The following is a 56,059-nucleotide window of genomic DNA, read 5'->3' as shown; positions in this document are numbered from 1 at the left end:
AGCATGCGATCCGCTTCGTCCAGTACCAGCACCTCGATGTCGTGGCTCTCGAACTCCTCTTTCTCGATGTACTCGAGCAGGCGGCCCGGGGTGGCGACCACGATGTCGGTGGTTTTGGTCAGGGCAGGCAGCTGCTCTTCATGGCTGACGCCGCCGATGATGGTCTCGATGCTGAGGTTGGTGTGGGCCGCCAGCGCCTTGGCGTGGGCAGTGACCTGCAGCGCCAGCTCGCGGGTTGGGGTCAGGATCAGCATGCGGCAGGGGCCCGGCTTGCGGCGCGGGAAATCCAGCAGGTGCTGAAGCGCCGGCAGCAGGAAAGAGGCGGTCTTGCCGGTACCGGTCGGAGCGGATGCCAGAATATCGCGGCCGTCCAGGGCTGGCTCCAGTACCATCTGCTGGATGGTAGTGGGGCGGGTGAATCCCATCTCGGCCAAAGCCCGGTTGAGGGCAGGGTGCAGGTCGAAATCATCAAAGGACTGGCTCATGGCAATACTCGGTCATTAAGGAAACGGCAGATTATAGGCGATTATCTCGTCGGCTCCTATGGCGAGTGTGGCTTAGTCGCTATAATCGCCAACCATTTTTTCAGATGACGGGGGCCAGATGGGGCGTAGTCGCGGTTTTACCTTCAAACAGTTCCATATCAATCACGATCGCTGCGCCATGAAGGTGGGCACCGACGGCATCCTGCTCGGTGCCTGGGCCCCGGTCGAACAGGCGCGCCGGGTGCTCGATATCGGCACCGGCAGCGGCCTGATCGCCCTGATGCTGGCCCAGCGCAGCAGATCTGACTGCCGTCTTGATGCGGTCGAACTGGATATTAATGCGGCCAGTCAGGCGCGGGAGAATGCGGCTGCTTCTCCCTGGGCCGATCGGGTGACCGTCATAGAGAGTGCCATTCAGGATTATCAGGCCGTCCCTTATGATCTTGTCGTCTCCAACCCGCCCTATTTCGTGGCAGGCCAGTCATTTAGCGATCCGGCGCGGGCGTTGGCCCGCCATACCGGTGCCCTCGACAGCCCCGCATTACTGGCGGCCTGCAATCGTTTGCTGAGCCCGAACGGGCAGGTGGCGCTGGTGCTGCCGACGGCGATGGCCGATGAAATTTTATGCATTTCGGCGAATTATGATCTGCATGGCATTTGTTATACAGCTGTTATAACCAGAGAGGGTAAAGAGGCAAATCGTGTTTTATTGCTACTTGGCAGAGGATTAAACAGGTGTGAGAGGGGTGAAATTGTGATCCATTCTGCTGATGGGGCCTATTCCGACAGATATATCCAACTGACCAACCCCTTCTATTTGAAGATGTAAATTTCGTCTTGAACTATTTTTTCACGCCATTATGCTGGTTCCAGATCGAGCGCCCGCTCCAGACCAGCTAAAACCACTGGTTGCGATGAAAAAACATGCGGGGCTCTTTTTTTATACCCCCTGAACACACCCGGTCAGCGACCGATAAAAACTATAACAAGCAATAATTTACAAGACAGACGAGGTTGAACTTGACGAAATCACTCACATTGTCCGATGTACTCGGATTAGGGTTTATGACCTTCGCCTTCTATCTGGGCGCCGGTAACATCATTTTCCCGCCGTTGGCCGGTTACATGGCTGGTGAGCACCTCTCCCTGGCGATGCTTGGCTTCCTGGTCACTGCCGTGGGCCTGCCTCTGGTGACCATTCTGGCCGTGGCGAAAGCCGGTAACGGCTGGGCTGGCATGACCAAACTGCTGCCTGCCGGTGTCGCGACTGCGCTGGCCGTTGCCATCTACATCATCATCGGCCCGGCCTTTGCCGCGCCCCGTACCGGTCTGGTTGCCTACGAGATGGGCCTCAAGCCGTTCATCGGTGATATGGGGCAAGCGGGTCTGGCGGCCTATACCGTGATCTTCTTTGGTGTGGCCATTCTGGTCTCCATGAACCAGGGCAAGCTGATGGACGCCATCGGCAAATACCTGACTCCGGTACTGATGCTGCTGCTGCTGACTCTGGCTATCGGGGTATTCGTAGCACCGCAAGGCTCCATGCCTGATGCGTCCGGTGACTATCAGAACAGCCCCTTCGTCAAAGGGATCCTGGAAGGCTACAACACCATGGACACCCTGGCGTCCCTGATGTTTGGCGCTCTGATCGTCGATCTGCTGCGCCAGAAAGGCATCAACGATTACAAGAGCCAGTTCAAGTATCTGGCCATTGCCGGCCTCATCTCTGCCGTTGGTCTGAGCGTGGTGTACGTCTCCCTGTTCCAGCTGGGTAACACTGCAGCCGGTGTGGCGACCGATGTCAGCAATGGTGGCGCCATCGTCAACGCCTACGTACTGAGTCTGTTTGGTCAGCCGGGTCAGTTCATTCTGGCGGCCATCATCACTCTGGCTTGCTTTACCACTGCCGTGGGCCTGATCTCTGCCTGCTCTGATTTCTTCCACAATCTGACCGGCATGGCTTACAAGAAGCTGGTGGTGTTGCTGGGCGTTATCTGTGCCGTGGTGGCCAATGTGGGCCTGAGCCAGTTGATCAGCCTCTCCATTCCGGTGCTGGTTGCCATCTATCCGGTTGCCGTGGCGCTGGTACTGGTCACCTTCCTGAAGGGTTACTTCGGCCGTCCCCGTCTGGTGTTCCGTGGCGTGTTGATGGTTGCCTTCCTGTTCGGTTGCCTGGATGGTCTGGGTGCTGCCGGTATGAAGATGGATGCGTTTGCCTTCCTGCCGCTGTTCGACAAGGGCCTCGCCTGGCTGATGCCAACCCTGCTGGCCTGCGTAGTTGGCGTGATGGTGCGTCCGACCGAGATGGCTGCCGAAGCGGCCTGATCACACCCGATGTGATATTGCCAAGAGCCTGCCCCGTGCAGGCTCTTTTGTTTTCTGTGAGCCTCGCTTTGCTGCCGTAATTGTAACCGTATGAAGATAGCACCTGAGCAGCCGTATCTTGCCGCTATAACCCGTTCCCCTCTTCTTGCCTCCCATACGCCACGTGTGACACCTGTTTATGGAGCGCCGAGTTGTTCGGCGATTAATTCCACAGCAGTAAATTGTTTCAAGATATTAATTGGTGATTGAGATCGAACTCCTCTTCTTTATGCTAAAGGTGGTGCGCCTCATCCGGTCCGCGGGCCGTGTGGGGGCGAGAGGTATTGTTACCGGTTATCTGCCAGGCAGTGGGTGCAATCAATAACAAGCTGATAAGGCAGATGAGGTTGAGTTTGACGAAATCATTGAAGTTGTCCGACGTATTCGGATTGGGGTTTATGACGTTTGCCTTCTATCTGGGGGCTGGCAATATCATTTTTCCGCCGCTGGCCGGTTTTATGGCTGGTGAGCATCTGCTGGCCGCCATGTGCGGCTTTTTGCTGACGGCGGTGGGCTTGCCGCTGATCACCCTGATTGCGGTGGCCAAGGGGAGTTCGGGAGGCGGCGCGAGTGGCTGGACCGGAATGACCCGCTATCTGCCCGCCGGGGCGGCGACGGCGCTGGCCATCGCCATCTATATCATCATGGGGCCAGCCTTTGCCATTCCCCGCACCGGTCTGGTCGCCTACGAGATGGGGCTAAAGCCCTGGCTTGGCGATGCCGGTCATGCGGGACTGCTGATCTACACCCTGAGTTTCTTTGCGCTGGTGATCCTGGTGGCGCTCGATCGGGGCAAGCTGCTCGATGCGGTCGGCAAGTATCTGACCCCAGCCCTGATGGCGATGCTGCTTATTCTGGCGGTCGGGGTCTTTATGATGCCGCAGGGCACCATGCCTGATGCCTGCGGTGAGTACATAGATGCAGCCCTGACCAAAGGAATGCTGGAAGGGTACAACACCATGGATACCCTGGCCTCCCTGATGTTTGGTGCCCTGATCATCGGGTTGTTGCGCCAGAAGGGGATCGAGGATTATCGCAGCCAGTTCAAATATCTGACCATTGCAGGCTTGATCTCGGCGGTCGGGTTGTCGGCGGTGTATGTCTCGCTCTTTCAGCTGGGCAACAGCGCCGGTGGGGTGGCAAGCGATATCAGTAATGGCGGCGCCATCGTCAATGCCTACGTCCTGAGTCTGTTTGGCCAACCGGGTCAGTTTATTCTGGCTGCCATCATCACCCTGGCCTGTTTTACCAGCGCAGTTGGCCTGCTCTGTGCCGGTGCCGACTACTTCCATGGCCTGACTGGTTGGGCCTATCGCAACTGGGTGATCCTACTGGGGGCGCTCTGTGCAGTGGTGGCCAATGTGGGGTTGAGCGAATTGATCGGCCTCTCCATCCCGGTGCTGGTAGCCATCTATCCGGTGGCCATCGCGCTGGTGCTGGTGACCTTCCTCAAGGGATGGTTTACCCAGCCACGGCTGGTGTTTCGCGGTGTGCTGACGGTCGCTTTTCTGTTTGGTTGTCTCGATGGGCTGGGGGCTGCCGGGATGGCGATGGACGGCTTTGCCTTCCTGCCGCTGTTCGACAAGGGGCTTGCCTGGCTGCTGCCGACTCTGCTGGCCTGCATCGTCGGCATCCTGGGGCGACCAAGCGGGAAGTTGGCGGCCGAAGCGGCTTGATTCAGAAACAACGAGATAGCAAAGAGGCCAGCAACTGCTGGCCTCTTCTGTTTCTGCCGGATCCGTTACCGGATCAGATTTGCGGGCCTGACGGCTTGGGTTTGCCCTCCAGACCATACCAGTGGGTTTCTACCCGTCCGGCATGCCACTCGAAGGTGCCCCAAGGCTGCTTGGCTTCCCAGCGCGGGAAGTTGATGAGCACCCGGTTATCTTCGTACTTGTAGAGGGAGGTGCTGATCTGAATGTCCGACAGGATCAACAGCAGTGCCCAGCAGATGAAAATCCATTTCAATGCTTTCCACATAGGGTTACTCGAAGCAAATTTCGATAGTGGCGCGACCGAAATCCGATTCGAACGGCATCATGATCTTGGTGCCATCGGCACGGTGGGTAATGGTGTGGTTGGGGCCGGAGACGATGATGGGGGTCGCCATGTCAAACTCGTAGCCCTTCTCGCCCAGCATCCGCTTTGCACCGCCGGTCACCATGTTGGTGATTTCACCGACCATGTCGGTCACCTCTTCGTTGATGGAGGCGGGAGCTTCCCCCAGCATGCGGCGCATGATCTCCAGTGCCAGCCCCTTCTCGAAGCTGATGGAGAGGGAGCCACGGGTCTGCGGGCCGACCATGCCGATCAGGCCGGAGACGTCGCCGCGCGCCAGCTCATCCATCTTGCGTTTCGGTTTGCCCGGTTTGAGTTCCAGCTGTGCCATGGTCGAGAGCACATTGAGCAGGGATAGCAGGAACGGATTTACAAAATCAGCCTTCATGATGACTTCCTACAGTGGGCGTACAACGGGCACATTGGCCATGTGCCTCTATCGTCTTATTGGTAATAGTAAAACCATGCAAGTGGGCCTGCTCGGAAAACGCGCTATCGATCGCCGTATCGTGAAGCTCGACCACATCCCCGCACTCGTCGCAGATCAACAACTGCATCGGGTGAGCGTGATCGAAGTGGCAGCAGAAGATAAACGCGTTGAGAGATTCCACCTTGTGAGCAAAGCCCTGTTCGAGCAAAAAATCGAGTGCCCGATAGACGGTTGGCGGCTTGGCATTGGCTTCGGTTTGTTGCAACTGGGCCAACAAATCATAGGCGCTGATGGCGTTGCCGTGTGCCGCCAGCAGGCGAAATACCTGACGTCGGGTCGGGGTGAAACGGATCCCTCGCTGTATACAGAGTCGCTCGGCTCGTTGTAAAAGTTGGTCTTGATTCATGATCGCGCAGATACCCTTTCTATTAGCCGGATACTATCACAGGGCCTCGCATGGCGCGGCGACAAAATTCATTTTCTGGGGCTGCTTCACGTTGTGATAAAATCCGCCCCTTTCTTTAGCCAACCCGGATGATTTTTATGCAGGCGCAGCGTTTTTCCATCGCCCCCATGCTGGACTGGACCGATCGGCATTGCCGTTATTTTCATCGACTGATGAGCCGCCAGACCTTGCTCTATACCGAAATGGTGACCACCGGCGCCATCATCCACGGCAAGGGTGATTATCTGGGTTACAGCGAGCAGGAGCACCCCATCTCCCTGCAGCTGGGTGGCAGCAATCCGGCCGATCTGGCGCGCTGTGCCAAGCTGGCCGAGGAGCGTGGCTATGACGAGGTGAACATCAACGTCGGTTGCCCCTCCGATCGGGTGCAGAACGGCCGTTTTGGTGCCTGCCTGATGGGTGAACCGGCGCTGGTGGCAGACTGCGTCAAGGCGATGCGCGATGTGGTCGATATTCCGGTGACGGTGAAGACCCGTATCGGTATCGACGATCAGGACTCTTACGAGTTTTTGCAGGCCTTTATCGAACAGGTGCGCGATGCCGGTTGCGACACCTTTATCGTCCATGCCCGCAAGGCGTGGCTGAGTGGCTTGAGCCCCAAGGAGAACCGCGAGATCCCGCCGCTCGATTATCCCCGCGTCTATCGGGTCAAGCAGGATTACCCGGAGCTGACTATCGCCCTCAACGGCGGCGTCACCTCCATGGAGCAGACCCTTGAGCACCTGCAACACGTCGATGGCGTCATGATGGGGCGCGAAGCCTATCAGAACCCCTACATTCTGGCGCAGGTGGACAATCTGGTGTTTGGTCAGAACAACGCTGTGCCGAGCCGCCACGAGGTGGTGCGGATGATGCTGCCCTATATCGAGCAGGAGCTGGCCAAGGGCAACTACCTCTCCCACATGACCCGCCACATGCTGGGGTTGTTCCAGAATATGCAGGGGGCCCGCGCCTGGCGTCGTCACCTGAGCGAGAACGCCTGCAAACCGGGAGCGGATATTCAGGTGGTGCTGGATGCCATGGCCAAGGTGCCGGAGTTTGCCGCCAGCGAGCAGGGCGAATAACTCTCCTGTCAGGCAAAGCGAAAAAAGCGCGTCAGTTGACGCGCTTTTTTGATCGCTGTCGCTTCAATATCTGAACTGGTTGATCAGCCGCGAGAGATCCTGCAGCCGCTCTACCAGCAGGGTGATGCCATCTAGCGCCTGCCTGCTGTTGTCGGCGGTGTGGCTGGCCAGCTGGTGGATCTGGTGCACCCCTTCATCGAGCGTCGCCGTGACGTCGGCCTGCTGACTCACCGCCTGGGCGATCTCGTCGCTGGTGCGGGTTACCTGCCCCAGCATCTGGTTGATCTGGGTGAGCACGTCGGCGGTGGTGCCCGCGTGCTGCTGGCAGCGCACCGAGGTCTGCGCCCCTTGCGTCATCCCGTCCGACAGCTGTCGTGTAGTCTGTTGCAGCGCCTGGATCATCTCGTGGATCTCGCTGGTCGAGGCTCGGGTCTTCTGGGCCAGCGCCCTCACTTCATCCGCCACCACGGCAAAGCCGCGCCCCTGTTCGCCCGCCCGGGCGGCCTCGATGGCCGCATTGAGTGCGAGCAGGTTGGTCTGGTCGGCGATTTGACGGATCACCTCCAGGATACCGCTGATCTTCTGGCTGTCGCTGGTGAGCTGGGCCAGCACGGCGTGGTTGGCATCCAGCTCCTGATGGAGTTGGTTGACGGCAGAACGGGTGGTCGCCAATGCTTGCAGCCCCTCGTCGGAAACCTGCTGTACCTCTATAACCAGATTGCTCGCCTCATGGGCACTGTGGGCCACATCCCGAATGGAGTGGCTCAACTCGGTGATGGCGGTCGCCAGCTGCTCGCTGTGGGCGCGCTGCTGCTGCAGATGAGTATCAATGGTCTGGATATTGCCCCGGTCATCTTCGGCTGCCTGCAGGATCTGCTGGTTGGTGTCGGCGCTGCGCCCGACCACGGCCTTGAGCTCGGCCTGCTTCATCCGCAGGGCCAGTTCGACGGCCGCCAGAGTGTCGCGCCGTCGGGTGTAGAGCACCTGACAGAGGCGGGTTCCCTTGTCTTGATCGGCAAGGGTGAGCAGATGAGCCAGCCGTTGCTGCAGTCGCCAGCCGTGGATTGCCTGTGCCAACAGCAACAGAGCGGTGGGCAGCAGCCATAACAGGTTGCCGGTGGCAAAGGTAGCAAGGGTAGTGAGCAAGGCAGAAACGGAGAGCCAGAGGGTCAGCTGACCCGGTTCAATGTGAAACCGGCTCAGCCAGGGAAGCGCCTTGCCGCTGCGCAGCAGGCGATAGAGTTGCTCGGCCCATGCCACATCGCTGGCGGCGGGTTTGGTGCGCACCGACTGGAACTCGACGATCTCCTTCTGCGCGTTGAGGATCGGGGTGACGTAAGCGTTTACCCAATAGAACTGACCGCTTTTGGCGCGGTTCTTGACCAGTCCCATCCAGCTTTTGCCCTGCCGCAGCCGCTGCCACATGTCGGCGAAGGCCACCTTGGGCATGTCGGGGTGTCGCACCAGATTGTGGGGTACCCCTTCCATTTCGGCTGCACCATACCCGGCCACATCACAGAAGTGCTGGTTGGCATAGGTAATATGACTGGCGGGATCCGTGGTCGAGATGAGTGCGATGTTGTCGGGGAAGTGTATCTCCCCCTCCTGATGGAGTTTGGTCATGTGTCGTTCCTGAAAAAGCCAAATAACTGATAACTATGTTTTTTATTGTCGTTCTCAGTTAATCATTCTAAGGCTCTTCAGTGCCCCGAACTTGGCTTGGGTCAATTAATCAACACAATGAATTGATGAAGTAAGGGTCAGCTGGCCGGTGTGAAATCGTGGACTTCGCCGCTTCTCGGTTTAAAGCGCGGATCGCTATCTTTGTAGCTGCGCACCAGCTCCATTGTCTTGCAAAAGCTGGTCTGCTTATCGTACTCCTGACGAGCCAACTCGATGGCCCGTTCGGCCCGGCGCCGCTCCATCTTGTCAGACTTGCGATCGCTGAACTGTTGCTGCTGGTGCAGCATCCAGCCGACAAACTCTTGCTGGCATTGGGATTCGCTGTTGGCCTGTGCAGGCAGGGTCCACAACAACGAGAGCAGTATCAAATAACGCATGTCTGACTGGGCATTGAAGATTAATTGAACAGAAGGGGCGGCATTTTAGGCTGGAAATCGTGGTGTGAACAGTATCAATAGCGAGGCCCAGCGGGGCCTCGCATCGTTGTGGCCGGTCTCAGTGTTTGACGAGGTAGAGTTGGCGGCTGTAGGCCACATCTTCCGGGTTGTTGATGGGGTAGCCCTTGAGCCATGGCTTGATGAGGCGGGCATTGGTGTACTGGTAGATGGGGGCGATGGGGGCCTGATCCAGCAGGAGCGCCTCCGCCTCGCCAAACAGCTTGCTGCGGCTGGCGGCATCCTGAGTGCTGGCCGCCTCTGCCAGCAGCTGGTCATAACGGGCATTGGCAAAGCCAGCCATATTGCCGCTGTGACGAGAGCCCCACAGGCCAAGGAACGCTGAAGGGTCGTTGTAATCGGCGACCCAGGAGGAGCGGATCACCTCGAACTGACCGCTCTGGCGGCTGTCGAGATAGGTTTTCCACTCCTGATTGGTCAGCTCGACCTCGGCGCCCAGCTTCTGCTTCCACATGCTGGCAATCGCCAGTGCCATCTTCTTGTGAATTTCCGCGGTGTTGTAGAGCAGGGTCAGCTTGAGCGGCTTGTCCGGGCCGTAACCAGCCTCCTTGAGCAGGGCCTTGGCCTTGCTGTCCAGCGCTGGCTGGCTGCTGGTGGAGAGCAGGTTGGCGGCCGGGGTAAAGCTGGCGGTCACATCCGGAGTGAAGTGATAAGCCGGTTTCTCGCCGGTGCCGAGCACCTTGTCGGCGATCAGGGCGCGGTCAATGGTGTAGGAGAGTGCCTTGCGCACCCGCACATCGTTCAGTGGTGCCTGACGGGTATTGAATGCGTAGTAGTAGGTACCGAGCTGATCCGGGGTATAGACCTCATTCGGGATCTGCTGCTTCAGCTTGTCGTACTGCTCCTTGGGGAAGGATTCGGTGATGTGCAGATCGCCCGCCAGATAGCGGTTGGTCGCCGCGCTCTCCTGATTGATCGGCATGAAGATCACCTTGGTCAATACGGTATGGGCCCGATCCCAGTAATAAGGGTTGGGGGTCAGCTCCAGCTTCTCGTTGACCACCCGATGGTTCAGCACAAAGGCACCGTTGCCCACCAGTTTACCGGGCTGAGTCCACTGGTTGCCGTACTGCTCGATGCTGGCCTGATGGAGCGGCGACAGGCTGGGGTGGCTCAGCAGGTTCAGGAAGTAGGGCACCGGCTGGGAGAGGGTCACCTGCAGGGTGTGATCATCGAGGGCCTTGACCCCCAGCTCGCTGGCAGGCAATTTGCCAGCGACTATTTCGTCCACCTTGTCGAAACGGGCCAGCTGGGCGAACCAGGCGAAGGTGGCCGCCTCTTTCGGGTCGACCAGCTTGCGCCAGCCGTAGACGAAGTCACCGGCCTTGACCGGATCGCCGTTGGACCAGCGCGCATCCGGGCGCAGATGGAAGGTAAAGAACTGGTTGCCCTTGTTCTCCCAGCTGGCCGCCACCCCGGCAACCGGTTTGCCATCCGGCCCCTGGGTCAGCAGTCCCTCGAACAGGTCCCGCAGTACCTGCAACTCCGGCAGGCCGACCAGCTTGAGCGGGCTCAGGCTCGCAGGTTCATCCTTGAGGTGGCGAACGACAATCTGCTCGGCGGCGAGTTGTGTTCCGGCGGGAATATCGGCAGCCTGGACAGCAGCACAGCCCAGCAGGGCCAGCAAGGGGCTCCATCCTTTCATGGGTCGGATCCTTCAAATAGTGTGAAGCGGGGAGAAAACTCGGCGAGAAAATATCGCCGACAGATGGGAAATCATGATATCCCGTTTGCTGGTCTGACCGCCAGCATTCGACTCTCACTCCCAATCGGGGTAGAAGAGCGTTCCCGGCGTCTGTGCAGTTCAATGTGGTGAGGAGTGTCAAACGATGAAAGCATGGTTATTGCTGGCCTGTGTGTTGAGCCAGGGTGCCTGGGCGTTGGCCCCGTGCCAGAGCGACACGGCGGTGGGCAACTGGTGCGAGATCGGCATCGATGCCTTGCACCCGACTCAGGGGGGCGTCGGCCAGATCCAGGTCGATGAGACCCAGGCCACATTGGCGGGCATGAGCGCAAAGCAGCTCGACAAGTTGATGAAAAAGAAAGAGATTCCCGTGGTGATTGCGCCGGATGGCAGCTACTGGCTGGTGGACCGCCACCATCTCACCAAGGCGTTGTGGCAGCAGGGCGTCAAGGATGCCCGGGTCAAGGTGATTGGCCGTCTGCAGGACAAGGCCAACTTCTGGAGCCAGATGCAGAACAACCATTGGGCCTGGCTCAAGGATGAGAAGGGACAGCCGCTGACCCCGGAGCAGTTGCCGACCAGTATCGACAAGCTGCCTGATTACCCCTATCGCACCCTCGCCGGACTGCTGCAGAATGCGGGCTACTTTCGCAAGGACAAACAGGTCTATTTCGTCGAGTTTGCCTGGGCCAGCTGGCTCGGTAAGCAGATGCAGTGGATGCCGGTGGACAGCGCCAATCTGGCGGCCCGCCTGCAACAGGCCAAACGGCTCGCCTGCGGCAGCGATGCCAAGGAGCTACCCGGTTATCCAGGCAAGCAGTGCAGCCTCAACCAGTCCAAAAGCGCGCAGTGAGTGGATGTGCGATGTCGGCATCCAGAGCATGCCGGAGATAAAAGAGGGCGACCCCGGGGTCGCCCTTCTACTGTCAGCTTGTTACTGCTGGCTAGTGGTGGTCACTCATGGCGCTCCGCCCAGTGGGCAGCCGCCTGCTCAAGCAGGGCGACGTCACCTTGCTGGATCAGCGGTAGCAGATCGTTGACCTGTTGATCCGGCCAATCCCACCAGACGAGGGCCTGTAGCCGGGCAATCTCCTCCTCGCCAAAGCGCATTCGCACCACCCTGGCCGGGGTGCCCGCCACCATGGCATAGGGCGGCACATCCTGATTGACCAGCGAGCGGGCGGCGATGATGGCGCCGTCGCCGATGGTGACGCCGGGCATGATCATCGCCTCCATGCCGATCCAGACATCGTTGCCGATGCGGGTATCGCCTGCGGGGCGGTAGCTGCGCTTGAGCGCCGCCAGATCGGCGAACGGATAGGTGCTGATGAAGGACGTGTTGTGGGTGTGGTTGCCGCCCATGATGATCCTCACCCCGGCGGCAATCTGCACATAGTCGCCGATATGGAGCCGGTCGATATGCCAGAGCGGCTCCCAGCCGGTGTCCGGGCTGCGGCTGAAGGGATCGCCATGGAGGTAGCGCACCGCCACCTCTTCGAAGGGGCCATCCCAGGCACCCGAGTAGTAGCTGTGCTGCCCTTTGAGGGAGATATTGGGGTTGGTCACCGTCAGGTGCAGGTATTCGACCTGCGACCAGTGTTGGCAGGTGTTCATGCTGGTACTCCTTTGCTAAATGGATCGGATGGGTTGCGTTCGCTTGAGCGCAGCTAATAGATCCAGACCAGCATGCGGGGCACGCAGAGCAGGGAGCAGCCCAGCATCTGCGGGAGGCGAGGTCGCATTGTGGTGTGCTCCAAAGAAGGGGGGAAGGGCAGGATCATAAGGTCGGGCGCCGGGTTTGCCAAGGTTGCGCAGAGATCCTGCACTAACCCTCTGGTTGATATTTATTCTCAATTAGCCATGATAACACTCCCACCATGACGGACTCGGGAGAGCGAAATGACACCGCAAAGTTGGCAACGATACATGCTGGAGGCGGAGCGTGCCTGGCAGGCCGGTTCGCTGGGGGCGGCGATCTGCTTTTATCAGCAGGCGCTGGGGGATGTTTACGAGATGACTCAGGTCGAGTTGACCGAACTGGCCACCATGCGAGTCGCCACCTGCCACCGGCTGGCCGACTTCTGGCGGGCGATGGATGAGCCGACTTATGAGCTGCGCTACCTGAAGCTTGCCTCCGAGCTGGTGACTGCGCTGGTGCCGCAGTGCCCGAACCGGGAGTGCGAGGCACTGATCAGCGAGCTGGGTTGCTGCCGTGGAGCCCTGCTCGCGTTTCTCAAGCGTCACCCCAATCCGGAAATTGCCCGGCTGATCCAGTTACAGGACAAGGTGCAGGGCTGCGAGCTGATCGGCCGTTTTCGCCTCAACTGACCGGCGTTGAGCGGCAGCTCAGCCTCGCCGTTTGAGTTTCTGGGCGATCCGCTGCTGTGCCTCTTCCCCTTGCAGTGCCTGGGCGAAGGCGCGCGCCTCCAGATCGATGACAAAGTGCACCGCCTGTTTAAGCTCCTGTTTCAGCAGTGCCTTGCTCTTTTGCAGCGCTCTGGGCGGTTTGGCCGCCAGCTTCAGTCCCTGCTCGCGGGCAAAGGAGAGTACTCCATCGGCCGCCACCACCTTGTTGGCCAGCCCGAGCCGTAGCGCCTCTTCGGCATCAATCGCCTCGGCCAGCAGCAACAGCTCGGCTGCCTTGAGGTGACCTACCAAGCGCGGCAGCAGCAGGCTGGAGGCGAACTCCGGCACCAGCCCCAGCTCGACAAAGGGGAGCTGCAAGCGGGCGTTATCCGCCAGATAGACCAGATCGCAGTGCAGCAAAATGGTGGTGCCAATCCCCACTGCCGGGCCTGCAACGGCAGCGATCACGGGTTTGGGGAAATCGGCCAGGGTGTGGAGGAACTGCAGTATGGGGTCGTCGGGCTCCAGCGCGCTTTTGCCCATAAAGTCGGCCAGATCATTGCCCGCGGTAAAGCAATCTTGCTGCCCCTGCAACAGCAGGACATGCACCTCCTCATCAGCCGCCGCCGCTCGCAGCGCTGCCACCAGTTGCTTATAGAGCTCGGTATTGAGAGCGTTGCGTTTGTCGGGGCGGTTGAGGGTCAGGGTGAGCAAGCCATCCTGCTGCTCGGCAATGAGAATGGGGGCCATGTCTAAATCCTTGTTATTGAAAGGTGCAAAAAAGGTTGCTGCTGGGGTAACCTTGGCGCCGTTTAACAACATCATAAAAGGATTTCAACCATGTTTAAACGTGCGTTTTATTCTCTGCTGGTTTTGGGTATGACGGCGCCTGCACTGGCCAAGGTCGAGGCTGTCGACGGTTATGTGCGCCTGTTGCCGCCGGGTTCCCCCAACACTGCCGCCTTTATGGTGCTGAAGAATGACGCCGACCAGCCGGTCAGGCTGGTGGTTGCGGCTTCTGCGGCGGCCGGGCGTGCCGAGCTGCACACTCATCTGCACGAAAATGGTGTGATGAAGATGCGTCAGGTCGAGAATATCGAGATCCCGGCCAAGGGCGAGGCGGTGCTGAAACCGGGCAGCCTGCACATCATGCTGTTCGAGGTGGGCACGCTCTCTGAGCAGACCCCTTTCCCGCTCACCCTCACCATGGATGATGGTCAGAAGCTGGATCTGTCACTGCCGGTGAAGCCGATTGAGCCGATGGCAGAGATGAAGCATATGAAGCACTGACATTTGTCGTCGTTTGTTCAGGATTGACGCTGGGTATTTTGGCTGCACCGAGTAAAATAGTGCTCTTTTCCATGTATGCAAGAGGAAGTGACGTAATGAAAAAGACGCTGATTGCCGGTTTTGTGCTGGCGCTGTGCAGCCAGAGTGCCATGGCCGCTGACGACTGGCGTTTTGCCGCCGGTGCCGACGTATGGGCCGCCAAGGGCAGTGGTCAGGCTTATGGCACCAGTGCTGATGGCAGCTATGACGACAGCTACAACTGGAACGGCTATCTGCAACTGGAACACGGCATCATCTTCCTGCCGAACGCCAAGTTTGAAGTCTCCGATTTCAGCACCTCCGGCGGCAACTTCAAGAACGATCTGACTGCCTACGATCTGAGCCTCTACTACCGTCTGTTCAACAACGATCTGTTCAAGATCGATCTGGGTATGACCGGTCGTCACTACGATGGCGAGCAGGTCTACTCCGGTCGCAAGGGTTATGACGAAGATACCCTGATGGCCTATGCCGGCAGTGAAGTGAAGATCCCGGGCACCGGCATCGCCTTCTTCGGCGATCTGCGTACTCACGATGCGGACAACTATGACTACCGTCTGGGTGGTTCCTACAAGTTCTCCTCCATGCCGATCAAGCTGCGTGCCGGCTGGCGTGAAGCCAAGGTCGACTTCGCCAATATCGACCAGTCTGTCGATGGCTGGTTCATGGGCGGCGAATTCACTTTCTAATCTGACGTTGTCTGACAACGGGGGGTGATATTCTTCGCCAACATCTATCAGAGCATTCTGTCGACGGCTGGTTCATGGGCGGCGAATTCACTTTCTAATCTGACGTTGTCTGACAACGGGGGTTAAATTCTTCGCCAACATCTATCAGAGCGTTCTGTCGATGGATGGTTCATGGGCGATGAATTCACTTTCTAATCTGACCGTCAACTGACGACGAGGAGCGATAATGGGCCACATCATAGTGACAGGTGCCGGTTCCGGTCTTGGCCGGGCGCTGACCATAGGTCTGGTTGAGCGGGGCCATAAGGTCTCCATGATGGGGCGCCGTTATCAGCGACTGCAGGAGCAGGAGCAACTGCTCGGCAGCGCGGTAATCGGCATCGCCGCCGATCTGGCGCACCATGAAGAGGTCGACGTTGCCTTCGCCGCTGCGGTGGAGTGGGGCGGGCAGCCCGACATGGTGATCCACTGCGCCGGGGTGGGCAAGTTTGGCCCGGTCGGTGTCTACACCGCCGAGCAGATCCGCCGGGTGGTGGAGAGCAATCTCATCTCCACCATTCTGGTGGCCCAGCAGACGGTGCGGCTTATCGGCGACAAGGGCGGAGTACTGGCCAATGTGCTCTCCTCCGCCGCTCAGGTGGGCAAGGCCAACGAGAGCCTCTACTGCGCCTCCAAATGGGGGATGCGCGGCTTTCTCGAATCCTTGCGCGCCGAGCTGAAAGGCTCGCAGCTGCGGCTGGTGAACCTCTACCCGAGCGGGATCCGCAGCGAATTCTGGGACAACTCGGATCACGTGGACCCGAGCGGTTTCATGACCCCGGAAGATGCGGCGGCCTATATGCTCGACGCACTGGAAGCCAGAAGCAGCTGCCACGTGACCGACCTCTTTATCGGTCGCAATCCCTGAGGCGAAGCCAGCCATCCGGTTGCCGTCGTCAGCACACAGAAACAAAAAGCGCGCCAAATGGCGCGCTTTTTTATATCGGGAAGAGGGCGGGATTAACGGCCCAGCTTGGCCTTGAGCATGGCGATGATGTCGCTGATGGCCACTTCCTGCTTCTCGCCGGTGCGGCGGCACTTGTACTCCACCACGCCGTTGTCCAGACCGCGATCGCCGATGACGATGGCGTGCGGGATGCCCAGCAGCTCCATGTCGGCGAACATCACGCCCGGGCGCTCTTTACGGTCGTCGAACAGCACGTCCACACCAGCGGCTTTCAGCTCGGCGTAGAACTGTTGTGCCTGCTCGGCCACACGCTCGGATTTGTGCATGTTCATCGGCACAATGGCCACTTCGAACGGGGCGATGGCATCCGGCCAGATGATACCGTACTGGTCGTTGTTCTGCTCGATGGCGGCAGCCACCAGACGGGAAACCCCGATACCGTAGCAACCCATCTCCATGGTGACGGATTTGCCAGCTTCGTTCAGCACGCTCGCCTTCATCGTTTCGGAGTACTTGGTACCCAGCTGGAAGATGTGGCCCACTTCGATACCGCGCTTGAGCAGCAGCTTGCCCTGGCCGCACGGGCTCGGGTCGCCTTCCACCACGTTGCGCAGGTCGGCAACTTCGTAAGAAGCGATGTCGCGATCCCAGTTGGCACCGGTCAGGTGGAATCCGGTCTCGTTGGCGCCGCAGACGAAGTCCGCCAGATGGGCAGCGCTGCGATCGACGATGATGCGACCGGCAAAGCCGACCGGGCCGATGGAGCCTGCATCGCAACCGGCGGCAGCTTTGATCTGCTCGTCGTTGGCGAAGGTCAGCGGGTTAGCCACGCCAGAGAGCTTCTCGGCCTTGATTTCGTTCAGCTCGTGGTCGCCACGCAGTACCAGCGCGATAACGGCCTGCTTGCCGTGCTCATCTTCCTCTGCCAGTACCAGCAGGGTTTTGGCGATGGCGGTCGGTGCCACGTTCAGGAAAGCGGCCACTTCGTCGATGGTGTGGACGTTCGGGGTGGCAACCTTGGTCAGGGCTGCGGTGGCGGCAGGGCGCTCACCAGCCGGTGCCAGTGCTTCGGCCATCTCGATGTTGGCGGCGTAATCGGAGCTGTCGGAGAAGGCGATCAAGTCTTCACCGCTCTCGGCCAGCACCTGGAATTCGTGGGAACCGGTACCCCCGATGGAGCCGGTATCGGCCTGCACCGGACGGAAGTTCAGACCCATGCGGGTGAACGCCTTGCAGTAGGCGGCGTGCATCTTCTCGTAGGTATCGACCAGAGACTCTTTGTCGATGTGGAAGGAGTAGGCATCCTTCATCAGGAATTCGCGGCCGCGCATGACGCCGAAACGGGGGCGCACTTCGTCGCGGAACTTGGTCTGGATCTGGTAGAGGTTGAGCGGCAGCTGTTTGTAGCTGTTCACTTCGTAACGCACCAGCGCAGTGATCACCTCTTCGTGGGTCGGGCCCAGCACGAAGGGACGGTTGTGACGGTCGGTCAGACGACACAGCTCGGGACCGTAGTCGTCCCAGCGGCCGGACTCCTGCCACAGCTCGGCGGGTTGTACCACCGGCATGGAGACTTCGACGGCACCAGCATTGTTCATCTCTTCGCGAACAATGTTCTCGATTTTCTTCAGTACCCGCAGACCGGTTGGCAACCAGGCATACATGCCGGAGGCCAGTTTACGGATCATCCCGGCGCGCAGCATCAGCTGGTGGCTGACAACTTCAGCGTCGGAGGGGGTTTCCTTGAGAGTGGAAAGCAGATATTGGCTGGTACGCATCGCGGTAGACCTTAGCTAGAACGGGCGCGGGGCCCAGGATAATTTCAAGGGCGGAATTTTAACAGGCTGGGCGTTGCGGCCCAAGGGCTAAATTTGCCGCAACCCGAAAGGTGGCCACGCCCGGCAGATGGTCAGGGTAATGACCATTGCAACAAGCAGGCTTTTTATGCCTGCAATTTGGCCGGATCTCCGCTAAACTCTGCCACCTTTTCTCGATGGGCATGGCTCTGCCGCGTTCATCACCCCCCATTTTTAGTACTTTTGGAGCCGCTCATGCCGTTAGTGGGACATCAACACCAGATCGAGATCCTGGAACTGACCGACAAAGGAGATGGCAAAGGACGCCTGTTCGATCGCCCCCTGTTTGTCGAAGGTCTGCTGCCCGGTGAGCAGGCGCTGGTGGAGCTGACCGAGGTCAAGCCGAACTATCTGCACGGCAAGGTTGCCGAGCTGCTCCAGCCCTCTGCCGATCGGGTTGCCGATTTCTGCCCCAACACCGAGTGCGGTGGCTGTCAGGTACGTCCGCTGGCCTATCCGGCCCAGCTCAAGCTCAAGCAGGCCTTGGTGCAGAGCGCACTGGAACAGGCCGGGCTGGGTGACACCCCGGTCAAGGATATCCTTGGCATGGAAAGCCCGTTCGCCTATCGCAACAAGGCGCAATATGCGGTGCGTGGCTGTGACGCCGGTGCCGAGATCGGTTTTTATCGCAAGCACTCCCACGATCTCATCCCCGCCGATGACTGTGCGGTGCAGGATCCGCTGCACGTGGAGCTCAACGCCCGGGTGCGCAACTGGATGCGCGCGCATGACATCGCCGCCTATGACGAAGTGAACCACAGCGGCTGCGTGCGTAACCTGATGACCCGCAAGGGCTTCAAGAGCGGCGAACTGATGGTGGTGCTGGTGACCCTGGGTGAGGCGCTGCCGTTCGAAGCCGAACTGTTGGCAGCCCTGAGCGATCTGCCGGTTACTACCCTGGTACAGAACATCAACGATGAGCGTACCAACCGCATTCTGGGTGCCACCAACCGGGTGCTGCTCGGCGAAGGGGTGATCCGCGACAAGATCCACGAACTCGAGTTCGAGATCTCGCCGCTCTCCTTCTTCCAGAACAACCCGACCCAGACTGATGTGCTCTACTCCAGCGCCCTCGAGTATGCCGAGCTGACCGGTAACGAGACGGTGTTCGACATCTATTGCGGTATCGGTACCATCTCCCTTTTCCTGGCTGGCAAGGCCGCCAAGGTCGTCGGGATCGAGTCGGTGGAGAGCGCCATCAGCGATGCTCGCCGCAACGCTGCCCTCAACGGCATCGAGCACACCGAATTCCACGTCGGCAAGGCCGAGCAGCTGATGCCCGAGCTGCACGCCCAGGGCGTGACCGCTGACGTGGTGGTAATGGATCCGCCCCGCAAAGGCTGTGACAAGGCGGTGCTGCAGACCCTGGTCGCCATGGCGCCTCGTCGTCTGGTCTATGTCTCCTGCAACCCGCAGACCCTGGCCCGCGACCTTGCCTGGCTGGTCAAGCAGGGCTTCGTGCTGGACGAGGTGCAACCGGTCGATATGTTCCCGCACTCCATGCATGTGGAAGCGGTTGCCCGCCTGAGCCTGCCTGCCAAGGCATAAGTCTCCCCCGACTCTTGCCCATAAAAAAACGACGCCAGCTGGCGTCGTTTTTTTATGTGGGCAGAAATCCACTGTGACAAATTGTGAGTCATCCACTGGTTAATTAGTTGCACACTTTGTAGTACACCTCATTCCACTGCAGGGTCTGCTTGAGCTCGGGGATCCGGGTGTGCTCGTCGATGACCACAAACTCGATGCCCATGAGGTCGGCGAAGGTGCGCAGCTGTTCGATATCCACCGACTGGGTGAACACCGAGTGGTGGGCGGCCCCGGCCAGGATCCAGGCCTCGGCGCTGGTTTGCAGGTCCGGCATGGGCTGCCACAGGGCGCTGGCCACCGGCAGTTTTGGCATGGCCTCTGGCAGGTCCACCACTTCCAGCAGATTGACCACCAGCCGAAAGCGATTGCCCAGATCAATCAGGCTGGCGTTGACCGCCTTGCCGGCGGGGGCCGCGAACAGCAGGCGGGCCGGATCGGCCTTCTTGCCAATCCCCAGATGCTGGGCATCCAGCACGGGTTTGCCTGCGGCGATGGAGGGGCAGACTTCCAGCATATGGGCACCCAGTACCAAGTTGTTGCCCGCCTCCAGGTGGTAGGTGTAGTCCTCCATGAAGGAGGTGCCGCCCGCAAGACCGGCCCCCATCACCTTGAGGGTGCGCAGCAGGGCCGCGGTCTTCCAGTCCCCTTCCGCGCCAAAGCCGAAGCCTTGCTGCATCAGGCGCTGACAGGCGAGCCCCGGCAGTTGGTGCAGGCCGTGAAGGTCTTCAAAGGTAGTGGTGAAGGCGCCAAAACCGCCGTCGGTGAGGAACTTCTTCATCCCCAGCTCCTGGCGCGCCGCCTCATAGAGGGAGGCGTGAAGGGGCCCGCCCGCCTGCACCGCCTCGGTCAGGGTGTAGCTCTCTTCGTATTCGGCCAGCAGCGCCTCGATGTCGCTTGCGGGCACGGCGTCGATCACCTTCACCAGATCGCCGACCGGGTGGTAGTTCACCTGATAGCCGAACTGGATCTGGGCCTCAATTTTGTCGCCCTCGGTGACCGCCACATTGCGCATGTTGTCGCCGAAGCGGGCGATCTTCAGGTGGCGGCTGTCGTGAATGGCGGCGGCAACCCGCATCCAGTTGCCCAGCTTGCGGTGGGCCTCTTCATCTTGCCAGTGACCGACCACCACGGTGCGCGGCAGCCGCAGCCGGGCCCCCATGAAACCGAACTCACGGCCGCCGTGGGCGGTCTGGTTCAGGTTCATGAAGTCCATGTCGATCTCGCTCCACGGCAGATCCCGGTTGAACTGGGTGTGGAACTGCAACAGGGGTTTTTGCAACTGACTCAGCGCCGGGATCCACATCTTGGCGGGGGAGAAGGTGTGCATCCACACCATGAGCCCGATGCAGCGCTGGTCGTGATTGGCATCCCGGGCCACCGCGCTTATCTTGTCGAGGGTGGTGCCGGTGGGCTTGAGCACTATCTTGACCGGCAGACCGGCGCGCTCGTTGAGCTGGCTGGTGATGGTGTGTGCGTGATCGGCCACCTGCTTCAGGGTGGCGGCGCCATACAGGTGCTGGCTGCCGACCAGGAACCACACTTCCAGCTGTTTCATGAATTCCATCTTGGTGTCCTCTGTTTATGCTTTTGTCTGGCCGTAATAGGCGTGTTTGCCATGTTTGCGCTGGTAGTGCTTCTCCAGCAGGTAATCGGGCAGGGGGCGGGCCGCGGGGTTGATCTGGCCGGTGAGCCAGGCCATGCGCGCCACCTCTTCCAGAACCACGGCGTTGTGTACCGCGTCCTCGGCGCTCTTGCCCCAGCTGAAGGGGCCGTGGTTGGCCACCAGCACCCCCGGCATGGTGAGGATGGGGGTCTGTTTGAGGGTCTCGACGATGAGATGACCGGTCAGCCCCTCGTAATCCTCCTCGACTTCCCCCGGGGTGAGCAGGCGGGTGCAGGGGATCTCGCCGTGGAAGTAGTCGGCCTGGGTGGTGCCGAAAATGGGAATAGGGCGCCCCGCCTGGGCCCAGGCGGTGGCGTGGGTGGAGTGGGTGTGCACCACGCCGCCAAGCTCCGGATAGGCGCGATAGAGCACCAGATGGGTGGCGGTATCGGAGGAGGGGCGCAAGGCACCTTCCACCTGCTTACCCGCCAGATCCAGCACCACCATGTCCTCCAGCAGCATCCGCTCATAACTGACGCCACTTGGCTTTATCACCACCAGATTGCGCTCTCGGTCGATGCCGCTCACGTTGCCCCAGGTGAAGGTCACCAGCTCGTGGCGCGGCAGATCCAGGTTGGCGACGAGCACCTGCTCCTTGAGCATCTTGAGGTTCATGCCGGTATCCCCCGGTTGTAGAGCGGCTCGGCGGCGGCGCCCCAGGCGAGGTAGCGCTGGTAGAGACGCTCGTATTCGGCGACCCGCTCAGGGTTAGGCTGGTGGGTGCGCTCCACGGCGCTCGCCATGTGGCGCTGGGCCTTGGCCACATCGGCGTGGATCCCGGCCGCCACGGCGGCAAAGATGGCCGCCCCCAGGGCGCAGCACTGATCCGAGGCCACCACCTGGATGGGCCTGTTCATCACGTCGGCGCAGGTCTGCATCACTGTGGTCGACTTGCGGGCGATACCGCCAAGGGCAATCACCTGCTCCACCGGCACCTGCTGACTGGTCATGCACTCCATGATGCTGCGGGCCCCGAAGGCGGTGGAGGCCACCAGGGCGCCAAAGAGATCGGGGGCATCGGTGCCGAGGTTGATCCCCGTGAGGGTGCCCTGCAGGCGCTGGTTGGCGTAAGGGGTGCGGCGGCCGTTGAACCAGTCGAGCACCACCGGCAGGTGGGCCAGATCGCGCTGCTGCTCCCAGGCGGCGGCGAGGCTTGGCAACAGTTCCCGCTTGTGGGCCTCGATGGCGGTGCGCAGCTCGGGGTACTGGGCGGCGAGGCTCTCCAGCGGCCAGCCGAGCTGGCGCTGATACCAGGCGTAGATGTCGCCGAACGCCGATTGTCCCGCCTCCAGCCCCACCATGCCCGGCACCACGCTGCCGTCCACCTGGCCGCAGATCCCGGCAATGGCGCGATCACCTATGGTGGCCTCGTCGGCGATCAGGATGTCGCAGGTGGAGGTGCCTATCACCTTGACCAGCGCATTGTTGCCGGCCCCGGCCCCCACCGCCCCCATGTGGCAGTCAAAGGCGCCGCCGGCGATCACCACTTCGCAGGAAAGGTGCAGCCGCTCCGCCCACTCGGGGGTCAGGGTGCCGACCGGCAGCTCGGCGGTCCAGCTGTCGGTAAAGAGCGGGTAGTCGAGATCCTCGGTCAACAGCGGATCCAGTGCGTTGAGAAACTCGGCGGGGGGCAGGCCGCCCCAGCTCGGGTGCCAGAGGGACTTGTGGCCGGCGGAGCAGCGTCCGCGCCGGATGTCGGCCGGGGCCTGAGTACCGCTCAGGATGGCGGGAACCCAGTCGCACAGCTCGATCCAGTTGCAGGCGGCGGCGCGCACCGCCGCGTCACTGCGGGAGACGTGCAGGATCTTGGCCCAGAACCACTCGGAGGAGTAGACCCCGCCGATGTAGCGGCTGTAGTCGGGGAACTGGCCGCCGTGGCACAGGGCGGTGATGGCCTCCGCCTCCTCGATGGCGGTGTGATCCTTCCACAGCACGAACATGGCGTTGGGGTTGTCGGCAAACTCCGGACGCAGGGCCAGCACACGGCCCTCCTCGTCGATGGGGGCTGGCGTCGAGCCTGTGCTGTCCACCCCGATGCCACGCACGGCGGCGCGCTGACTCGGGGTGAGCTGGTTCACCACCGCCACCACCGCCTGTTCCATGGATTCCAGATAGTCGAGGGGGTGGTGGCGAAACTGGTTGGTGACCGGCTGACAGTAACGACCGGCCTGCCAGCGCGGGTAATAGACGACCTGGGTTGCCAGCTCGGCGCCGTCGTGGCAGCGCACTGCGAGTGCCCTGACCGAATCGCTGCCGAAATCGAGTCCGATGGTGATCTGCTCGGACCTGGGGTGCTCAGACATAAGTGCTCCTGACCATCAATGAGGGGTGACTGGTGAGGAACCATAGGAGATGGACTGGACGGGCGGTTAGCCATTGGCTGCTGGAAATATGGATTTAAACGCTATGCCGGCAAGAGGGTGACGGCCATCGAAGATCCGCTATGTGATTATTTTGCTGAAAACATAGACAAAACGGCTGCAATTTCATGGCGTGATCCTGCTCTCCATTTTTCCATTTGAAAACGATTACAACTTGGTTCGCTCAACTAACAACAACAATAACATCCTGTTTAAGCATGTTTTTATATGGCTGCGACTTGATTGACTCAAGGAGCAGCACTGCGTGGATACATGGATTGATAGAACACCTGGAGACACTCGCATGAACAAAATCGTTAGCAGCATGATCGCAATGGGGTTTGCCCTTGGTATGGCAAATTCTGCTTTCTCGGCCGAGGCACTGAAGCTGGGCTATCTGGTCAAGCAACCGGAGGAGCCCTGGTTCCAGACCGAATGGAACTTCGCCGACAAGGCGGGCAAGGATCTCGGTTTCGAGGTGATCAAGATCGCCGTCCCCGATGGCGAGAAGACCCTCAATGCCATCGACAGCCTGGCGGCCAACGGCGCCAAGGGCTTCGTCATCTGCACCCCTGATCCCAAGCTCGGGGCTGCCATCATGGCCAAGGCCAACAGCATGGATCTGAAGGTCATCACGGTGGACGATCAGTTCGTCAACGCCAAGGGCCTGCCCATGGAGCAGGTGCCGCTGGTGATGATGGCCGCCACCAAGATTGGTGAACGCCAGGGCCAGGAGCTCTACAAGGAGATGCAAAAACGCCAGTGGGACGTGAAGGCGACCGGGGTGCTCGCCATCACCGCCGACGAGCTCGACACTGCCCGTCGCCGGGTCGAAGGTTCCCTGAGCGCGCTCAAGGCCGCCGGTTTCCCCGAAGGCCAGATCTACCGCTCACCCACCAAGGCCAACGATATTCCGGGGGCGCTGGATGCCGCCAACTCCATGCTGGTGCAGCACCCCGAGGTGAAGAACTGGCTCATCGTCGGCATGAATGACAACACAGTGCTGGGCGGCGTGCGCGCCACCGAAGGGCAGGGCTTCAAGGCCGAGAATGTCATCGGCATAGGCATCAACGGGGTGGATGCGGTGAACGAGCTCTCCAAGTCCAGCGCCACCGGCTTCTTGGGCTCCCTGTTGCCCAGCCCGGACGTGCACGGTTACAAGAGCATCCAGATGCTCCATGACTGGGTAGTCAACGGCGCCGAACCGGCCAAGTTCACCGAGGTGACCGACGTGGTGCTCATCACCCGCGACAACTTCAAGGTCGAGCTGCAGAAGAAAGGTCTGTGATTGACGCCATTTAAACCCTGACACCGAGACCGGCATGGCGAAGCACGCCATGCCGGTCGGCTGGAGTGAAACATGAATCAGTCAGTTCCTTATCTAGAGTTTTGTGGCATCAGCAAGGAGTTTCCCGGCGTCAAGGCGCTGAAGAACGTCTCCTTCTCCTGCCAGCATGGCACGGTGCACGCGCTGATGGGGGAAAACGGCGCAGGCAAGTCCACCCTGCTCAAGATCCTGAGCGGTTTCCAGTCGCCCACCACCGGGGTGGTGAAGCTGGCCGGCCAGGAGCGGGTCTTTCAGAGCACGGTCGATGCACTGGAGAGCGGGATCGCCATCATCTATCAGGAGTTGCACCTGGTGCCCGAGATGACGGTGGCCGAGAACATCTACCTCGGTCAACTGCCGACCCGGCGCGGGGTCATCGATCGGGAGAAGCTCTATCAGGATGCGGCTAAGCAGCTGGCGCGCCTCGGCATGGATGTCTCCCCCGAGACGCCGCTCAAGTACCTGTCGCTGGGGCAGTGGCAGATGGTGGAGATCGCCAAGGCCTTGACCCGGGATGCCAGCGTCATCGCCTTCGACGAGCCGACCAGCAGCCTGTCGTCCCGCGAGATCGAGCAGCTGTTTCGGGTCATCCGACAACTGCGTGACGAGGGCAAGGTCATTCTCTACGTCTCCCACCGGATGGACGAGATCTTCGCCCTGTGCGATGCCATCACGGTATTCAAGGATGGCCAGTTCGTGCGCACCTTCGCCTCCATGGCCGAGGTGGACCGGGATCTGCTGGTCAAGACCATGGTGGGGCGTGAGCTGACCGACATCTATGGCTACAGCCCAAGGCCGCTCGGCGAGGCGGGCCTCAAGGTAGATAACCTGATGGGACCAGGGCTCAAGGCACCGGTATCGTTCGAGGTCAAACGTGGGGAGATCCTCGGCATCTTCGGGCTGGTGGGAGCCGGGCGCAGCGAGCTGATGAAGCTCATCTTCGGCGCCAACAAGATGCACTGCGGCGAGATAGCGGTGTTCGGCAAGCCGGTGGTCATCGGCAGCCCCATCGACGCCATTCGCAGCGGCATCATGCTCTGTACCGAAGATCGCAAGGCGCTCGGCATCATCCCCATTCACTCAGTGCAGGAGAACATCAACATCAGTGCCCGCCGTCACCACGCGTGGGGGGGCTTCTGGATCAACCAGCAGTGGGAGGACGAGAACGCGAGGCTGCGGATCCGCGACATGCGGGTCAAGACCCCGTCTCCCCAGCAGGCCATCATGAACCTCTCTGGTGGCAACCAGCAGAAGGCCATTCTGGGGCGCTGGCTCTCCGAGGACATGAAGGTCATCTTGCTCGACGAGCCGACCCGCGGCATCGACGTCGGGGCAAAGAACGAGATTTACAACGTGATTTACGATCTGGCCAAGGTGGGCATCGCCGTGGTGGTGGTATCGAGCGAGCTGCCGGAAGTGCTGGGCATCGCGGACCGGATCATGGTCATGCGGGAGGGGGAGATCGCCGGCGAGCTTTCCCACGATGAGGCCAACGAGGTCAAGGCGCTCAATCTGGCCATGCCGGCCCGTTGATCTGCTGACCGCAACGAGATAGCACCCGGAATTATCAGGAGAAATACCATGACAACTACTACCTCAGTCGGCCAGGCCGCCAGCGCCGCGACTGCCAGCGGCTCCCGCCTGCAACTGGCCCGCGTCTGGGATCAATACGGCATGCTGGTGATCTTCGCCATCCTGTTCCTGCTGGCCTGCGTGCTGGTACCCAACTTCGCCAGCCTGATCAACATGCGCGGGCTCGGGCTCGCCGTCTCTATGTCGGGCATGGTGGCCTGCGGCATGCTGTTCTGCCTCGCCTCCGGCGAGTTCGACATGTCGGTGGGCTCAGTGGTTGCCTGCTCCGGCGTCGCCTGCGCGGTGGGCATCAACGCCACCGAGAGCATCACGGTGGGCATCCTGGCCGGCATGTCGGTGGGGGTGCTGTTTGGCCTCATCAACGGCATCGTGGTGGCCAAATTCAAGATCAACGCCCTCATCACCACCCTCGCCACCATGCAGATGGCGCGCGGGGTGGGCTACATCATCTCCGACGGCAAGGCGGTCGGCATCGTCGAGGAGCGTTTCTTCGAGCTCGGCAACTCCGCCCTGCTCGGCATCCCGACCCCGGTCTGGCTGACCGCCGTCTGCTTCGTGCTGTTTGGCCTGCTGCTCAACAAGACCACCTTCGGCCGCAACACCCTGGCCATGGGGGGTAATGAGGAGGCGGCGCGTCTGGCCGGGGTCAACGTGGTGCGCACCAAGATCATCATCTTCACCATGACCGGGCTGATTGCCTCCATCGCCGGCATCATACTCGCCTCGCGCATGACCTCGGGTCAGCCGATGACCTCCATTGGCTTCGAGCTGGTGGTGATCTCCGCCTGCGTGCTGGGAGGGGTTTCCATGAAGGGGGGGATCGGCAAGATCTCCTACATCATCGCCGGGGTGCTGATCCTGGGGCTGATGGAGAACGCCATGAACCTGCTCAACATCTCCCCGTTTGCTCAGTACGTGGTGCGTGGCCTCATCCTGCTCGCCGCCGTGCTGTTCGACCGCTACAAACAGGTCCGCAAGGCGCGCATCTGATCCTGTCCAACCGGTGCAGGCCCGCGTGCTGCGGGCCTGCAGAGGGTTACCCCATGGCTTACGACACATCCCGTTGTGAGCCAGTTCACCAATTTCACACGGCGCCGAGCGTCAGATAGCGCGTTTCCAAGGTGAGTCTTTACAATGGCCCAAGCCGATTTTTTTACCCAAGCGCTGTTTTCCGCCATGTCCTCGATGCAAAAAGAGAAGCCGAAACAACTCAACCCCCTGCTGCCGGGCTATGCCTTCGACGTCTTCCTGGTCTCGGGCATGACCCCCATCGAGCAGGGGAGTGCGCTCGACTTCATCATCGACCGGCCCCTGGGGATGAAGGGCTTCATCGTCAATCTGACCATCAGGGGCAAGGGGCTGATCTTTCAGGGGGAGCAGGCCTTCACCGTGGAGCCCGGCGACCTGCTGTTGTTTCCGCCGGCGGCGGTGCATTATTACGGCCGGGCGCCGGATGCGCGGGAGTGGTATCACCGCTGGGTCTATTTCCGGCCGCGGGCCTACTGGGCTGATTGGCTCAAGTGGCCGCAGGTCACTGAGCGGGTGGGGCGCCTGCAACTAGCGGACGCCGCCTTGCTCGCCGAGTTCGACGCCCTGTTCCTCGACATCGAAGAGACCCATCAGCAGCTGCGCCCCATGTCGGAACAGCTGGCCATGAACCTGCTAGAGCGGCTGCTTATTCGCTGCTATGAAGCCTCCTCCCTAAGTGCCTACCCCACCATAGATCACCGGGTGCACCAGGCGTGCCAGATCCTGAGCGAGTCGCTCTGCGCCGAGATCTCGGTGGAGGCGCTGGCCGAGCAGGTGTTTTTGTCCCCGTCACGGCTGGCCCACCTGTTTCGCGAGCAGGTGGGGGTGAGCATAGTGCGCTGGCGCGAGGATCAGCGGATCATGCGGGCCAAGCTGCTGCTGCAGACCACGCCGCTGTCGGTGGCCACCATAGGCCAGCAAGTGGGCTATGACGATCAGCTCTACTTCTCGCGGGTGTTCAAAAAACGGGTGGGGGTCAGTCCCTCGGAATATCGGAAATGTGCTACTCCACTATGACATCATATTTCAGCTAGCTTGCGAAGATTCAAAAAATAGACTCAACACTCTCTTTCACGGGGTGGCTGCAATGTGAAACGACGCCAGCTGGCGTCGTTTTTTTATCTCTGCAATCGGGGGGATTGCCGGTTAGCGGGCGCTCTGGCGCACCTCGGCGGCGATCTGGTCGAGCAGCTGTTGCCAGCCCTGACCCAGCTCGTTCACCAGCGCGTTGTAGCCATCGGCCGGCAGTACCCGCTCCTGACGGAAGGGGGCATCGCGCAGCACGGTGCCATCCTCCGCCAGCAGGCGCCATCGACCACTCAACACGGCGCTGCCGTCATGACGGCCCTGAAAGCGCTCCACCAGAATGGTCAGCACCGGCCCCTTGCGGGCGCCATCCTGCCGTACCACCCAGCCCGGCAGGCGGGTGGAGAGGCCATTGAGGGTGAGCTGGTTGAGCTGATCGTCCAGCGCACCGGCCCAGCGATGGTACTCGGTGAAGTGCAGCTCTTGCCCTTCCAGCTGATAGACCAGACTGATCCGGTCGAGCTGGCTGGCCAGCGCCACCGGGCGCAGCACCAGCTGGTGCTTCGGTTGGGCCGGGGCCGTCACGGGTTGCTGGCTGTCGGCATCGAGCGAGTAGTAGTGCAGGCTTGGCTGGCTGCTGCAACCCGCCAGCAGGCCCAGCAGGGCCAGCGTCAGGATCTCTTTTTTCATTGTTTGCCTCGCTTGGGCTCAGGGTCCGATGGATGCGCGCGATCGAAGATCAGCGAGCTGGGCTGCTCGTTGAGGGAGTGCACCAGCGGCTGCAGTTCGCGCATCAACTGATTGAGGGTCTGCACCGACTGACGCAGATCCTGATTGGTCTGCGACTGGGCATCATAGGCCTGCAAGGTCTCCTGTAACTGCTTGAGGCTCTCGTTGAGCGAGGCCGGCAGCTGCTGGGTGGAATCCTTGGCGGTAAGCTTGTTCAGGTTGGCGCTGACTGCACTGATGTTCTTCAGGGTGCCATCCAGGGTGGTGAGTGACCCGTTGACCTTGGTCAGGGTGGTCGCCATGTCCATGTCGACAAACTTGTCGAGGATGAGGTTCACCTTGCGCTCGATCTGATCCAGCCCGCCCTGCACGGTGGGGAAGACCTGATAACCGGCCAGCTTGGCCTGCTCGAAACGTGGCGCGTCCGGATAGAAGTTGAGATCGATGATCTTGCCGCCGGTCAGCAGGCTCGAGGTCTTGAGGCTGGCACGCAACCCCTCCTTGAACTGCTTGCCGAACAGGGCACGCCACTGATCCTTCTCCGCCTTGGCATAGCGGTGGGAGAGACGCTGCACCTCGATGCGGGCCAGCACCGGGATCTGGCGGCTCTTGAAGATCTGCACGCCCTTGTCCTCGATGAGGTAGGGGGCGGAGATGACGGTACCGACCCGAATGCCGCGATACTGCACCGCCGCGCCCGGGTGCAGGCCACCCACGTTGTCATCGAACAGGAAGACGTAGTCGATGAACTGATCCAGACTACCGGCCAGCACGCTCGCCTCATCCTGGAACAGGGTGAACCCTTCCATCTGTTTGACCGGCTCGCCAGGCGCCCAGCCGGGTGGCAGACCCATGGTGATGCCGCCATCGATCAGGCTCTCCAGCGAATCCATCTTCACCTTCATCCCCTCGCTGCTCATGGATACCTCGAAGCCCGGGGTCATCCAGAAGCGGGAGTTGCTGCTCACCAGAATGTCATAGGGGGCGTGGATGAAGATTTGATACTGCATCTCGCTCTTTTCTGGCAGGAACTTCGCCTCTTCCACCTGACCTATGGTGAAGCCCTGATAGTTGATGGGGGAGCCTTCTCCCAGCGCGCGAGTGTCGCGACTACTGAGGGTGAGACGCAGACCCTTGGCATCGAGGGAGGCGAGCGGCGGTTTGTCGAGCATGGCGTATTCGTCCCGCGCCCGACCTTTCTTGCCGGGGGCGAGCTCGATATAGGCGCCGGAGAGCAGGGTGCTCAGACCCGATACCCCTTCACGGCCCACTCTGGGCTTGACCACCCAGAACTGGCTGTCACCGCGCAGCATGCCGGAGGCGGCATTGGTCAGCCGTCCTTTCAGTACGGCATGGCTGTAGTCATCACTCAGCTCGACGGCCTCGATGCGGCCGACGTCCACTTCGCGGGAGCGGATCACCGTCTTGCCAGCGACTATGCCCTCGGCAGTGGCGACTGTCAGGGTGAAGCTGGGGCCCTGGGAGTACCAGTGCTGGAACAGCATCCAGAGACCGATGAACAGTGCCAGCAGGGGCACCATCCAGATTGCGGCGGCAGAGCTCAGAAAGTCAGAGCCCGGTTTCCACCTTTGTTTACGCTCACTCACGTTCGCGTTCTCCTTGTTGTAAATCCCAGATCAGGCGGGAGTCGAAACTCATGGCGGCGACCATGGTGATCAGCACCACACCTGCAAATGCGACGGCCGCAGGGCCGGGGTAGATGGTCATCAGATTGTCGAGCCGGATCAGGCCCGCCAGAATGGCCACCACGAAGACGTCGATCATCGACCAGCGTCCGACAAATTCGGTCATGCGATAGAGTTTGAGCTTGCCGAGGGGAGAGGTGACATTGCCGCGCTGCACCATATAGCAAAGCCAGAATAGCGCCAGTATTTTCACCAGCGGCACCACCACGCTGGCGAAAAAGATCACCGCCGCTATGGGGTAGGAGCCCATGGCCCAGAGCAGCACCACACCGCCGAGGATGGTGGAGGGGCTGTCATCACCGAGAAACACCGTATCCATGATGGGATAGACGTTGGCCGGAATGTAGAGAATGGCGGAGGTAAACAGCAGCGCCCAGGTGCGGTTCAGGCCGCCCGGCTTGCGCGCATGCAGCTTGCCGCCGCAGCGGGAGCAGCTGTGGCTACCAACCTCGCTCAGGGCGCCACAGATATGACAGCCCACCAGACCGGACTCCAGCGCGCCCGCTTCCGGGTCGATATCCCGTGACTCGGTTGGGCCGAACAGCCGCTGCCACAGCCACATCTGATCCAGTGAGGAGATCATCTTGATGAGCAGCACGGTGTAACCGACGAAAGCCCAGAATGACAGCCCCATCTTGATGTCGGCCATCCCCATCAGCTTGACCAGCGAGATGAGCACCCCCACCAGAAAGACATCCACCATCAGCCAGGGTTTGATCCGGCAGAGCAGACGGCCGAGGGAGCGCAGGGCATTGCTGTGCAGATCTTTATCGACCCGCCACAGCACCAGCATGATGGATCCCATATAAACCAGTGGCAGGCCGATCAGGGTCAGGCTCAGTACCGCGCCGAGAAACAGATAGCCCTCATCCACCAGGGTGGTGATGCTCTGCAAAAAGGTCATCTCCTGGCCCACCCCTTTGGCCGAGAAGGACATAAAGGTAAAGGCATTGGCGAGCACGAACATGATAAGTGCCGCGAACCCGTAGGAGATCGGCCGCAACTCCTGCTGTGGCAGGTGGCGACTCAGGGTGTGTCCGCAACGGGGGCAGCAGCTGGCCTGTCCCACCTCGAGCGGTGTGGCCGGTATCAGCAGGTCACACTCTTCGCAGGCAGTGGCATCATGGACATAGGTGGTGTGGTGTTGGTGTGAAACCGGATGCAAGATAAAACCCCAGATAAGGCCCGTGGTAGAGCCAGAGCTGGCGATTATCGCAGTTGTGCTGGTCAGCGACCAGCCCCCGGAGGCCGCTATTGCTGGCGGGAGTGAGAATGACTTTGACAAGCCAGTGCCCATTTAGCACAATCAAACGCCACTTTTTTTCCGCGGGACAATAATTTATGACAACTGAATCCCCCAGCTACTCCACGATTGAGCAAGCCTTCTCCCTCGGGAACGGGCAAGATTCTGCCCTCAACTGGTTGCGCAAGAACCGCAGTCAGGTCGCTATTTTTCTGGTGAGCGGCATCAAGCTGGAAGGCACCATCAGCGGGTTCGACCAGTACAGCGTGCTGCTGACCGATGCTCATGGTAACCAGCAGCTGGTCTACAAGGCCAAGATCTCCACCATCGCCATGCACACCGGCCGTCCGCAGGTGAACATCCAGCGTGCTCGCAAGCCGCGTGTCTCCATGGCGCCGCGCCCCCACGGTGCGCCGGGTCGTTATGACGATAATCAGGGCGGCGGTAACAACGAGTAATCGTCTGCCCCGCACTCCCCGTTGATGCGCCCTGCGTCAGCGGCTGACGGAACCTGCTCTCATTTTCATTCATGTCCCGTATGAGAGCCGGTTCCGGTTATCGCCCCTTGCAGGGCGATATTTTTTCCGCACTACGCCGTTATGCCGACCGGTTTGCCTTCTTTGACCATGCAGGTCTGCATACCCGCCGCTTCTCCGGCCTGTACCCCGATACCGGTATCTTCAAATACCAGACAGCCTGATGGCTCGACCCCCAGCTTGCTGGCGACCAGCAGGAAGGTGTCCGGATTGGGCTTGTGCAACTCCACATCGTCTGCGGTGACCACCACGGAGAAGTAGCGATCCAGCCCGGTGTTGCGCAGCACTGCCTCGGCGTTGACGCGAGGCGAGCCGGTGCCGATCCCCATCGGGATGACGCCATGATAGCGCTCGACCAGCGCCTGCATGGCCGGAAACACGGTCGCCTTGTGCAGGTTGGCCACATAGTGGGCGGTCTTGCAGCGGGTGACTTCGAGCGGATCGAGGGGGATCTGCTGCTCCTGTGCGACCAGCAGGGCTATCTTGCGGCTCGGCATGCCACCCAGCTCATAGAACCAGTCGACGTCGAAGTGAAAGCCAAACTCGCGGGCGGTATGTTCCCAGGCGGCGAGGTGCAGCGGCATGGAGTCGACTAGGGTGCCATCAAGGTCAAAGACCAGGCCTTGGAATCCGGAAAGGGTCATGGTGCGGGTCAGTCTCTGAAAAAAGGGAGCCCATTCTAGCCAGTGGTTCTCTGCCTCGCCATCACCTAGCTGGTGAGAAACGCTTGCCCCCACATTTGTGACTGAAAATAGACGGGGGTGAGCTGGGCCGGATCGAGTTGATATTTGGGGGCAAGCTGTTCCAGCAGGGCCCAGTTGCCCTGTTCATAGGTGCTGACCAGCTGAAACAGATGAAAGAGTGGCCCTTCGTGCAGTTCGATGGCGCGCTGCACGCTCTTGGGCAGGTGGGCCATCAGCGGCTCCGACAGCAGGGAGCCATCGAGAACCAGTCCTACCAGAAAGGCCCAGCTGGCCTCTGCTTTACCGAGGGCGGTGAGGGCAATCAACTCGCAGAAGCGGCCGCGGGCGATAGCCATGCGGGTGCAGGCCTCCGGCATGTGCTGGCTTACCTGGGCCAGACCGTTGATCAACACGAACTTGCGGATCTCCTGCTCCCCCAGATAGGAGAGGGCGCGGGGTACCGAGGTGATGGGGGCGGCATGATCGAAGCCGGGGGCGTTGACGTAGGTGAGCAGCAGGCCGGGCAGCCAGGCATCCTGCTCCAGCAGGCGGGCTACCTGGGCGAAGGAGAACTCCTCGTGGCAGATGAGCTGGAGGACCTGCTGTACCAGCGCCATATCGGGCTGGTTGGCCCGCTGATTAACCAGCTCGGGACGGGCGAGAAAGCCGCCGGCAAAGAAGTCGACCCCCGCCTCCCGCAGCGGGAGAAAATCCGCCCAGGTTTCGATGTTAAGCGCCATCCGCTTGTGCTCGGTGGGCTGGCAGATCCCCTCTTCCCCCATCCAGTACACCAGCAAGCGGCTGGCGCCGAGCCAGCGCGGATCCCGGTTGGCGCCATGTACCGCCAGTCTGCGCCGGCTGTCACGCCACTGCTCCAGCACCGGGAACGAGTTGGGCTGGCGTTCACTGGAGGCTTCAACCAGCGGGATCGAGTCCTGATCCAGCAGCATGGGACGCTGTTCATCGAGCTGTTCGTGGGTGAAGGGCACCAGATATTGACGCCCCTGTGCCAGCAGTCGGCAATGTTGCGCCAGTGAAGGCCATTCGGCCGGTGAGCTGAGCTGATAGTCGATGCCGTAGGCCACCAGAGCCAGGCGACGATTGAAGATGGGGTAGCGACGCAACAGCATGGGATCACCGATAGGCCAGAGTGCGGGCCCTCCCTTGTGACTTGGCGTGGTAGAGCGCCTGGTCAGCCTGTTCGGTCAGGGTCTGCCATGCTCCGTCCTGGGAGGGAACCAGATAGCTAAAGCCTATGCTAACCGTAATGAAATCAGCAACCCGCGAGGCGGGATGGGGCATTTTCAAGCGGGCAAGACCATCGTGGATCCGTCCGGCCAGCTGTTCGGCCTCACCGGGTTGGGGGGCGCAGAGCAGAATGACGAACTCCTCCCCGCCGTAACGGGCGACCAGATTGGTACAGCGCCGCTCTGCATCCCGCAGCACATGGGCCACCTGTTGCAGGCAGAGATCCCCCTTGGCATGGCCGAAGTGGTCGTTGTAGGCCTTGAACTCGTCGACGTCGATCATCAATACCGCCAGCAGGTTCTGGGTGCGTCGTGCCCACTCCCACTCCCGCTGCATGGTGATGTCCCACTGGCGCCGGTTGGCGATGCCGGTGAGGGGATCTTCCAGCGACAGCAGGGAGAGGCGGTGATTGGCCTCCTCCAGCGCACGGTTGGTCTCGGCCAGCTGCATGGTGCGCTCGGTGACCCGGGCCTCCAGCTGGCGGTTGAGGGTTTCCAGCTGCTCCTGAGTACGCTGGCGGATCAGCAGTTGTGACAGAATGGCGGCGTACTGTTTGAAGATCTCGCTCTGATAGGCCTTGAGCGGCCGGTGCCAGAGCAGGTTGTCGGCGGCGATCCAGCCGATGGGGGTGGTGCCATCCCATAGCGATACCATGGCGTTCCAGCCACGGCCCACCTGCTGCTTCTCGTAGTAGAGGGGGGTATCTTCCATCACCAGCACGTAATCCTTGCGCCTGAGCGCCTCTTGCACTGTCGGGTGATCCGGAATGGGGCTGATGAAGTTGTGTTCATCCATAAGCTCGCCCTCCTCGCTGGTGCCCCAGGTGCCGCGCATGGTCTTGCCATCGGGTTCGATCAGGAAGATGGCGACCCGATCGAACTGCAGCTCCTTGCGGGCCAGCAGCACGGCATCCCGCAGCAGATCGTTCTCGCTGCGACTGCGGGAGAGGGTGACGCTGACCATGTGCAGCGCCTGCAACATGGTGAGGAAGGAGCCCTGCAGTGCCTGACTCTGTACCAGGTCGGTCTGGGTATGGAGCCGCTGGTCCCGCTCCTGATTGACCTGGCTGGAGAGCAGGTGATTGCTGAGCTCGGCTGTCAGATAGTGGATAAGGAGCTGGATGCCCTGACGCTGGTGGGAGGAGAGGCGATCGATGCGGCGGCGGGTCTCCAGATAGATGACCCCTTCCAGTTTCATGTGACGCTTGAGAGGGAAACAGGCGCGTAACTGCGGCTGGGCGGGCTCCACATTTTCGCCGGGGTCAGGCGGTGGCTGGAGTTGTTCGATTACCAGTTGTCCCTTCTCCATCGCCTTGTCGATCAGGTGGTGGGGCAGGGTCAGTTGACCGAGATGGGCGAGATCAAGCGTGGTCAGCCCGTGATCGAGCTGAAAGCTGTAGAGTTGCGGTTCGGGGGCTTTCAGCCAGAGGTAGAGGCGTTCGGCATCGGTCTTTTCACGGATGGTGGCGAGGCTCACTTCGCATAACTGAGCGAAGTTGGTGAAGTGTTCCGGGTCCCATTCCTGCATACCAATATCCCTTGGATTGTACCCAAGCGAGTATAGACATATTTCTCCTTGATTAATATGTCAGAAAGGAGAGGCAGCGCACATAACGGTTGCTTTCAGCCCTGCTGGTGGAGACATTCACTGCGTTCTCTGCCAATCGTGGATAGAACTGTGTGCCATAACAGTATATATGGCAGCTTGTAGGGCGGGATGCCGGGCAAAAAAGAGCCCGCACGATGGCGGGCTCTCGGGCAGATCAGATGATTCTACGTGGCTTATTCTGCCTTGGGGGCAGTCTCAGCGGTCGTTTCACTGCTATCGGCTGGCGCACTCTCGGCCGCCGGGGCTTCCGGTGCCGGGCCCGGCACCAGATCCACCGCCGGTTTGGCGATAAGGGAGCGGGTCTCTTCCACCGCTTCGGTCAGTTTGACCTCGATGATCTGGCCGAGCTCATAAACCACTTCGGTCTTGTCCAGATAGACGCGACCGTTGTCCCAGTTGCACTCCAGTCGATCCTTGTTGTCGAGAATATGGCGGGCAGGCAGGAAGACCACAGCGCCGTTCTCCTGCAGACGCAGCTTGAGACCGGCACGCATCACGTCGATGATCTCGGCGTTGAATACCTGATCGGTGCCAGCCGCGGCTTTCAGGTAGCGAACATAGAGCCAGTCGCCGATGTCACGCTCCACCATGCGGTGCAGGCGGCGGCAGGCGGTCAGATGCTCTGTGAGCTCCTGACTCGGGCGCTCACCCGGGGTCTTGCCGGCGATAACGGCTTTCAGCAGACGATGGTTGACCATATCGCCGTATTTACGGATCGGGGAGGTCCAGGTGGCGTAGGCATCCAGACCCAGACCATAGTGGGCGCCCGGTTCGGAGGACATCAGCGCATAGCTTTGGAAGCGGCGGATCTTGCCATCCAGCCAGCGGGTGTCGAGGTTGTCGATCCAGCGGCGCAGGGCACAGAAGCCGGAGAGGCTGGCGATCTCGTCGCGCTCGAACGGGGCTTCGGCACTCTTCAGCAGGTCGATGGCGCCGTCGAGGGACTCTTCGTCAAAGCCGGTGTGAACGTTGAAGATGCCGTAACCGACGCTCTTGCCCAGTACGCGACCGGCGCAGATGTTGGCGGCGATCATCGACTCTTCCACCATGCGGTTGGCGATGCGGCGCGGCTCGACGTGGATAGCCAGCACTTCGCCATTCTCGCCCAGCTCGAAGTCGTAGTCGGGACGATCCGGGAACACCAGGGCATGCTCGGTGCGCCACGCGATGCGCGCCTCGGTCATTGTCTTCATCAGCGGCAGCTGGGCCAGTACGCCTGCGTCGATGGACAGCTCTTTGCCATGCTCGGCCCAGTCGGAGACGTCGTCATAGTTGAGGCGGGCGTGGGAGCAGATGCGGGCTGCGAAGAACTCGGTCTCCTCCAGCAGCAGACCGTCTTCGGCGATGAGCAGACGGGCACACAGAGTGTTGCGCTCCTCACCCTCTTTCAGGGAGCAGAGCTCGTCGGAGAGGGTGCGCGGGATCATCGGCACGTTGCGGCCCGGCATGTAGACGGTAAAGGCGCGCTGGGCGGCCTCTTTGTCCAGCTCGCTCCCTTCGGCCACATAGGCGGTCGGGTCAGCGATGGCGACCAGCAGCTCCCAGCCGTTGTCCAGCTTGGTGATGGCCAGCGCATCGTCCATATCCTTGGTTTTGGCACCGTCGATGGTGAAGAAGGGCACCTTGGTCAGGTCACGACGGGGCAGCTCTTCCTCTTCGATCACCTTCCACTCCGGCAAGTCAGCCGGCTCGACCTGGGCCAGATTGTGGCGCGCAAGCACCACCCACCAGGGCACATTGTGATCTTCCTGGGCGGCGATCTTCTGGATGATCTCGGCAGAGAAGTTGCCGTCGACCAGCGCATGGCGCTTGAGGGTCGCCACCACCCAGTCACCTTCCTTGAACTCTTTCTCATCCAGACCCTTCTTGACGCGGGCCTTGATGGCATCCTTGATCAGCGGATGGTCGGCAACCACGTTGAGGCGGTCGCGGAACATCTTGACCCGGGCCACGAAGCGGGTGACGGACTGCTCCAGCAGGGTATCCGGCTCGGCCACTTCCTTCTCTTTTTCGGTGCGGATCAGGGCGGTCACCCGGTCACCGTGCATCACCTTCTTCATGTAGGGAGGCGGCACGAAATAGCTGGTCTTCTCATCGACTTCCAGAAAGCCGAAGCCCCGGTCCGAGGCGCGGATCACACCCTCTTTCTTCGGGATGTTTTCGCGGATTTGTTGCTTGAGCTGGGCCAGCAGCGGATTGTCTTGGAACATAAGTGAGGAACCTGAAGTGAAAACCTGGGTGGAGACCTGATGAAGGATCGCCCAGCACTATACGTTTTTAGCCCTGCAAAGCCAAGGTGAATGGCCTGCTCAGCGTGGTTTCAACTGCGATCTGGCATGGTCGATAAGGCGTTGGGAGAGCTGCTTGTGAACCCCTTTTTCCAGTACCCAGCGGTGCCAGTAGAGGCGTTCCGTCAGGACGTGGTCGGGACTGAGGTTGAGTAGTGACCCGCCAGCCAGCTGGCCTCTTATCTGCAATTCGGGGATCAGGCAGTAGGCCAACCCCTGTTCGGCCATGGCGACGAAGGCCTCTGACGAGTGGACCGTATGGCAGGGATAACCGCCAGGCTCCAGCCCGAAGTGTTCTCTCATAAAGCTCACATGCATGTCATCACGCTGATCGAACGCTACCGCAGGTGCCTTGGCCAGCGCCTCACGGGTCAGGCCATGAGGGAAGTGGCAGGCTACGAAGGCGGGGCTGGCGGTAAGCAGATAGTTCATCTCACCGAGCTCGTCGACGCAGCAACCCGCCAGCGGTTGGGGATGCAGGCTGACCGCACCAAAGGCCTGACCCTCGCGGACCTTGTCGAGGGTGCGGCTCTCGTCATCGACCAGCAGGTTGAGTTCGATGGGGTGCTGTTTCAACAAGGGGGCAATGGCGGGCAAAAACCAGGTGGCCAGGCTGTCGGCGTTGACGGCGATGCTGATCCGGATTGGCCCTTGCGGCTCATCGGAAGCCAGCTCCCCCGCCAGTTCGAGCTCGAGCTGGTGTACCTGCCGATAGTGGGCCAGCAGTTTTTGGCCGAGTGGCGTGGCCTGCAGCGGTTGGCTGCGAATGAGTAGCGGCTCGGCAAACTGTTGCTCCAGCTGCTTGATCCGCTGGGAGATGGCCGACTGGGTGATATGGAGCGACTTGGCCGCCCGATCGAAGTTCTGCTCCTGCAGTACCGCATCCAGCGCCCGCAGCAGTTTGTAGTCCAGCTCTTTCATCTTCTCCCCCTTCCGTTGCCCAAGGGCTGACTCTACGTCACTCGGCAGGGGACAACAATGGGCGGTGGAAGGGGCGTTGCGCTGTGATTTTTGACAGTAGTGGTCAGGCCATTGAGGGAGGATACTCTCTGGTGCCGCATGGGGTAGCCCTGCGCAGATCGTAGCGACATCTTTATCCCGGGTCTGTTTTCCCGGGATTTTTTATGAGTGAACTGCCAACACCGGTGACGGTTGCTGCAGTGGATAATGGCTGGTTTGATAATGGCCCAGCAGAGGTTGGGAGACCGCCTGCGCGAAGCGCTCATCCAGATGGAAGCGGATGCCAACGCCCCTTACCGCACCCAGATCGACCGCCTGCCGATGACCGAGCCGCTCGATGGGCAGGCCAAGTCGGCGGAAGATGCGCTCCACCGGCAGGCTGACGACGGCGACCAGCTCCCGGATCCCGTGGGCATGGGCGAAGGCATAGACCTCGCGGAAGATGACACAAGTGAGTTCGCTGACGCCATTGCTCATGCGCGGTGCGCGCTGGGCATCGATAGCCAGACGGGTGAGTTCCCAGACATCGGGGGTGCGTGGCGCGCTTTCACCGGCAAGGGCGGTGGGGAAGATGGTGGGCAGCATATAGGCATCGGCACAGTTGAGCAGACGAATACAGCCACACAGCCCTTGTTCGTCCTCGATCAGAACCCAATGGGTGTCTGGCGTGTCGAAGCTGTCACGCTCCAGGCCCCGATGAGACTCGACATCCCAGCCTAGCCGGTCGGAAAAGACGCGATTTCGAAAGCGATAGAGTTCATTCTCCACCTCGTTTCGTGGATGTTCTCTCAATTTTCCTTTAAAAACCAACATTATGGACCCTCTATCTTGCTATTCGCCGTTATAATCACATGTCTGGCCAAGGGGGCTTTCATATGAACAGAGACCAACTGCTTGAGTACCTCGAACATTTCACTTCGGTGACGGACGGTAATCGTCTGGCCGAACTGATCGGTCGCTTTACGCTCGGGATGGGCTATGACTACTATCGCTTCGCCCTGATCCTGCCGATGTCGATGCAAAGGCCCAAGGTGGTGCTGTTCAACCAGTGCCCCGATTCCTGGGTGCAGGCCTATACCGAAAACAACATGCTGGCGTGCGATCCGGTGATCCGGCTGGCACGCAAGCAGACGCTTCCCATTTACTGGAACCGCCTCGATGAGCGGGCCAGTTTTCTGCAGGAGGGAACCATGGACGTGATGGGGTTGGCAGCCGAGTTCGGGTTGCGTAACGGCATCTCCTTCCCTCTGCACGGTGCTGCCGGGGAGAACGGTATTCTCTCCTTCATCACCTCCGAGCGGGCCTCGAGCGACCTGCTGCTGGAGTCCTCGCCGATCCTCTCCTGGATGTCCAATTACATCTTCGAGGCGGCCATTCGGGTGGTGCGTTTCAGCATGATGGACAGTGCGGGTAAAGACCCCTTGACCGAGCGCGAGACCGAGTGCCTGTTCTGGGCCAGCGAAGGGAAGACCTCTAGCGAGATCGCCTGCATCCTCGGGATCACGGAGCGCACGGTCAATTACCATCTCAATCAGGTCACCCGCAAAACCGGCTCCATGAACCGCTATCAGGCCATTGCCAAAGGGGTTAGTACGGGGCTGTTGCTACCCAATCTGGAGCAAGTTGTGGTTACCAACTTCCCCAGATTGCTGCAGTAGGCTGAGCCCACAGGCGCAACAGATTCTCCTGCCGCACTCTGAGGGTCACAATTGTCAGATCCGGTAATTGACAAGGGCTGGAACAGCGGCTGGGTATGCCGGTTTTTATTAGCAAAATGAATCAATCAGTAAATCAATGAATTTCTAAGAAGGAACTACCATCGCTATAGTGCCGCTCATTCATCATTTCGAACGGTGCTCTCCATGATGCTCGCAACGACACTGCAAGGCTTCACCATCGGTCTGGCCATGATCATCCCCATCGGCGCCCAGAATGCCTTTGTGCTGAGTCGGGGCATCCATCGCAATCACCATCTGCTGACGGCCACGCTCTGCAGTTTCTGCGATCTCATCCTGATTGCCATAGGTGTATTTGGCGGAGCCAATGTGCTGGCCGCCAGCCCCCTCGGCATGGCGCTGCTCACCTGGGGTGGTGTGCTGTTTCTCGGCTGGTTTGGTGGCCGTTCCCTGCTCAGTGCCTGGCGCGGTAAAGGGGAGGGACTTGCCGATTCTGCTCAGCAGATGGGTGCCAAAAGCGTGCTGGCGATGACGCTGGGAGTTACGCTGCTCAACCCTCACGTCTATCTCGATACTTTGATGTTGCTCGGCTCCCTTGGCAGTCAGGTGAGTGAGTCCCTGCGTCCGGCCTTTGCTGCAGGGGCCATGCTAGCCTCGCTGGTGTGGTTCTACTCGCTGGCGCTGGGGGCCGCGGCGCTGGCGCCCTGGTTGGCCCGCAGCCGGGTGCAGCAGGGGATCGATCTGCTGGTTGGCATCATCATGCTGAGCCTGGCTATTCAACTGGCCATAGCAGGTTGAGGAAGTTAAGGCGGCAGGAATGAGCGACCGGTAACAAAAAGATGCCACTCATATGAGTGGCATCTTTGCTATTGAAAGGGGTCAGACCCTGAACTGGGAGAGTAGGCGCTGCTGCAGCAGGCTGGCCTGATGGAGTGAGGAGGCGAGTTGCAGACACTCCTGCGCCTCCTGTTCGCCGGTTCTGGCTTGCAGACTGATGCCGGAGACCTTGTCAGAGGAGTGGCTCAGGGTGTGTGACAGTTGCCCGGTAGCCACGGCCACCTGCTGCACCATGTCGGCCAGCTGGTCGATGGCGCCTTCCACCTTGAACAGGATCTGCTTGGTGTTCTCGGAGTCCTGCATGCCGGCCTCCACCGTCTTGAGGTTGCGCTGCATCATCAGGTAGGCGGTCTCGGTCTGCTGCTGGATGCTGCTGATCACCTGGCTAATTTCGGCGCTTGATGTCGCGGTGCGATTGGCCAGGGTGCGCACCTCGTCCGCAACCACCGCAAAGCCACGTCCCATCTCCCCCGCGCGGGCCGCTTCGATGGCCGCATTGAGGGCCAGAAGGTTGGTCTGTTCCGAGATGCCGCTGATGGTGGAGATGATCTGGCCAATCTGACCCGCCTGCTCCTTGAGGGAGTTGATGGCGATGGCACACTCGCTCACCTCCTGTACCACCCGCTGCATGCCCGCGCTGGCGGAGGCGACATACTGGCTGCTCTCGGTGGTCAGCTGGCGCACCTCGTTGGCATTGTGGGCCGCCATGCTGCAGTTGTCCGAGATACCGGTGGCGACTTGCACCATCTGTTCACTGTCGTGGTGCAGGGCCAGCGCATGTTCGGCGGTCTGGCGGCTGCTTTGGCTGATTGCCTCCACCCGGTTGACCGAGGTGTGAACGTGTTCGCTGATGTGCTGGTTGTTGTCCATGGTGGAGCTGATCATCTTCTGCAGTTTCTCGATGAAACGATCCACGCTGTTTGCCAGCGAGCCTATCTCATCATCACGTTGCAGGTTGATGCGGGCGTTGAGGTCTCCCTCGCCGGCGGCGATATCCTGCATTCGTTTGTCTACTTGCAGCAGTGGGGTTACCAGTTTGCGGGTCAGCCAGAAGCCGCAGAGGGTGACCATGATCAGGCTCAGCAACAGGCCACCCAGCAGCAGGGTTCGGGTCTGGCTGATGATGCCGTTGAGCTGGGCCACCTGATCCTCGACGGTGGCATCGCCGCTCTCCTCGATGGCAACCAGCTGTTGTCGCAGCTCATCGGCACTGACCTCATAGGCGGACTGCTGGGCCTGATAGCTGCCGAGCGCATCGACCCACTGTCCCATCAGTTGCTGATGCCGGGCCAACAGGGCGCGATACTCTGCCGACAGTGTCTTGCCGGCAAATTCGCCGGTTCCCTCGATATCGAACAGCCCGGTGCCGAGCATGCTGTCGACCGCTTCGTGGTAGAAATCGGTCGCCTCTTTCAGCTCGGCCTTGATCGCCTCTGTGACTCCTTGTCTGCGCATCTTTTCCAGCGCATAGAGCTGGCGCAAAAAGCCTATGTTGGACTCCATCCCCCCATCGGCCGCTTCCCAGCGAGTGGAGAGGCCGCTGTTCCAGCTGATGGTCTGGTCGGGGGATTGGGTCAGCGCCTCGACCGCGCCGTCGCCGATCACCTCCAGCTGGGTCGAGAGGCGGGCCATCAGATCGGCGTTATGATGCAGTGCCTGATCTACCTCTGTATACGCGTGATAGAGCGCCAGCAGCTTCTCTTGTTGCTGTTGATAGTCCTGCTTGTGCTGTTCCATGGTGGCAAGGGCTGCACCATCAATGAGCTGCCCCTGGCTGACCCTGGCCAGCGCATCATCGGTCGCCGCCTTGGCTGCATCGAGTTCGGCGCGATCGAGCGGGGTTCCGTTTTGCATCTTCTGAATCTGTAGCTGTTGGTTGCCCAGCTCTATGGAGCCCTCCATGGCTCCGTCGGCGGTCTGCCAGGCGGCGCCCAGTACGTAGGAGAGCAGATTGGCTAGCCGCTGGCTGCCATACCAGCCAACGACCCCCATGCCCAGCGTACAGCCGAGCAATATGGCAAGACCCAGATTGGAGGTGGTAACAATTTTCATGTGATGGCCTTCCTTGGTATCGACATTGGCACCAGTTTCGGTTCCGAACGGGTTTAGTGTAGTGGTTTATCCCCCGTCCGGGGGCTGGTGCGGCGCTGAAACATCCCGTGCACTGGCTGCACCCGATCAAGCATGGTGGAAAATGGGATAAAAAGCCTCTCTGACCACAAGGGTGTTGCTGCCCTATGCTGGATACTTATCCAGTTATTCTTTATGCTATGAGCCAATTTACGAATAGTTGTATTGGTGAGGAGAGAGCCGTGATTGGTCGCTTGAGAGGCATTGTCATTGAAAAGCAGCCCCCCGAGGTCCTGCTGGAAGTGGGCGGGGTTGGCTATGAGGTGCAGATGCCGATGAGCTGCTTCTATGATTTGCCGGAGATCGGCAAGGAAGCGACCATCCATACTCACTTCGTGGTGCGGGAAGATGCCCAGCTGCTCTATGGTTTTAACCACAAACAGGAGCGGGCGCTGTTCCGCGAGCTGATCAAGACCAACGGAGTCGGCCCCAAGCTGGCGCTGGCTATTCTCTCCGGCATGACAGCTACCCAGTTTGTGCTGAGTGTCGAACGTGAAGAGATAAGCTCTTTGGTCAAACTGCCGGGAGTCGGCAAGAAGACCGCCGAGCGTCTGGTGGTGGAGATGAAGGATCGCCTCAAAGGGTGGGTCAGTCACGACCTCTTCTCCCCGGCCATGGTCACCTTGCCAGCCAGTGAGCCCGAATTGCGGGCACCTGATGTGACCGAGGAGGCGGCCAGTGCGCTGGTGGCCCTCGGTTACAAGCCGCAGCAGGCGAGTCAGATTGTCAGCAAGATTGCCAAAGAGGGGATGTCGGTGGAAGATATCATCCGTGAATCCCTGCGTAGCCTGGTATGAGGTAGTTGATGATTGAAGCAGACCGCCTCATCTCGGCCAGTGCCGCCCGTGAGGATGACATTATTGACCGGGCTATTCGTCCCAAGAAGCTGGCTGACTACACCGGCCAGGATACCGTCTGCGAACAGATGGAGATCTTTATCGAAGCGGCCCGTCAGCGGGGAGAGGCGCTCGATCACCTGCTGATCTTCGGCCCGCCGGGTCTGGGCAAGACTACCCTCGCCAACATCGTCGCTAACGAGATGGGGGTCAATATCAAGACTACCTCCGGCCCGGTGCTGGAGAAAGCGGGGGATCTGGCGGCGCTGCTCACCAACCTCGAACCGAACGATGTGCTGTTCATCGACGAGATCCATCGTCTCAGCCCGGTGGTGGAGGAGGTGCTCTATCCAGCGATGGAGGATTACCAGCTCGACATCATGATCGGGGAGGGACCCGCAGCTCGCTCCATCAAGCTGGATCTGCCTCCCTTTACCCTGATTGGCGCCACCACCCGGGCCGGTTCACTCACCAGCCCGCTGCGGGATCGCTTTGGTATCGTCCAGCGGCTGGAGTTCTACAACGTCAAGGACCTGACCGATATCGTCTCCCGCAGTGCCCGTTGTCTGGGGCTAGACATGACGGAAGATGGTGCCATTGAGGTCGCCCGTCGCTCTCGCGGCACGCCGCGGATTGCTAACCGTTTGTTAAGGCGGGTGCGCGACTTTGCCCAGGTGAAATCCGATGGCCGGATCGACGGCCCCATTGCTGCCCGCGCCATGGACATGCTGGATGTCGATAACGAAGGTTTTGACTTCATGGACCGCAAGTTATTGTTGGCTGTGATAGACAAGTTTATGGGGGGCCCGGTGGGTCTCGATAATCTGGCCGCCGCGGTCGGGGAAGAGAAAGATACTATCGAAGATGTGTTGGAGCCTTATCTGATCCAGCAAGGGTATCTGCAACGTACTCCCAGAGGACGGATTGCGACCACACGAGCCTACGCTCATTTCGGTCTTCAGCGACCAGATGAGAAGTAAAAACAGTCGTTTGAACATGAAACCGCCGTCAAAGGCGGTTTTTTATTATCCGGGCAAAAAAAAGCCCACGGCGGATGCGGTGGGCAAAGACAATTCAGGATGGATGTTCACAGACAGTGAGTGCGTCTGGACACAGACCGGAAAATAAACAGGTGAGCCGTCGCGAGCTCTCAGAGTCGGTTCAGTTGATAGAGCTGAACAAAGGAAAGCTTGTAGTAACGGATGGTTTTAGCAACAAACTTTTTCATCTTCGATTCCAATAGACAGGTTCAAATTGATCGTTGAATACGTACCGTGAACCCGGATTAACCGGCCTGTATCCAAGGGTATGCCCTCACTGCGAGGCGCATTGTAGGAGTTCGAATCGACCCCGGCAAACAAGAAAAATTGCACTCTTCAAATTAGTTTATCTAATGTCTTTGTTGATGAAATTGGTTCGCATGAGTATGCATTCTTTGCAATTTTAAATTGAGTTTTCGAATCAGATTGCCTGACTCGGATAACATGGAAAAAGGCGCGTCATTCACGCTTTTCAAATTAAACCGAGTGGCGGGATGTTAAATTCTTAAATTGATTTAAATCAATGTTTTACGCTTTATCGTGTTTTGTGATCTGGCTCGCGTCAATAATCGTGAAATAGATTAAAAATGCCTTTCAAAGCCATGTATGGCGGGTCCTTTTACATTGATTTCAATCAAATAAAGGTGATATAAAAACCCGGTCATCATGGGCGAGAATAAATTTAGGCTGATTGTTTTGGAATTGTTAAACATTAGCTTTATTTGTGTTCTCGTATTGCCTTGTTGTTAATGCCAGTGGTTACTGAACGCGTTTTGTTGTGACACGTCCCAATAAGGCTCATTCGATAACCTCCAACGGAAGCTTTGTGCTTAAAACTTAAAATAGCCGTGCCAATAATCGGTGAGGAAACATCATGATTGCTGAGCATGTGGTAGACCTATCGCGGTTCCAGTTCGCTGCGACGGCCCTTTATCACTTTTTGTTTGTACCCCTGACGCTGGGAATGGCCTTTCTCCTGGCGATCATGGAATCCGTCTATGTGATGACCAACAACACCATCTACCGGGACATGACCAAATTCTGGGGTAAGTTGTTTGGTATCAACTTTGCCTTGGGGGTCACCACAGGTCTGGCCATGGAGTTCCAATTCGGGACGAACTGGGCTTACTACTCCCATTATGTCGGCGATATCTTCGGGGCCCCGCTGGCTATCGAAGGGCTGATGGCCTTCTTCTTGGAGTCCACCTTCGTCGGTATGTTCTTCTTTGGTTGGGATCGTCTGAGCAAGCATCAGCATCTGGCTGCCACCTGGTTGATGGCGCTGGGTACCAACCTCTCCGCCCTCTGGATCCTGGTCGCCAACGGCTGGATGCAGAACCCGGTCGGTGCAGAGTTCAACTTCGAATCCATGCGGATGGAGATGATGAGCTTCGCTGACGTGGTGCTCAACCCGGTTGCTCAGGTCAAGTTCGTCCACACTGTGGCGGCTGGTTATACCTGTGGCGCCATGTTTGTGCTGGGTATCTCCTCCTACTACCTGCTGAAAAATCGTGATGTGGCGTTCGCCCGTCGCTCCTTCGCCATTGCCGCTGCGTTCGGTATGGCTTCCATCGTGTCCGTTCTGATCCTCGGTGATGAATCCGGTTACGAGACCGGTGAAGTGCAGAAGGTGAAACTGGCCGCTATCGAAGCTGAGTGGGAGACTGAACCTGCTCCGGCCGCCTTTACCCTGTTCGGTATTCCGAATCAGGAAGAGATGCGCACCGACTACGCCATCAAGATCCCCTATGCGCTGGGCATTATTGCGACCCGTTCTCTGGACGGTCAGGTCACCGGTCTTAAAGATCTGAAGAGCGAGCACGAACTGCGCGTTCGTAACGGTATGACCGCTTACGACCTGTTGACCAAGCTGCAATCCGGTGACAAGTCTGACGAGACCCGCGCTCGCTTCGACGAAGTGAAACAGGATCTGGGCTACGGTCTGCTGCTCAAGCGCTACACCAGCAACGTGACCGATGCTACCGACGAGCAGATCAAGGCCGCAGTGGATGACTCCATCCCGCAGGTACTGCCGCTGTTCTTCGCCTTCCGCATCATGGTTGCCGTCGGCATGCTGATGCTGGTGCTGATTGGTATGGCCTTCTATGACAGTGCCCGTCACCAGATCGGCAAGCGCAAGTGGCTGCTCAAGGGTCTGCTGTGGGGTATCCCGCTGCCGTGGATCGCTATTGAAGCTGGCTGGTTTGTCGCTGAGTATGGTCGCCAACCGTGGACTATTGCAGAGGTGTTGCCGACTTCCCTCTCTGCATCCAACCTGCCGGCAGCCGAGATCTGGTTCTCTCTGATCGGTATCTGCCTGTTCTATACCGTACTTCTGGTTATCGAGATGTACCTGATGTTCAAGTATGCCCGTCTTGGCCCCAGCAGCCTGAAGACTGGCAAGTATCACTTTGAACAGATCAAGGCATAAGGAGAGCGACCATGTTTGATTACGAAACTCTGCGTGTCATCTGGTGGGCTCTGGTCGGCGTACTGCTGATCGGTTTTGCCATCACTGACGGCTTCGACATGGGGGTAGGCGCACTGCTCCCGTTCGTTGGCAAGAAAGATGTCGAGCGCCGCGTGATGCTCAACACCATGGGACCGCACTGGGAAGGTAACCAGGTTTGGCTGGTCACTGCCGGTGGTGCCTTGTTCGCCGCCTGGCCGATGGTGTATGCCGCGACCTTCTCCGGCTTCTACATCGCCATGATCCTGACGCTGATGGCGCTGTTCCTGCGTCCGGTCGGTTTCAAGTACCGCTCCCTGCGTGCTGATGCCAAATGGCGCAGTAACTGGGACTGGGCCTTGTTCGCCGGTAGCGCCGTACCGCCCATCGTCTTTGGTGTGGCCTTTGGCAACCTGCTGCAAGGTGTTCCGTTCGAGTTTAACCAGTTCATGATGTTGACCTATCACGGCAACTTCTTTGGCCTGCTTAACCCGTTCGGCATTCTGGCTGGTCTGGTGAGTCTGTTCATGCTGCTCACTCAGGGCGCAACCTGGTTGATGATGAAGACCGACGGTGAAGTGCTGGCGCGTTCCCGCACTGCCGCCATGATCTGCTCACTGCTGACCCTGGTGCTGTTTGCTGCCGCAGGTTGGTGGGTAAGCGGTATGGAAGGGTATGTCATCGTCAAGGCTGCTGCGACTGACGCGGTATCCAACCCGATGAACAAGGAAGTTGTCCTGCAGGCTGGTGCCTGGATGAACAACTACACCCTCTATCCGTGGATGGTGGCTGCCCCTGTACTGGGCCTGGCCATGAGCCTGCTGACTGCGCTGTTTGCCCGCATGAACATCGGCTGGTTGGCGTTTACCAGCTCTTCGCTGGCGATTGCCGGGGTCATCCTCACTGCCGGTTTCTCCATGTTCCCGTTCGTGATGCCCTCAAGCCTTGAGCCGTCACTGAGCCTGACCATGTGGGATGCTACCGCCTCTTTCAACACCTTGCAGGTGATGACTGTGGCCGCAGCGATCTTCGTACCGATTGTGCTGGGTTACACCATCTGGACTTACATCAAGATGTTTGGCCGGGTAACCAACAAGCACATCGAAGATAACCAACAATCTCTCTATTAAGAGGTGCGCTGACAATGTGGTATTTCACCTGGATCCTGGGACTGTTGCTGGCCTGTGCATTTGGCATCATCAATGCGCTGTGGCTGGAACACACCGAGAACATGGATCGTCAGATCGATGAAAACAAGTGATCGACTCGCCAGGCAGGCCGCTCCACTGGAGCGGCAGCCGTGGCAGGGGTTGATGTTACTCGCGGCGGCCTTGTTGGCCGTCGCTATTTTACAGGCCCCCAATCTGATCGCGGCCAACACCAGCGAGCATGGTCTCTGGCTTGCTCCCTGGCTGATGTGGGCCGTCTGTTGTGGCGTACTTAACGGGCTTGGCTTTCATCTGAAAAGCCTGCCCGGACGTGTGCTGTTCAACCCCTGGCTCGCCTGGCCCAGTTTGTTGTATGGCCTCTGGCTGACACATTCATATTTCCTTTCATAAAAAAAGGGGGGAGGCAGGATTTCCCTGTCTCCCCCTGCTTCTTTCCTATTCAGCCCTGCGCTATGATAGCCCCCCATCTGACTGTCGAATGGATCACAGATTGTTATGGGGGAAGTCTTTGAGTTTCCGGTGCGTGTCTACTACGAAGATACCGACGCCGGGGGCATCGTCTACAACGCCAATTATCTCAAGTTTATGGAACGTGCTCGCACCGAGTTTCTTCGTGCCAAAGGGGTCGAACAGGACGTCTGGCTGCAGGAGGGATATGCCTTCGTGGTGAGCCGAACTGAGATCGATTTCCGCTCGGCGGCCCGTTTTAATGAACTATTGAATGTATTAACGCAAGTGATTGAAGTGAAACGCGCATCCCTGCGCTTTTCGCAGCAGATCCTGGCGGCTGATGGACGACTGATCACCCAGGCCATGGTACAGATAGCCTGTGTCAGTCATCCGCAAATGAAACCTGTAGCTATACCTGAAAAAATCAAGGGAGTGCTGTTAAGTGCACGCTGAAATTTCGTTTATTGGCCTGTTTTGGCAAGCCAGCCTGTTGGTAAAACTGGTCATGATGACCCTGATGAGCATGTCTATTGTCTCGTGGGCGCTGATTATCCAGCGTTCAAAGGCGATCAAGGCGGCCAATCTCGCATCGGAACAGTTTGAAGATCGCTTCTGGTCAGGGGTCGATCTCAATCGCCTCTATCAGGAGTCCTCTTCCCGCCGCGATGATATCGAAGGCATGGAAGATATCTTCTACTCCGGCTTCAAGGAGTATGCCCGCTTGCTCAAGGCCGGTGCCCGTGGTCAGGATGCGGTGATGGATGGTACCTACCGCGCCATGCGCGTCTCCCTCTCCCGCGCGGTGGATGATCTGGAATCCAACCTGCCGGTGCTGGCGACAATCGGTTCCATCAGCCCCTATATCGGTCTGTTTGGTACCGTATGGGGGATCATGAACGCCTTTATCGCCCTGGGTCAGGTGCAGCAGGCCACCCTGCAGATGGTGGCACCGGGTATCGCGGAAGCGCTGATCGCTACCGCCATGGGTCTGTTTGCCGCTATCCCGGCGGTTATCTTCTACAACCGTTTCTCCAACAAGGTAGAGCGGCTGGAGAACGCCTACGCCAACTTCATGGACGAGTTCACCACCATTCTGAACCGTCAAATTGCACAGCAGCAGGGTGATCAGTAATGCAAACCTATCAGCGGATCCGGCGCAAGAAGGTGGCCGAGATCAACGTGGTTCCCTATATCGACGTCATGCTGGTGCTGCTTATCATCTTTATGGCGGTCACGCCGGTGATCACGCAAGGGGTCAAGGTGGATCTGCCACAGGCTGAGTCCGAGCAGTTGCCGGAAGATGCCAAGCCACCCTTCATCGTCAGCGTCAATACCGAAGGCGAGTATGTCATCAAGGCTGGCGAAGCCGATGACGAGCCGGTGCCAAGCGGCACGCCAGAGGCGATGCAGCAATACATCACCGAAAAAGCCATGGGCTATCTGGCGATCAACCAGAATGCCCCCGTGGTGGTCGCGGGTGACAAGGCCGTGCGCTACGAAGAGGTGATCCTGTTGATGGTGGCCCTCAAGAATGCGGGTGTGCCTCAGGTTGGCCTGATGACAGATCCGGTGAACTAACGGAGATGGATGTGAAGCGTGGTATTTCCGGTTATCTCATCGCGTCGTTTCTGCTGCACCTGATCATCGGCATCATCCTGTTTGTCGGGCTCGATTTCAGCAAACCGAAACGACCCGAATCGAAGGGGCAGATCGTCAATGCCGTCATGCTCGATGAGAACTTCCTCAACGAACAGGCCAAGCAGATCCAGCAGCAGAAATCTCAGCCCAAGCCTCAAAAGGTAGAGAAAGAGAAGGATAAGGAAGACACGGATCTCGCCAAGCGCGAGCTGGCTCAGAAACAGGAGCAGCTTCGCATCGCCGAGACCAAGCGCAAGCAGGCCGAAGAGGCGACTCGCAAGGCCGAGGCCGAGAAGCAGAAGAAGGTTGCCGAGCAGAAGCAGGCGGAAGAGAAGGCCCAAAAAGCCGAGGAAGCCCGCAAGCTGGAAGAACAGAAGGCCAAGAAGGCTGAAGCCGAGCGTAAAGCGGCGGAAGCCGAAAGCAAGGCGTTGGCGCTGAAGAAGAAAAAGGAACAAGAGAAGAAAGAGGCCGAAGAGAAGGCAAAGGCGGCAGAAGCCAAGGCCAAGAAAGCGGAAGCTGACAAGAAGGCCAAAGCCGAAGCCGAGAAGAAAGCCAAGGCAGAAGCAGAGAAAAAAGCCAAAGCCGAGGCCGAGAAGAAGGCCAAGGAAGAGGCTGAGAAAAAGGCAAAAGCTGACGCAGAGAAGAAAGCCAAGGCAGAGGCCGAAAAGCAGGCCAAGATCGCGGCTGAGCGCAAGCGTAAAGCGGCCGAGCAGGCCAAGCTGCAAAAAGAGATGGAAGAGATGATGCAGCAGCAGCTGTCGGCTGAGGCCAATGCTCGCAGTCAGGCGGCATCGGCAGCAGCCCAGGGCGAAGTCGACAAATATGCGGCGCTCATCAAGGCCACTGTTGAGCGGTATATGATTTTGGATCCCACCATGCGGGGCAAAACATGTACTATCGGCGTACGTCTTGCGAGCAGTGGCTTTGTCATATCGGTAGATAACGGCCAGGGTGACCCGGCGGTCTGTCGTTCCGGTAAGGCGGCTGTTCTGAAAGCCAATCAACTGCCTGTGCCCAAGGATCCTGCGGCATTCGAGATGTTGAAGGAATTTAACCTGAAGTTAGAACCGAGTATCTAAGCGTGATAAAACGAGGTTGCTTGCCTCCGGTTGGCAACCTCTCGCCGAGAAAGGAATTTAACCTCTCATCTATATTGGAACCGAGTATTTAAGCCATGATCAGAAAAGTATTTTTTGCTTTGGTTGGCTGTTTGTTGCTGGGCCAGAGTGCCCAGGCGGCCCTGGACATCGTCATCACCGGCGGTATTGATAGCGCACGCCCCATCGCTGTCGCCCCCTTCAAGTGGGAAGGTAACGGGCAGTTGCCGCAGGACATCGCGGAAGTGGTCTCCAACGACCTGATGCGCAGCGGCAAGTTCAAGCCGCTGGCCCGTGGCCAGATGCCGCAAACCCCGAGCAGCAGCAGCGAGATCAACTTCGCTCCCTGGGCCTCCCAAGGGGTTGAAGCCGTGGTGGTGGGTTCCATTTCGGCAGTCGGTGACGGCACCTACAAGGTCAACTTCGAGCTGGTCGATGTGCTGAAAGGCCAGCTGGCCAAGGCACAAGGTGGCGAGAGCAACGGTTACATCCTGGATAGCCGTATGGCGACCATCCCGGGTGCCCAGATGCGCCAGTTTGCCCACCGTATCTCCGACATCGTCTATGAGCGTCTGACTGGCGAGCGCGGTGCCTTCCTGACCCGTCTGGCTTACGTCTCCGTACAGCAGGGTACCCAGTTCCCTTACCAGCTGCGTATTTCTGATTACGACGGTTACAACGAGAAGACCCTGCTGCGCTCCCGCGAGCCGTTGATGTCTCCAGCCTGGTCGCCGGATGGCAGCAAGCTGGCTTACGTGAGCTTCGAGAACCAGAAGTCCGAAATCTACGTGCAGGATATCTACACCCAGCAGCGCAGTCTGATCACCAGTTTCCGCGGTATCAACGGGGCGCCGGAGTGGTCTCCGGATGGTCGTCGTCTGGCTATCGTTCTCTCCAAAGATGGTTCACCGAACCTCTATGTGGTTGATGTCGCTAGCAAGCAGCTGACCCGGGTTACAACCAGTCGTGTGATCGACACCGAACCCTCCTGGATGCCGGATGGGCAAAATTTGTTGTTCACCTCTGAACGTGGTGGCAAACCCCAGATTTATAGCGTAAATTTGGCGACTGGTATGACTCGCCGGATGACTTGGGAAGGTGAATCCAACCAGGGGGCATCCATCACTCCTGATGGCAAAATCATGGTGATGGTGACCCGTGTTCAGGGACAGTATCGTATTGCCCGTCAGGACATGGAAAACAATGCCCTGTTGGTCCTTACCCAGAGCGCTCTGGATGAGTCGCCAAGTGTGGCTCCCAATGGCAGCATGATCATTTATGCCACCATCTATCAGGGTCGTAAGAGTCTCGCGTTGGTGTCGACTGATGGTCGCTTCAAGGCTGTGCTTCCGACCAGTAGCGGTGAAATTCGTGCACCAGCTTGGTCGCCCTTCTTGAATTGATAAAAATCCAATTGTTTTTTGTTTTGTTATAAAGGTTTAAGGAAATAGCATGCAACTCAATAAACTGCTCAAGGGTTTGGCCATCGCACTGCCACTGTTCACCCTGGCCGCTTGTAGTTCTTCTTCTGATTCCGACGCCGCTGGCGCTGAATCAGGTATGACCGACGGCATGGGCGGTGTACAAACCGGCGGCGCCAACGGCATGTTGTCCCCGGAAGAGCAGATGCGTCAGAAGTTCGAAGCACTGCAGCGTGACAACGTGATCTACTTCCCGTTCGACGGTTACGATATCCAGGGTCAGTACGCTGATCTGCTGGATGCCCACGCCAGCTACCTGCGCGAGCGCCCGAGCGTGAAAGTCCTGATCGAAGGTCACGCCGATGAGCGCGGTACTCCGGAGTACAACATCGCCCTGGGCGAGCGTCGTGCCAAGGCTGTTGCCAAGTATCTGCAAACCCTGGGTGTGCAGGCCGAGCAGCTCTCCATCGTCAGCTATGGCGAAGAGAAGCCGCTGGACATGTCCCACACCGAGGATGCCTTTGCCAAAAACCGCCGCGCGGTTCTGGTTTACTAAGGTTTAAACCGAACGAAGTTCGTTTATATGCAAGCGGCCATTTCGATGGCCGTTTTATTTGCACTAAACGCCAAGGTTTGATCCGAATGAAATCTGCATATGCGAGCGACGATGGCGCTGGCCGTTTTATCTGTACTAAACGCTAAGGTTTGATCCGAATGAAATCTGTGTACAAGCAAGCTGTCGTTGCGCTGGCCGTAATGGTTGCTCTGAATGCGCAAGCTGCAGCACCGGTCAGCGATCTGGGCGGTGACTCGGGTGGTGGCGTTGTCCTTAGTGGCAACAACGGCGCCATCGTGCCCACCGGTAGCCTGGAAGATCGGGTTGCCCTGCTGGAGCGCACCCTCAATGCCCGTCTGCGACTGCAAGCTGAATTGCAGCAACAGGTCGACTCCCTGCAAGGGGAGGTTTCCGAGCTGCGTGGTCAGCTGGAGCAGCAGACCTACCAGATGGAACAGTCGCAAGAGCGCCAGCGTCAGCTCTATCAGGAGCTCGACAAGGTTGCCAGCAGCCAGCAGGCTGCACCGGCCGCCGCGGCCCCTGCTGCTGCCGCTACACCGGCTGCTGCGGCCAATTACTCAACCAATCAGGATGAGAATCAGGCCTACGACGCAGCGGTCAACATGGTGCTCAAAGAGAAGAACTACGACAAAGCCATTCCGGCTTTCCAGGGCTTCATCAAGCAGTACCCCAATTCGGGCTATGTTCCCAATGCACACTACTGGCTCGGCCAGTTGCTGTTCAACAAGGGTGACAGAGCCGGTGCCTCGGCCCAGTTTTCGACCGTGGCCAACAAATACAGCAAATCCCCCAAGCGAGCCGATGCGCTGCTGAAGCTGGGTATGCTGGCGCAGCTGGATGGCAAGAAGGCGGAAGCCAAATCCTTCTATGAGCAGGTGATCAAGGGTTATCCCAACACTTCGCCGGCCCAGTTGGCCAAACAGAGTCTGGCCAAGCTGTAACATTGCTGTATGTCACTGTTTTCGTAACGCTACTGTAAAAACAGCCTGCATTTGTACGCACAGTGAGCAAACGGATTTAAATTACGAATTTTCTGTTGCACCAGAAATTTAAATCCGTAATATAGGCCGCCGTCAGAGCCGAAGCAGTAATGCAGTCGGAACTGGTCGTGGTGAGGGTCGTTAGCTCAGTCGGTAGAGCAGTTGACTTTTAATCAATTGGTCGCTGGTTCGAATCCAGCACGACCCACCATTTTCTCCACTCGGTGGAGACAGAATTCCCAGGTCGTTTAGCTCAGCTGGGAGAGCACCTCCCTTACAAGGAGGGGGTCACTGGTTCGATCCCAGTAACGACCACCA

53 protein-coding genes and 2 tRNA genes (1 of these 55 only partly in view) are annotated in these 56,059 nt (G+C 59.3%); 32 read left to right on the top strand and 23 right to left on the bottom strand.

From position 1 onward, the window contains the following. Window positions 1–485 carry the 5' portion of an ATP-dependent RNA helicase SrmB gene (gene srmB, locus OKC42_RS04675; RefSeq protein WP_005343175.1) on the bottom strand. 739 nt of this gene lie to the left of the window's left edge, so 485 of the gene's 1,224 nt are visible here — the first part of the coding sequence; it begins with the start codon at window positions 483–485; the stop codon falls past the left edge of the window. Window positions 486–603: 118 nt separating this feature from the next. Between srmB and OKC42_RS04670 the strand changes: the two genes are divergently transcribed. The 3 genes from OKC42_RS04670 to brnQ (OKC42_RS04660) all read left to right on the top strand — a co-directional run bounded on the left by OKC42_RS04670 (window position 604) and on the right by brnQ (OKC42_RS04660) (window position 4,525). Next, complete coding sequence (locus tag OKC42_RS04670) at window positions 604–1,314, top strand: tRNA1(Val) (adenine(37)-N6)-methyltransferase (RefSeq protein ID WP_201943001.1); 711 nt, start codon at window positions 604–606, stop codon at window positions 1,312–1,314. A 191-nt stretch (window positions 1,315–1,505) separates the two neighbouring features. After that, window positions 1,506–2,810, top strand: coding sequence for a branched-chain amino acid transport system II carrier protein (brnQ, locus tag OKC42_RS04665; RefSeq protein ID WP_139472472.1), 1,305 nt, complete (start codon window positions 1,506–1,508; stop codon window positions 2,808–2,810). A 437-nt stretch (window positions 2,811–3,247) separates the two neighbouring features. Beyond that, on the top strand, window positions 3,248–4,525 hold the full coding sequence (gene brnQ / locus OKC42_RS04660) for a branched-chain amino acid transport system II carrier protein (protein ID WP_270819190.1): 1,278 nt from the start codon (window positions 3,248–3,250) through the stop codon (window positions 4,523–4,525). Window positions 4,526–4,598: 73 nt separating this feature from the next. On the opposite strand, the gene OKC42_RS04655 is transcribed toward brnQ (OKC42_RS04660), so the two are convergent. The 3 genes from OKC42_RS04655 to zur are packed head-to-tail and all read right to left on the bottom strand — an operon-like array spanning window position 4,599 to window position 5,743. Further along, window positions 4,599–4,829 carry a hypothetical protein gene (locus OKC42_RS04655; RefSeq protein WP_040066994.1) on the bottom strand — a complete coding sequence of 77 codons (231 nt, stop codon included), beginning with the start codon at window positions 4,827–4,829 and terminating at the stop codon, window positions 4,599–4,601. Between the two features lie 4 nt (window positions 4,830–4,833). Continuing rightward, entirely contained in the window at window positions 4,834–5,295 is a 462-nt protein-coding gene (locus tag OKC42_RS04650; RefSeq protein ID WP_005343179.1) for a chemotaxis protein CheX, read from the bottom strand. Then, a complete protein-coding gene (zur, locus tag OKC42_RS04645) occupies window positions 5,285–5,743 on the bottom strand; it encodes a zinc uptake transcriptional repressor Zur (protein WP_005335805.1) in 459 nt (152 codons plus the stop codon). Before zur ends, OKC42_RS04650 begins: the two co-directional genes overlap by 11 nt. 137 nt (window positions 5,744–5,880) lie before the next feature. Between zur and dusA the strand changes: the two genes are divergently transcribed. Then, window positions 5,881–6,867, top strand: coding sequence for a tRNA dihydrouridine(20/20a) synthase DusA (gene dusA / locus OKC42_RS04640; protein ID WP_019445726.1), 987 nt, complete (start codon window positions 5,881–5,883; stop codon window positions 6,865–6,867). Window positions 6,868–6,930: 63 nt separating this feature from the next. Here dusA and OKC42_RS04635 read toward each other — a convergent pair whose 3' ends face one another. From OKC42_RS04635 to OKC42_RS04625, 3 genes are all read right to left on the bottom strand, one after another. Further along, entirely contained in the window at window positions 6,931–8,490 is a 1,560-nt protein-coding gene (locus tag OKC42_RS04635) for a methyl-accepting chemotaxis protein (RefSeq protein ID WP_270819146.1), read from the bottom strand. A 137-nt stretch (window positions 8,491–8,627) separates the two neighbouring features. After that, window positions 8,628–8,927, bottom strand: a complete 300-nt coding sequence (locus OKC42_RS04630; RefSeq protein WP_005335795.1) for a hypothetical protein — start codon at window positions 8,925–8,927, stop codon at window positions 8,628–8,630. A gap of 118 nt (window positions 8,928–9,045) precedes the next feature. After that, window positions 9,046–10,650: a peptide ABC transporter substrate-binding protein gene (locus tag OKC42_RS04625; RefSeq protein ID WP_270819145.1), complete on the bottom strand. Its 1,605-nt coding sequence runs from the start codon at window positions 10,648–10,650 to the stop codon at window positions 9,046–9,048. Window positions 10,651–10,834: 184 nt separating this feature from the next. Between OKC42_RS04625 and OKC42_RS04620 the strand changes: the two genes are divergently transcribed. Beyond that, a complete protein-coding gene (locus OKC42_RS04620) occupies window positions 10,835–11,542 on the top strand; it encodes a ParB-like protein (RefSeq protein ID WP_139436982.1) in 708 nt (235 codons plus the stop codon). Window positions 11,543–11,643: 101 nt separating this feature from the next. Here OKC42_RS04620 and OKC42_RS04615 read toward each other — a convergent pair whose 3' ends face one another. After that, complete coding sequence (locus OKC42_RS04615; RefSeq protein ID WP_270819144.1) at window positions 11,644–12,303, bottom strand: CatB-related O-acetyltransferase; 660 nt, start codon at window positions 12,301–12,303, stop codon at window positions 11,644–11,646. Window positions 12,304–12,588: 285 nt separating this feature from the next. Here OKC42_RS04615 and OKC42_RS04610 point away from each other — a divergent pair, with 285 nt between their 5' ends. After that, on the top strand, window positions 12,589–13,017 hold the full coding sequence (locus OKC42_RS04610) for a DUF2753 family protein (RefSeq protein WP_005335785.1): 429 nt from the start codon (window positions 12,589–12,591) through the stop codon (window positions 13,015–13,017). An 18-nt stretch (window positions 13,018–13,035) separates the two neighbouring features. Here the strand turns inward: OKC42_RS04610 and OKC42_RS04605 are convergent, their stop codons facing one another. Continuing rightward, complete coding sequence (locus OKC42_RS04605) at window positions 13,036–13,785, bottom strand: enoyl-CoA hydratase-related protein (protein WP_139741701.1); 750 nt, start codon at window positions 13,783–13,785, stop codon at window positions 13,036–13,038. A gap of 90 nt (window positions 13,786–13,875) precedes the next feature. On the opposite strand from OKC42_RS04605, the gene OKC42_RS04600 reads away from it, so the two are divergent. The 3 genes from OKC42_RS04600 to OKC42_RS04590 all read left to right on the top strand — a co-directional run bounded on the left by OKC42_RS04600 (window position 13,876) and on the right by OKC42_RS04590 (window position 15,960). Beyond that, window positions 13,876–14,325: a copper chaperone PCu(A)C gene (locus OKC42_RS04600; protein ID WP_270819143.1), complete on the top strand. Its 450-nt coding sequence runs from the start codon at window positions 13,876–13,878 to the stop codon at window positions 14,323–14,325. A 95-nt stretch (window positions 14,326–14,420) separates the two neighbouring features. Beyond that, window positions 14,421–15,053, top strand: coding sequence for a TIGR04219 family outer membrane beta-barrel protein (locus OKC42_RS04595; RefSeq protein WP_005335781.1), 633 nt, complete (start codon window positions 14,421–14,423; stop codon window positions 15,051–15,053). Between the two features lie 226 nt (window positions 15,054–15,279). Next, complete coding sequence (locus OKC42_RS04590) at window positions 15,280–15,960, top strand: SDR family oxidoreductase (RefSeq protein ID WP_270819142.1); 681 nt, start codon at window positions 15,280–15,282, stop codon at window positions 15,958–15,960. Between the two features lie 92 nt (window positions 15,961–16,052). Here the strand turns inward: OKC42_RS04590 and OKC42_RS04585 are convergent, their stop codons facing one another. Beyond that, the gene (locus tag OKC42_RS04585) at window positions 16,053–17,777 is read right to left on the bottom strand and encodes a proline--tRNA ligase (protein WP_270819141.1); all 1,725 of its coding nucleotides are present in this window, start codon (window positions 17,775–17,777) and stop codon (window positions 16,053–16,055) included. A 273-nt stretch (window positions 17,778–18,050) separates the two neighbouring features. On the opposite strand from OKC42_RS04585, the gene rlmD reads away from it, so the two are divergent. After that, entirely contained in the window at window positions 18,051–19,403 is a 1,353-nt protein-coding gene (gene rlmD, locus OKC42_RS04580) for a 23S rRNA (uracil(1939)-C(5))-methyltransferase RlmD (protein ID WP_270819140.1), read from the top strand. A gap of 103 nt (window positions 19,404–19,506) precedes the next feature. Here the strand turns inward: rlmD and araA are convergent, their stop codons facing one another. The 3 genes from araA to OKC42_RS04565 are packed head-to-tail and all read right to left on the bottom strand — an operon-like array spanning window position 19,507 to window position 23,408. Continuing rightward, on the bottom strand, window positions 19,507–21,006 hold the full coding sequence (gene araA, locus OKC42_RS04575; RefSeq protein ID WP_270819139.1) for an L-arabinose isomerase: 1,500 nt from the start codon (window positions 21,004–21,006) through the stop codon (window positions 19,507–19,509). A 15-nt stretch (window positions 21,007–21,021) separates the two neighbouring features. Then, window positions 21,022–21,720 carry an L-ribulose-5-phosphate 4-epimerase gene (locus tag OKC42_RS04570; RefSeq protein WP_270819138.1) on the bottom strand — a complete coding sequence of 233 codons (699 nt, stop codon included), beginning with the start codon at window positions 21,718–21,720 and terminating at the stop codon, window positions 21,022–21,024. Then, the gene (locus OKC42_RS04565) at window positions 21,717–23,408 is read right to left on the bottom strand and encodes a ribulokinase (RefSeq protein WP_270819137.1); all 1,692 of its coding nucleotides are present in this window, start codon (window positions 23,406–23,408) and stop codon (window positions 21,717–21,719) included. The genes OKC42_RS04570 and OKC42_RS04565 overlap by 4 nt, the downstream gene beginning before the upstream one ends. A 361-nt stretch (window positions 23,409–23,769) precedes the next feature. On the opposite strand from OKC42_RS04565, the gene OKC42_RS04560 reads away from it, so the two are divergent. From OKC42_RS04560 to araC, 4 genes are all read left to right on the top strand, one after another. Continuing rightward, complete coding sequence (locus tag OKC42_RS04560; RefSeq protein WP_270819136.1) at window positions 23,770–24,753, top strand: arabinose ABC transporter substrate-binding protein; 984 nt, start codon at window positions 23,770–23,772, stop codon at window positions 24,751–24,753. Window positions 24,754–24,825: 72 nt separating this feature from the next. After that, on the top strand, window positions 24,826–26,325 hold the full coding sequence (gene araG, locus OKC42_RS04555) for an L-arabinose ABC transporter ATP-binding protein AraG (protein ID WP_042081552.1): 1,500 nt from the start codon (window positions 24,826–24,828) through the stop codon (window positions 26,323–26,325). Window positions 26,326–26,373: 48 nt separating this feature from the next. Then, a complete protein-coding gene (araH, locus tag OKC42_RS04550) occupies window positions 26,374–27,375 on the top strand; it encodes an L-arabinose ABC transporter permease AraH (RefSeq protein ID WP_029303215.1) in 1,002 nt (333 codons plus the stop codon). Between the two features lie 144 nt (window positions 27,376–27,519). Further along, window positions 27,520–28,431 carry an arabinose operon transcriptional regulator AraC gene (gene araC, locus OKC42_RS04545; RefSeq protein WP_042081551.1) on the top strand — a complete coding sequence of 304 codons (912 nt, stop codon included), beginning with the start codon at window positions 27,520–27,522 and terminating at the stop codon, window positions 28,429–28,431. Between the two features lie 129 nt (window positions 28,432–28,560). On the opposite strand, the gene OKC42_RS04540 is transcribed toward araC, so the two are convergent. Genes OKC42_RS04540 through OKC42_RS04530 form a run of 3 tightly spaced genes read right to left on the bottom strand, consistent with a single transcriptional unit; the run spans window position 28,561 to window position 32,040 of the window. Then, window positions 28,561–29,130 carry a PqiC family protein gene (locus OKC42_RS04540; RefSeq protein WP_270819135.1) on the bottom strand — a complete coding sequence of 190 codons (570 nt, stop codon included), beginning with the start codon at window positions 29,128–29,130 and terminating at the stop codon, window positions 28,561–28,563. Beyond that, window positions 29,127–30,776 carry an intermembrane transport protein PqiB gene (gene pqiB, locus OKC42_RS04535; RefSeq protein WP_270819134.1) on the bottom strand — a complete coding sequence of 550 codons (1,650 nt, stop codon included), beginning with the start codon at window positions 30,774–30,776 and terminating at the stop codon, window positions 29,127–29,129. The genes OKC42_RS04540 and pqiB overlap by 4 nt, the downstream gene beginning before the upstream one ends. After that, window positions 30,769–32,040, bottom strand: a complete 1,272-nt coding sequence (locus OKC42_RS04530) for a paraquat-inducible protein A (protein WP_013723466.1) — start codon at window positions 32,038–32,040, stop codon at window positions 30,769–30,771. Before OKC42_RS04530 ends, pqiB begins: the two co-directional genes overlap by 8 nt. A 176-nt stretch (window positions 32,041–32,216) precedes the next feature. Here OKC42_RS04530 and hfq point away from each other — a divergent pair, with 176 nt between their 5' ends. Next, entirely contained in the window at window positions 32,217–32,576 is a 360-nt protein-coding gene (gene hfq / locus OKC42_RS04525; RefSeq protein ID WP_005335772.1) for an RNA chaperone Hfq, read from the top strand. A 131-nt stretch (window positions 32,577–32,707) separates the two neighbouring features. Here the strand turns inward: hfq and OKC42_RS04520 are convergent, their stop codons facing one another. From OKC42_RS04520 to OKC42_RS04495, 6 genes are all read right to left on the bottom strand, one after another. Continuing rightward, entirely contained in the window at window positions 32,708–33,298 is a 591-nt protein-coding gene (locus OKC42_RS04520) for an HAD family hydrolase (RefSeq protein ID WP_270819133.1), read from the bottom strand. Window positions 33,299–33,363: 65 nt separating this feature from the next. After that, the gene (locus tag OKC42_RS04515) at window positions 33,364–34,467 is read right to left on the bottom strand and encodes an EAL and HDOD domain-containing protein (protein ID WP_270819132.1); all 1,104 of its coding nucleotides are present in this window, start codon (window positions 34,465–34,467) and stop codon (window positions 33,364–33,366) included. A 4-nt stretch (window positions 34,468–34,471) separates the two neighbouring features. Further along, complete coding sequence (locus OKC42_RS04510; protein ID WP_270819131.1) at window positions 34,472–36,112, bottom strand: sensor domain-containing diguanylate cyclase; 1,641 nt, start codon at window positions 36,110–36,112, stop codon at window positions 34,472–34,474. Between the two features lie 254 nt (window positions 36,113–36,366). Next, window positions 36,367–38,403, bottom strand: a complete 2,037-nt coding sequence (locus tag OKC42_RS04505; protein WP_270819130.1) for an exoribonuclease II — start codon at window positions 38,401–38,403, stop codon at window positions 36,367–36,369. A 99-nt stretch (window positions 38,404–38,502) separates the two neighbouring features. After that, the gene (locus OKC42_RS04500) at window positions 38,503–39,402 is read right to left on the bottom strand and encodes a LysR family transcriptional regulator ArgP (RefSeq protein ID WP_270819129.1); all 900 of its coding nucleotides are present in this window, start codon (window positions 39,400–39,402) and stop codon (window positions 38,503–38,505) included. A gap of 201 nt (window positions 39,403–39,603) precedes the next feature. Further along, window positions 39,604–40,254 carry an acyl-homoserine-lactone synthase gene (locus OKC42_RS04495; protein ID WP_042081537.1) on the bottom strand — a complete coding sequence of 217 codons (651 nt, stop codon included), beginning with the start codon at window positions 40,252–40,254 and terminating at the stop codon, window positions 39,604–39,606. Between the two features lie 62 nt (window positions 40,255–40,316). On the opposite strand from OKC42_RS04495, the gene OKC42_RS04490 reads away from it, so the two are divergent. Together OKC42_RS04490 and lysE are read left to right on the top strand one after the other, a co-directional pair. Further along, entirely contained in the window at window positions 40,317–41,099 is a 783-nt protein-coding gene (locus tag OKC42_RS04490; RefSeq protein WP_005335753.1) for a LuxR family transcriptional regulator, read from the top strand. A gap of 207 nt (window positions 41,100–41,306) precedes the next feature. After that, window positions 41,307–41,915: an L-lysine exporter gene (gene lysE, locus OKC42_RS04485; RefSeq protein WP_236272726.1), complete on the top strand. Its 609-nt coding sequence runs from the start codon at window positions 41,307–41,309 to the stop codon at window positions 41,913–41,915. An 81-nt stretch (window positions 41,916–41,996) separates the two neighbouring features. On the opposite strand, the gene OKC42_RS04480 is transcribed toward lysE, so the two are convergent. Further along, window positions 41,997–44,006 carry a methyl-accepting chemotaxis protein gene (locus OKC42_RS04480; protein ID WP_270819128.1) on the bottom strand — a complete coding sequence of 670 codons (2,010 nt, stop codon included), beginning with the start codon at window positions 44,004–44,006 and terminating at the stop codon, window positions 41,997–41,999. A 260-nt stretch (window positions 44,007–44,266) separates the two neighbouring features. On the opposite strand from OKC42_RS04480, the gene ruvA reads away from it, so the two are divergent. From ruvA to OKC42_RS04405, 15 genes are all read left to right on the top strand, one after another. Then, a complete protein-coding gene (gene ruvA, locus OKC42_RS04475) occupies window positions 44,267–44,881 on the top strand; it encodes a Holliday junction branch migration protein RuvA (RefSeq protein WP_005335746.1) in 615 nt (204 codons plus the stop codon). Between the two features lie 8 nt (window positions 44,882–44,889). Continuing rightward, window positions 44,890–45,900 carry a Holliday junction branch migration DNA helicase RuvB gene (gene ruvB, locus OKC42_RS04470; protein WP_270819127.1) on the top strand — a complete coding sequence of 337 codons (1,011 nt, stop codon included), beginning with the start codon at window positions 44,890–44,892 and terminating at the stop codon, window positions 45,898–45,900. A 934-nt stretch (window positions 45,901–46,834) separates the two neighbouring features. After that, window positions 46,835–48,391 (top strand): cytochrome ubiquinol oxidase subunit I, encoded by a 1,557-nt coding sequence (locus OKC42_RS04465; RefSeq protein ID WP_005335743.1) that lies wholly within the window; start codon window positions 46,835–46,837, stop codon window positions 48,389–48,391. An 11-nt stretch (window positions 48,392–48,402) separates the two neighbouring features. After that, window positions 48,403–49,539: a cytochrome d ubiquinol oxidase subunit II gene (gene cydB / locus OKC42_RS04460; RefSeq protein WP_005335741.1), complete on the top strand. Its 1,137-nt coding sequence runs from the start codon at window positions 48,403–48,405 to the stop codon at window positions 49,537–49,539. Between the two features lie 14 nt (window positions 49,540–49,553). Continuing rightward, complete coding sequence (cydX, locus tag OKC42_RS04455; RefSeq protein ID WP_005304933.1) at window positions 49,554–49,670, top strand: cytochrome bd-I oxidase subunit CydX; 117 nt, start codon at window positions 49,554–49,556, stop codon at window positions 49,668–49,670. Next, on the top strand, window positions 49,657–49,968 hold the full coding sequence (locus tag OKC42_RS04450) for a cyd operon YbgE family protein (RefSeq protein WP_270819126.1): 312 nt from the start codon (window positions 49,657–49,659) through the stop codon (window positions 49,966–49,968). Before cydX ends, OKC42_RS04450 begins: the two co-directional genes overlap by 14 nt. A 105-nt stretch (window positions 49,969–50,073) precedes the next feature. Further along, window positions 50,074–50,481, top strand: coding sequence for a tol-pal system-associated acyl-CoA thioesterase (gene ybgC, locus OKC42_RS04445; RefSeq protein WP_005335737.1), 408 nt, complete (start codon window positions 50,074–50,076; stop codon window positions 50,479–50,481). Next, entirely contained in the window at window positions 50,471–51,160 is a 690-nt protein-coding gene (gene tolQ / locus OKC42_RS04440) for a protein TolQ (RefSeq protein ID WP_005335735.1), read from the top strand. Before ybgC ends, tolQ begins: the two co-directional genes overlap by 11 nt. After that, window positions 51,160–51,606 carry a protein TolR gene (gene tolR / locus OKC42_RS04435; protein ID WP_005335733.1) on the top strand — a complete coding sequence of 149 codons (447 nt, stop codon included), beginning with the start codon at window positions 51,160–51,162 and terminating at the stop codon, window positions 51,604–51,606. The genes tolQ and tolR overlap by 1 nt, the downstream gene beginning before the upstream one ends. Before the next feature lie 5 nt (window positions 51,607–51,611). Beyond that, entirely contained in the window at window positions 51,612–52,745 is a 1,134-nt protein-coding gene (gene tolA, locus OKC42_RS04430) for a cell envelope integrity protein TolA (RefSeq protein WP_013723471.1), read from the top strand. 95 nt (window positions 52,746–52,840) lie between these two features. Next, a complete protein-coding gene (gene tolB, locus OKC42_RS04425) occupies window positions 52,841–54,166 on the top strand; it encodes a Tol-Pal system beta propeller repeat protein TolB (RefSeq protein ID WP_005335728.1) in 1,326 nt (441 codons plus the stop codon). Window positions 54,167–54,215: 49 nt separating this feature from the next. Continuing rightward, window positions 54,216–54,740 (top strand): peptidoglycan-associated lipoprotein Pal, encoded by a 525-nt coding sequence (gene pal, locus OKC42_RS04420; RefSeq protein ID WP_005304908.1) that lies wholly within the window; start codon window positions 54,216–54,218, stop codon window positions 54,738–54,740. Between the two features lie 158 nt (window positions 54,741–54,898). Continuing rightward, complete coding sequence (gene ybgF / locus OKC42_RS04415; protein WP_042052426.1) at window positions 54,899–55,702, top strand: tol-pal system protein YbgF; 804 nt, start codon at window positions 54,899–54,901, stop codon at window positions 55,700–55,702. A 174-nt stretch (window positions 55,703–55,876) separates the two neighbouring features. After that, window positions 55,877–55,952: transfer RNA gene (locus OKC42_RS04410), tRNA-Lys, on the top strand. A gap of 31 nt (window positions 55,953–55,983) precedes the next feature. Further along, a tRNA-Val gene (locus OKC42_RS04405) sits at window positions 55,984–56,059 on the top strand.

Origin of the sequence: Aeromonas sp. Y311-2 (genome assembly GCF_027706025.1) — a bacterium.
Classification (GTDB): domain Bacteria; phylum Pseudomonadota; class Gammaproteobacteria; order Enterobacterales; family Aeromonadaceae; genus Aeromonas; species Aeromonas veronii.
Note: the sequence above shows the minus strand (reverse complement) of the source record. Positions and strands in the feature narration are given on the sequence as shown.

Excerpts from the sequence above, each read along its gene's own strand:
- ruvB (WP_270819127.1), top strand. The coding sequence starts at position 44,890 with ATGATTGAAGCAGACCGCCTCATCTCGGCCAGTGCCGCCCGTGAGGAT.
- OKC42_RS04510 (WP_270819131.1), bottom strand. The coding sequence starts at position 36,112 with ATGCAGGAATGGGACCCGGAACACTTCACCAACTTCGCTCAGTTATGC.
- araH (WP_029303215.1), top strand. The coding sequence starts at position 26,374 with ATGACAACTACTACCTCAGTCGGCCAGGCCGCCAGCGCCGCGACTGCC.
- tolA (WP_013723471.1), top strand. The coding sequence starts at position 51,612 with ATGGATGTGAAGCGTGGTATTTCCGGTTATCTCATCGCGTCGTTTCTG.
- OKC42_RS04620 (WP_139436982.1), top strand. The coding sequence starts at position 10,835 with ATGAAAGCATGGTTATTGCTGGCCTGTGTGTTGAGCCAGGGTGCCTGG.
- OKC42_RS04670 (WP_201943001.1), top strand. The coding sequence starts at position 604 with ATGGGGCGTAGTCGCGGTTTTACCTTCAAACAGTTCCATATCAATCAC.
- ybgC (WP_005335737.1), top strand. The coding sequence starts at position 50,074 with ATGGGGGAAGTCTTTGAGTTTCCGGTGCGTGTCTACTACGAAGATACC.
- brnQ (WP_270819190.1), top strand. The coding sequence starts at position 3,248 with ATGACGTTTGCCTTCTATCTGGGGGCTGGCAATATCATTTTTCCGCCG.
- OKC42_RS04615 (WP_270819144.1), bottom strand. The coding sequence starts at position 12,303 with ATGAACACCTGCCAACACTGGTCGCAGGTCGAATACCTGCACCTGACG.
- OKC42_RS04490 (WP_005335753.1), top strand. The coding sequence starts at position 40,317 with ATGAACAGAGACCAACTGCTTGAGTACCTCGAACATTTCACTTCGGTG.
- OKC42_RS04635 (WP_270819146.1), bottom strand. The coding sequence starts at position 8,490 with ATGACCAAACTCCATCAGGAGGGGGAGATACACTTCCCCGACAACATC.
- OKC42_RS04540 (WP_270819135.1), bottom strand. The coding sequence starts at position 29,130 with ATGAAAAAAGAGATCCTGACGCTGGCCCTGCTGGGCCTGCTGGCGGGT.
- hfq (WP_005335772.1), top strand. The coding sequence starts at position 32,217 with ATGACAACTGAATCCCCCAGCTACTCCACGATTGAGCAAGCCTTCTCC.
- OKC42_RS04515 (WP_270819132.1), bottom strand. The coding sequence starts at position 34,467 with ATGCTGTTGCGTCGCTACCCCATCTTCAATCGTCGCCTGGCTCTGGTG.
- dusA (WP_019445726.1), top strand. The coding sequence starts at position 5,881 with ATGCAGGCGCAGCGTTTTTCCATCGCCCCCATGCTGGACTGGACCGAT.
- cydX (WP_005304933.1), top strand. The coding sequence starts at position 49,554 with ATGTGGTATTTCACCTGGATCCTGGGACTGTTGCTGGCCTGTGCATTT.
- OKC42_RS04500 (WP_270819129.1), bottom strand. The coding sequence starts at position 39,402 with ATGAAAGAGCTGGACTACAAACTGCTGCGGGCGCTGGATGCGGTACTG.
- OKC42_RS04450 (WP_270819126.1), top strand. The coding sequence starts at position 49,657 with ATGAAAACAAGTGATCGACTCGCCAGGCAGGCCGCTCCACTGGAGCGG.
- OKC42_RS04505 (WP_270819130.1), bottom strand. The coding sequence starts at position 38,403 with ATGTTCCAAGACAATCCGCTGCTGGCCCAGCTCAAGCAACAAATCCGC.
- OKC42_RS04605 (WP_139741701.1), bottom strand. The coding sequence starts at position 13,785 with ATGGCCCCCATTCTCATTGCCGAGCAGCAGGATGGCTTGCTCACCCTG.
- OKC42_RS04520 (WP_270819133.1), bottom strand. The coding sequence starts at position 33,298 with ATGACCCTTTCCGGATTCCAAGGCCTGGTCTTTGACCTTGATGGCACC.
- OKC42_RS04600 (WP_270819143.1), top strand. The coding sequence starts at position 13,876 with ATGTTTAAACGTGCGTTTTATTCTCTGCTGGTTTTGGGTATGACGGCG.
- OKC42_RS04495 (WP_042081537.1), bottom strand. The coding sequence starts at position 40,254 with ATGTTGGTTTTTAAAGGAAAATTGAGAGAACATCCACGAAACGAGGTG.
- OKC42_RS04610 (WP_005335785.1), top strand. The coding sequence starts at position 12,589 with ATGACACCGCAAAGTTGGCAACGATACATGCTGGAGGCGGAGCGTGCC.
- ybgF (WP_042052426.1), top strand. The coding sequence starts at position 54,899 with ATGAAATCTGTGTACAAGCAAGCTGTCGTTGCGCTGGCCGTAATGGTT.
- pal (WP_005304908.1), top strand. The coding sequence starts at position 54,216 with ATGCAACTCAATAAACTGCTCAAGGGTTTGGCCATCGCACTGCCACTG.
- lysE (WP_236272726.1), top strand. The coding sequence starts at position 41,307 with ATGCTCGCAACGACACTGCAAGGCTTCACCATCGGTCTGGCCATGATC.
- OKC42_RS04650 (WP_005343179.1), bottom strand. The coding sequence starts at position 5,295 with ATGAAGGCTGATTTTGTAAATCCGTTCCTGCTATCCCTGCTCAATGTG.
- OKC42_RS04465 (WP_005335743.1), top strand. The coding sequence starts at position 46,835 with ATGATTGCTGAGCATGTGGTAGACCTATCGCGGTTCCAGTTCGCTGCG.
- OKC42_RS04625 (WP_270819145.1), bottom strand. The coding sequence starts at position 10,650 with ATGAAAGGATGGAGCCCCTTGCTGGCCCTGCTGGGCTGTGCTGCTGTC.
- OKC42_RS04480 (WP_270819128.1), bottom strand. The coding sequence starts at position 44,006 with ATGAAAATTGTTACCACCTCCAATCTGGGTCTTGCCATATTGCTCGGC.
- rlmD (WP_270819140.1), top strand. The coding sequence starts at position 18,051 with ATGCCGTTAGTGGGACATCAACACCAGATCGAGATCCTGGAACTGACC.
- OKC42_RS04595 (WP_005335781.1), top strand. The coding sequence starts at position 14,421 with ATGAAAAAGACGCTGATTGCCGGTTTTGTGCTGGCGCTGTGCAGCCAG.
- araC (WP_042081551.1), top strand. The coding sequence starts at position 27,520 with ATGGCCCAAGCCGATTTTTTTACCCAAGCGCTGTTTTCCGCCATGTCC.
- tolR (WP_005335733.1), top strand. The coding sequence starts at position 51,160 with ATGCAAACCTATCAGCGGATCCGGCGCAAGAAGGTGGCCGAGATCAAC.
- araA (WP_270819139.1), bottom strand. The coding sequence starts at position 21,006 with ATGGAATTCATGAAACAGCTGGAAGTGTGGTTCCTGGTCGGCAGCCAG.
- OKC42_RS04570 (WP_270819138.1), bottom strand. The coding sequence starts at position 21,720 with ATGAACCTCAAGATGCTCAAGGAGCAGGTGCTCGTCGCCAACCTGGAT.
- tolB (WP_005335728.1), top strand. The coding sequence starts at position 52,841 with ATGATCAGAAAAGTATTTTTTGCTTTGGTTGGCTGTTTGTTGCTGGGC.
- OKC42_RS04590 (WP_270819142.1), top strand. The coding sequence starts at position 15,280 with ATGGGCCACATCATAGTGACAGGTGCCGGTTCCGGTCTTGGCCGGGCG.
- OKC42_RS04565 (WP_270819137.1), bottom strand. The coding sequence starts at position 23,408 with ATGTCTGAGCACCCCAGGTCCGAGCAGATCACCATCGGACTCGATTTC.
- cydB (WP_005335741.1), top strand. The coding sequence starts at position 48,403 with ATGTTTGATTACGAAACTCTGCGTGTCATCTGGTGGGCTCTGGTCGGC.
- zur (WP_005335805.1), bottom strand. The coding sequence starts at position 5,743 with ATGAATCAAGACCAACTTTTACAACGAGCCGAGCGACTCTGTATACAG.
- OKC42_RS04560 (WP_270819136.1), top strand. The coding sequence starts at position 23,770 with ATGAACAAAATCGTTAGCAGCATGATCGCAATGGGGTTTGCCCTTGGT.
- OKC42_RS04585 (WP_270819141.1), bottom strand. The coding sequence starts at position 17,777 with ATGCGTACCAGCCAATATCTGCTTTCCACTCTCAAGGAAACCCCCTCC.
- araG (WP_042081552.1), top strand. The coding sequence starts at position 24,826 with ATGAATCAGTCAGTTCCTTATCTAGAGTTTTGTGGCATCAGCAAGGAG.
- OKC42_RS04630 (WP_005335795.1), bottom strand. The coding sequence starts at position 8,927 with ATGCGTTATTTGATACTGCTCTCGTTGTTGTGGACCCTGCCTGCACAG.
- OKC42_RS04655 (WP_040066994.1), bottom strand. The coding sequence starts at position 4,829 with ATGTGGAAAGCATTGAAATGGATTTTCATCTGCTGGGCACTGCTGTTG.